Source organism: Kribbella sp. NPDC050459 (assembly GCF_040655315.1).
Taxonomy (GTDB): Bacteria; Actinomycetota; Actinomycetes; order Propionibacteriales; family Kribbellaceae; genus Kribbella.
Map to the genome: position 1 here is coordinate 1 of NZ_JBFAJQ010000004.1, position 56,624 is coordinate 56,624.

At 70.1% G+C, this 56,624-nt stretch carries 55 protein-coding genes (1 of these 55 running past the window's edge); 38 read left to right on the top strand and 17 right to left on the bottom strand.

Translation table 11 applies throughout. From position 1 onward, the window contains the following. Positions 1–767: 767 nt before the first annotated feature. Positions 768–1,712, bottom strand: a complete 945-nt coding sequence (locus tag AB0I12_RS16080; RefSeq protein ID WP_359929780.1) for a hypothetical protein — start codon at positions 1,710–1,712, stop codon at positions 768–770. Positions 1,713–1,730: 18 nt separating this feature from the next. Between AB0I12_RS16080 and AB0I12_RS16085 the strand changes: the two genes are divergently transcribed. Next, a complete protein-coding gene (locus AB0I12_RS16085) occupies positions 1,731–2,651 on the top strand; it encodes a hypothetical protein (RefSeq protein WP_359929781.1) in 921 nt (306 codons plus the stop codon). 3 nt (positions 2,652–2,654) lie between these two features. After that, positions 2,655–3,518 (top strand): CHAD domain-containing protein, encoded by an 864-nt coding sequence (locus AB0I12_RS16090; RefSeq protein ID WP_359929783.1) that lies wholly within the window; start codon positions 2,655–2,657, stop codon positions 3,516–3,518. Positions 3,519–3,521: 3 nt separating this feature from the next. Here the strand turns inward: AB0I12_RS16090 and AB0I12_RS16095 are convergent, their stop codons facing one another. Then, complete coding sequence (locus AB0I12_RS16095) at positions 3,522–4,673, bottom strand: DUF1015 domain-containing protein (protein ID WP_359929784.1); 1,152 nt, start codon at positions 4,671–4,673, stop codon at positions 3,522–3,524. 24 nt (positions 4,674–4,697) lie between these two features. Between AB0I12_RS16095 and AB0I12_RS16100 the strand changes: the two genes are divergently transcribed. From AB0I12_RS16100 to AB0I12_RS16160, 13 genes are all read left to right on the top strand, one after another. Continuing rightward, a complete protein-coding gene (locus AB0I12_RS16100) occupies positions 4,698–5,801 on the top strand; it encodes an HAD-IIA family hydrolase (protein WP_359929786.1) in 1,104 nt (367 codons plus the stop codon). An 84-nt stretch (positions 5,802–5,885) separates the two neighbouring features. Beyond that, positions 5,886–6,323 carry a polyhydroxyalkanoate synthesis protein PhaF gene (locus tag AB0I12_RS16105; RefSeq protein WP_359929788.1) on the top strand — a complete coding sequence of 146 codons (438 nt, stop codon included), beginning with the start codon at positions 5,886–5,888 and terminating at the stop codon, positions 6,321–6,323. A gap of 1 nt (position 6,324) precedes the next feature. Continuing rightward, entirely contained in the window at positions 6,325–6,744 is a 420-nt protein-coding gene (locus tag AB0I12_RS16110; RefSeq protein ID WP_359929789.1) for a hypothetical protein, read from the top strand. 13 nt (positions 6,745–6,757) lie between these two features. Beyond that, positions 6,758–7,573, top strand: coding sequence for a TlyA family RNA methyltransferase (locus AB0I12_RS16115; RefSeq protein ID WP_359929791.1), 816 nt, complete (start codon positions 6,758–6,760; stop codon positions 7,571–7,573). A gap of 14 nt (positions 7,574–7,587) precedes the next feature. Next, entirely contained in the window at positions 7,588–8,520 is a 933-nt protein-coding gene (locus tag AB0I12_RS16120) for an NAD kinase (protein WP_359929793.1), read from the top strand. A gap of 4 nt (positions 8,521–8,524) precedes the next feature. Beyond that, positions 8,525–10,255, top strand: coding sequence for a DNA repair protein RecN (gene recN, locus AB0I12_RS16125; protein WP_359929795.1), 1,731 nt, complete (start codon positions 8,525–8,527; stop codon positions 10,253–10,255). Between the two features lie 97 nt (positions 10,256–10,352). Further along, positions 10,353–11,534 (top strand): putative cytokinetic ring protein SteA, encoded by a 1,182-nt coding sequence (gene steA / locus AB0I12_RS16130; protein ID WP_359929797.1) that lies wholly within the window; start codon positions 10,353–10,355, stop codon positions 11,532–11,534. Continuing rightward, complete coding sequence (locus AB0I12_RS16135) at positions 11,531–12,478, top strand: copper transporter (protein ID WP_359929799.1); 948 nt, start codon at positions 11,531–11,533, stop codon at positions 12,476–12,478. The genes steA and AB0I12_RS16135 overlap by 4 nt, the downstream gene beginning before the upstream one ends. A gap of 1 nt (position 12,479) precedes the next feature. Next, positions 12,480–13,289, top strand: a complete 810-nt coding sequence (locus AB0I12_RS16140; RefSeq protein WP_359929801.1) for a hypothetical protein — start codon at positions 12,480–12,482, stop codon at positions 13,287–13,289. Next, positions 13,268–14,938, top strand: a complete 1,671-nt coding sequence (locus tag AB0I12_RS16145) for a lipid II flippase MurJ (RefSeq protein ID WP_359929803.1) — start codon at positions 13,268–13,270, stop codon at positions 14,936–14,938. Before AB0I12_RS16140 ends, AB0I12_RS16145 begins: the two co-directional genes overlap by 22 nt. Further along, complete coding sequence (locus AB0I12_RS16150; RefSeq protein WP_359929804.1) at positions 14,935–15,960, top strand: glycosyltransferase family 4 protein; 1,026 nt, start codon at positions 14,935–14,937, stop codon at positions 15,958–15,960. The genes AB0I12_RS16145 and AB0I12_RS16150 overlap by 4 nt, the downstream gene beginning before the upstream one ends. A gap of 21 nt (positions 15,961–15,981) precedes the next feature. Next, positions 15,982–17,697: a CTP synthase gene (locus tag AB0I12_RS16155; RefSeq protein ID WP_359929806.1), complete on the top strand. Its 1,716-nt coding sequence runs from the start codon at positions 15,982–15,984 to the stop codon at positions 17,695–17,697. Then, entirely contained in the window at positions 17,694–18,356 is a 663-nt protein-coding gene (locus AB0I12_RS16160; RefSeq protein WP_359929808.1) for an NUDIX hydrolase, read from the top strand. Before AB0I12_RS16155 ends, AB0I12_RS16160 begins: the two co-directional genes overlap by 4 nt. Positions 18,357–18,382: 26 nt before the next feature. Here the strand turns inward: AB0I12_RS16160 and AB0I12_RS16165 are convergent, their stop codons facing one another. From AB0I12_RS16165 to AB0I12_RS16175, 3 genes are read right to left on the bottom strand one after another with little or no spacing between them, the layout of a single operon-like run. After that, positions 18,383–19,327, bottom strand: coding sequence for a hypothetical protein (locus AB0I12_RS16165; RefSeq protein WP_359929809.1), 945 nt, complete (start codon positions 19,325–19,327; stop codon positions 18,383–18,385). Further along, on the bottom strand, positions 19,324–20,025 hold the full coding sequence (locus AB0I12_RS16170; RefSeq protein WP_359929811.1) for a cytochrome b N-terminal domain-containing protein: 702 nt from the start codon (positions 20,023–20,025) through the stop codon (positions 19,324–19,326). Before AB0I12_RS16170 ends, AB0I12_RS16165 begins: the two co-directional genes overlap by 4 nt. After that, the gene (locus AB0I12_RS16175; RefSeq protein WP_359929813.1) at positions 20,022–20,162 is read right to left on the bottom strand and encodes a hypothetical protein; all 141 of its coding nucleotides are present in this window, start codon (positions 20,160–20,162) and stop codon (positions 20,022–20,024) included. The genes AB0I12_RS16170 and AB0I12_RS16175 overlap by 4 nt, the downstream gene beginning before the upstream one ends. 201 nt (positions 20,163–20,363) lie before the next feature. Here AB0I12_RS16175 and AB0I12_RS16180 point away from each other — a divergent pair, with 201 nt between their 5' ends. Next, positions 20,364–23,726 carry a GH92 family glycosyl hydrolase gene (locus AB0I12_RS16180; protein ID WP_359929815.1) on the top strand — a complete coding sequence of 1,121 codons (3,363 nt, stop codon included), beginning with the start codon at positions 20,364–20,366 and terminating at the stop codon, positions 23,724–23,726. After that, positions 23,726–24,457 carry a peptidylprolyl isomerase gene (locus AB0I12_RS16185; RefSeq protein ID WP_359929816.1) on the top strand — a complete coding sequence of 244 codons (732 nt, stop codon included), beginning with the start codon at positions 23,726–23,728 and terminating at the stop codon, positions 24,455–24,457. Before AB0I12_RS16180 ends, AB0I12_RS16185 begins: the two co-directional genes overlap by 1 nt. On the opposite strand, the gene AB0I12_RS16190 is transcribed toward AB0I12_RS16185, so the two are convergent. Further along, complete coding sequence (locus AB0I12_RS16190) at positions 24,454–25,059, bottom strand: hypothetical protein (RefSeq protein ID WP_359929818.1); 606 nt, start codon at positions 25,057–25,059, stop codon at positions 24,454–24,456. The two genes, AB0I12_RS16185 and AB0I12_RS16190, sit on opposite strands and share 4 nt — an antisense overlap. 28 nt (positions 25,060–25,087) lie before the next feature. Between AB0I12_RS16190 and AB0I12_RS16195 the strand changes: the two genes are divergently transcribed. Next, positions 25,088–25,492, top strand: a complete 405-nt coding sequence (locus AB0I12_RS16195) for a cupin domain-containing protein (RefSeq protein WP_359929820.1) — start codon at positions 25,088–25,090, stop codon at positions 25,490–25,492. Between the two features lie 8 nt (positions 25,493–25,500). Here AB0I12_RS16195 and AB0I12_RS16200 read toward each other — a convergent pair whose 3' ends face one another. Then, positions 25,501–26,196: a DUF4386 family protein gene (locus AB0I12_RS16200; protein WP_359929822.1), complete on the bottom strand. Its 696-nt coding sequence runs from the start codon at positions 26,194–26,196 to the stop codon at positions 25,501–25,503. Positions 26,197–26,299: 103 nt separating this feature from the next. Continuing rightward, a complete protein-coding gene (locus AB0I12_RS16205; RefSeq protein WP_359929823.1) occupies positions 26,300–27,124 on the bottom strand; it encodes an LLM class F420-dependent oxidoreductase in 825 nt (274 codons plus the stop codon). A gap of 333 nt (positions 27,125–27,457) precedes the next feature. On the opposite strand from AB0I12_RS16205, the gene ald reads away from it, so the two are divergent. From ald to AB0I12_RS16220, 3 genes are all read left to right on the top strand, one after another. Beyond that, entirely contained in the window at positions 27,458–28,573 is a 1,116-nt protein-coding gene (gene ald / locus AB0I12_RS16210) for an alanine dehydrogenase (RefSeq protein WP_359929825.1), read from the top strand. Further along, on the top strand, positions 28,570–29,511 hold the full coding sequence (xerD, locus tag AB0I12_RS16215; protein WP_359930888.1) for a site-specific tyrosine recombinase XerD: 942 nt from the start codon (positions 28,570–28,572) through the stop codon (positions 29,509–29,511). The genes ald and xerD overlap by 4 nt, the downstream gene beginning before the upstream one ends. A gap of 167 nt (positions 29,512–29,678) precedes the next feature. Further along, positions 29,679–30,314, top strand: coding sequence for a TetR/AcrR family transcriptional regulator (locus AB0I12_RS16220; protein WP_359929826.1), 636 nt, complete (start codon positions 29,679–29,681; stop codon positions 30,312–30,314). On the opposite strand, the gene AB0I12_RS16225 is transcribed toward AB0I12_RS16220, so the two are convergent. Next, on the bottom strand, positions 30,301–31,797 hold the full coding sequence (locus tag AB0I12_RS16225; protein WP_359929827.1) for an FAD-binding protein: 1,497 nt from the start codon (positions 31,795–31,797) through the stop codon (positions 30,301–30,303). The two genes, AB0I12_RS16220 and AB0I12_RS16225, sit on opposite strands and share 14 nt — an antisense overlap. Before the next feature lie 291 nt (positions 31,798–32,088). Between AB0I12_RS16225 and AB0I12_RS16230 the strand changes: the two genes are divergently transcribed. The 5 genes from AB0I12_RS16230 to AB0I12_RS16250 are packed head-to-tail and all read left to right on the top strand — an operon-like array spanning position 32,089 to position 37,357. After that, the gene (locus AB0I12_RS16230) at positions 32,089–33,189 is read left to right on the top strand and encodes a ParA family protein (RefSeq protein WP_359929828.1); all 1,101 of its coding nucleotides are present in this window, start codon (positions 32,089–32,091) and stop codon (positions 33,187–33,189) included. Continuing rightward, positions 33,174–33,533, top strand: a complete 360-nt coding sequence (locus tag AB0I12_RS16235; RefSeq protein ID WP_355700160.1) for a hypothetical protein — start codon at positions 33,174–33,176, stop codon at positions 33,531–33,533. The genes AB0I12_RS16230 and AB0I12_RS16235 overlap by 16 nt, the downstream gene beginning before the upstream one ends. Beyond that, positions 33,530–34,507, top strand: a complete 978-nt coding sequence (locus AB0I12_RS16240; RefSeq protein ID WP_359929829.1) for a segregation/condensation protein A — start codon at positions 33,530–33,532, stop codon at positions 34,505–34,507. Before AB0I12_RS16235 ends, AB0I12_RS16240 begins: the two co-directional genes overlap by 4 nt. Next, positions 34,504–36,633 carry an SMC-Scp complex subunit ScpB gene (gene scpB, locus AB0I12_RS16245; RefSeq protein WP_359929831.1) on the top strand — a complete coding sequence of 710 codons (2,130 nt, stop codon included), beginning with the start codon at positions 34,504–34,506 and terminating at the stop codon, positions 36,631–36,633. Before AB0I12_RS16240 ends, scpB begins: the two co-directional genes overlap by 4 nt. Continuing rightward, a complete protein-coding gene (locus tag AB0I12_RS16250) occupies positions 36,623–37,357 on the top strand; it encodes a pseudouridine synthase (protein ID WP_359929833.1) in 735 nt (244 codons plus the stop codon). Before scpB ends, AB0I12_RS16250 begins: the two co-directional genes overlap by 11 nt. A gap of 30 nt (positions 37,358–37,387) precedes the next feature. Here the strand turns inward: AB0I12_RS16250 and AB0I12_RS16255 are convergent, their stop codons facing one another. The 4 genes from AB0I12_RS16255 to AB0I12_RS16270 form a co-directional block, all read right to left on the bottom strand. Then, the gene (locus AB0I12_RS16255; RefSeq protein WP_359930891.1) at positions 37,388–38,299 is read right to left on the bottom strand and encodes a hypothetical protein; all 912 of its coding nucleotides are present in this window, start codon (positions 38,297–38,299) and stop codon (positions 37,388–37,390) included. Positions 38,300–38,301: 2 nt separating this feature from the next. Further along, positions 38,302–39,204, bottom strand: coding sequence for a hypothetical protein (locus tag AB0I12_RS16260; RefSeq protein WP_359929835.1), 903 nt, complete (start codon positions 39,202–39,204; stop codon positions 38,302–38,304). Between the two features lie 23 nt (positions 39,205–39,227). Further along, complete coding sequence (locus AB0I12_RS16265) at positions 39,228–40,352, bottom strand: alpha/beta hydrolase (protein WP_359929836.1); 1,125 nt, start codon at positions 40,350–40,352, stop codon at positions 39,228–39,230. A gap of 93 nt (positions 40,353–40,445) precedes the next feature. Further along, entirely contained in the window at positions 40,446–41,348 is a 903-nt protein-coding gene (locus AB0I12_RS16270; protein WP_359929838.1) for a hypothetical protein, read from the bottom strand. Positions 41,349–41,479: 131 nt separating this feature from the next. On the opposite strand from AB0I12_RS16270, the gene pafA reads away from it, so the two are divergent. The 3 genes from pafA (at position 41,480) to AB0I12_RS16285 (ending at position 45,280) form a co-directional block, all read left to right on the top strand. After that, the gene (pafA, locus tag AB0I12_RS16275; protein WP_344202029.1) at positions 41,480–42,841 is read left to right on the top strand and encodes a Pup--protein ligase; all 1,362 of its coding nucleotides are present in this window, start codon (positions 41,480–41,482) and stop codon (positions 42,839–42,841) included. Between the two features lie 51 nt (positions 42,842–42,892). After that, positions 42,893–44,158, top strand: coding sequence for a GNAT family N-acetyltransferase (locus AB0I12_RS16280; protein ID WP_359929840.1), 1,266 nt, complete (start codon positions 42,893–42,895; stop codon positions 44,156–44,158). 156 nt (positions 44,159–44,314) lie between these two features. Continuing rightward, the gene (locus tag AB0I12_RS16285; protein ID WP_359929842.1) at positions 44,315–45,280 is read left to right on the top strand and encodes an FKBP-type peptidyl-prolyl cis-trans isomerase; all 966 of its coding nucleotides are present in this window, start codon (positions 44,315–44,317) and stop codon (positions 45,278–45,280) included. Between the two features lie 56 nt (positions 45,281–45,336). Here the strand turns inward: AB0I12_RS16285 and AB0I12_RS16290 are convergent, their stop codons facing one another. Further along, positions 45,337–45,834 carry a hypothetical protein gene (locus AB0I12_RS16290; RefSeq protein ID WP_359929844.1) on the bottom strand — a complete coding sequence of 166 codons (498 nt, stop codon included), beginning with the start codon at positions 45,832–45,834 and terminating at the stop codon, positions 45,337–45,339. A 32-nt stretch (positions 45,835–45,866) separates the two neighbouring features. Continuing rightward, positions 45,867–46,967, bottom strand: a complete 1,101-nt coding sequence (locus tag AB0I12_RS16295) for a DUF3866 family protein (protein ID WP_359929846.1) — start codon at positions 46,965–46,967, stop codon at positions 45,867–45,869. A gap of 87 nt (positions 46,968–47,054) precedes the next feature. On the opposite strand from AB0I12_RS16295, the gene AB0I12_RS16300 reads away from it, so the two are divergent. After that, on the top strand, positions 47,055–48,011 hold the full coding sequence (locus AB0I12_RS16300) for a WYL domain-containing protein (RefSeq protein WP_359929848.1): 957 nt from the start codon (positions 47,055–47,057) through the stop codon (positions 48,009–48,011). Between the two features lie 76 nt (positions 48,012–48,087). Continuing rightward, entirely contained in the window at positions 48,088–49,059 is a 972-nt protein-coding gene (locus AB0I12_RS16305; RefSeq protein WP_359929850.1) for a WYL domain-containing protein, read from the top strand. A 278-nt stretch (positions 49,060–49,337) separates the two neighbouring features. Here AB0I12_RS16305 and AB0I12_RS16310 read toward each other — a convergent pair whose 3' ends face one another. Then, a complete protein-coding gene (locus AB0I12_RS16310) occupies positions 49,338–50,528 on the bottom strand; it encodes a winged helix DNA-binding domain-containing protein (protein WP_359929852.1) in 1,191 nt (396 codons plus the stop codon). 141 nt (positions 50,529–50,669) lie between these two features. Here AB0I12_RS16310 and AB0I12_RS16315 point away from each other — a divergent pair, with 141 nt between their 5' ends. The 5 genes from AB0I12_RS16315 (at position 50,670) to AB0I12_RS16335 (ending at position 53,908) form a co-directional block, all read left to right on the top strand. Then, positions 50,670–50,861 carry a hypothetical protein gene (locus tag AB0I12_RS16315; protein ID WP_355700146.1) on the top strand — a complete coding sequence of 64 codons (192 nt, stop codon included), beginning with the start codon at positions 50,670–50,672 and terminating at the stop codon, positions 50,859–50,861. Between the two features lie 57 nt (positions 50,862–50,918). Next, positions 50,919–51,215, top strand: coding sequence for a twin-arginine translocase TatA/TatE family subunit (locus AB0I12_RS16320; protein ID WP_359929854.1), 297 nt, complete (start codon positions 50,919–50,921; stop codon positions 51,213–51,215). 85 nt (positions 51,216–51,300) lie between these two features. Beyond that, a complete protein-coding gene (tatC, locus tag AB0I12_RS16325) occupies positions 51,301–52,062 on the top strand; it encodes a twin-arginine translocase subunit TatC (protein ID WP_355700144.1) in 762 nt (253 codons plus the stop codon). Next, positions 52,062–52,934: a YegS/Rv2252/BmrU family lipid kinase gene (locus AB0I12_RS16330; protein ID WP_359929856.1), complete on the top strand. Its 873-nt coding sequence runs from the start codon at positions 52,062–52,064 to the stop codon at positions 52,932–52,934. Before tatC ends, AB0I12_RS16330 begins: the two co-directional genes overlap by 1 nt. A gap of 146 nt (positions 52,935–53,080) precedes the next feature. Next, positions 53,081–53,908, top strand: coding sequence for a chitosanase (locus tag AB0I12_RS16335; protein WP_359929858.1), 828 nt, complete (start codon positions 53,081–53,083; stop codon positions 53,906–53,908). Between the two features lie 73 nt (positions 53,909–53,981). Here the strand turns inward: AB0I12_RS16335 and AB0I12_RS16340 are convergent, their stop codons facing one another. Continuing rightward, positions 53,982–54,452 (bottom strand): MarR family transcriptional regulator, encoded by a 471-nt coding sequence (locus AB0I12_RS16340; RefSeq protein ID WP_359929860.1) that lies wholly within the window; start codon positions 54,450–54,452, stop codon positions 53,982–53,984. A 67-nt stretch (positions 54,453–54,519) separates the two neighbouring features. Here AB0I12_RS16340 and AB0I12_RS16345 point away from each other — a divergent pair, with 67 nt between their 5' ends. Together AB0I12_RS16345 and AB0I12_RS16350 are read left to right on the top strand one after the other, a co-directional pair. Further along, the gene (locus AB0I12_RS16345) at positions 54,520–55,410 is read left to right on the top strand and encodes an alpha/beta hydrolase (protein WP_359929862.1); all 891 of its coding nucleotides are present in this window, start codon (positions 54,520–54,522) and stop codon (positions 55,408–55,410) included. Positions 55,411–55,420: 10 nt separating this feature from the next. Further along, a protein-coding gene (locus AB0I12_RS16350; protein ID WP_359929864.1) for a DEAD/DEAH box helicase crosses the window boundary here: on the top strand, positions 55,421–56,624 show its start. 1,616 nt of this gene lie beyond the right edge of the window; only the first 1,204 of its 2,820 coding nucleotides appear in the window; its start codon is at positions 55,421–55,423; its stop codon lies off the right edge, out of view.

Below are 56,624 nucleotides of genomic sequence, written 5' to 3' on the forward strand. Positions count from 1 at the left end.
ATGGTACTGCGACCGGGAGGTCGTGGGAGAGTAGGACGCCGCCGGACATTCACACTGTTAAGGGCCACCCCACACCGGGGTGGCCCTTAACATTTGTGGAGGGTCGGCGGCCGCCGACCAGGACGTCACCTCCGCTGCGGGCGCGGTAACGTTTGTCCGATTACTGCTCTTCAGCATCGTTAGGAGTCACCGTGGCTACGCCACCTCGCAATCCTCGCTCCGGCTCCGGGGACCGTCGCGGTTCCTCCGGAGGCGCCGGCCGCTCTGGCGGTGCCGGTGGTGGACGGTCGGACTCCGGTCGATCGAATTCAGGTACTGGCCGCACGGGCTCTGGAGCTGGTCGCTCGGGCTCGGGCGGCGGTCGCGCTGGTTCCGGTGCCAGTCGTGGCGGTTCGGGCACTGGTTGGACTGGCGGGTCGGGCCGTGCGGGTTCTGGTGCCGGGCGTTCTGGGTCCGGGGCCGGTCGTGCGGGTTCCGGCGCGGGTCGTGGCGGTTCTTCGGGTGGTTCTGCGCCTCGTGGTGGCACAGGCGGTCGTAGTGGTGGACCGAGCCGGCCGGGTGGGTTTGCCGGCGGGCGCTCTGGTGGTTCCGGTGGGCGTTCCGGTGGATCGTCGTACCGGGATCGGGATGAGAGTTCGTACGAGAACCGGCGGGGGTTTGCCGGGTCTCGAGGGGATGACAAGTCTGAGCGGGATGCGTTCGGTGGGCAGATGTCCGATCGCGGTGGGCGAGACGATCGCTCCGGTGGATACCGGCGTGACGACCGCTCAGGTGGGCGTGGCACTGGTGCGGGCCGTGGCGTAGCCGGCCCTCGCCGGGACGATCGCGGAGGCTTCCGGCGTGACGACCGCGGCGGCGAGAGCCGTGGGTCGTACCGGCGTGACGACCGCGGCGGGGACGACCGCGGTGCGTATCGACGGGATGACCGCGGCGGATACCGGCGCGATGACCGTGGTGGCGATGACCGCGGCGGGTTCCGGCGTGACGAGCGTGGCGGGGACGACCGCAGTGGGTACCGACGGGATGACCGTGGCGGTGAGCGCGGTGGATACCGGCGTGACGAGCGTGGTGGCGATGACCGCGGCGGATACCAGCGTGACGAGCGTGGCGGTGAGCGCGGTGGGTACCGGCGCGATGACCGTGGCGGTGAGCGTGGCGGATATCGGCGTGACGAGCGTGGTGGTTCGTACCGGCGGGATGAGCGTGGGGATGACACGCGGGGTGCGCGGCGGGAAGAGCGCGGTGGGGACTCGCGGGGATATCGGCGGGACGAGCGGTCGGGGGACGAGCGTGGGTTCCGGCGGGATGACCGTGGCGGTGAGCGTGGGCGGGGGCCGGCTCGGGCCGGTGGGCCTGGGCGGAGTGAGCGTGGCGGGTTCCGGCGGGACGAGCGCGGCGACTCCAGGGGCCGTTCGGCGGCCGGAGATTCGCGCGGGCGGACCGGTGGCCGGGACGAGCGGCGTGGGTCCGGCGGACGTGATGATCGGCGAGACGACCGGCGGGGCGGGTTCCGGCGGGAGGAGCGCGAGGAGAAGGTCGGTCCGCGGCGCGACGACCCGAAGATTCCGGAAGGGATCACCGGCGCCGAGCTCGACCGGTCGGTAAAGGCCGAACTGCGATCGCTGCCGCGGACGCTGGCCGACCTGGTCGCGCAGCACCTGGTCGCGTCGGGGCGGTTCCTGGACGACGACCCGGAGCTGGCGTACCAGCACGCGCGGACGGCGCGGCGGTTGGCTGCGCGGCTCGGCGGCGTACGCGAGGCTGTGGCGATCACGGCGTACCTGGCTGAGCACTACGACGAGGCGCTCACCGAGTTCCGCGCCGTACGGCGGATGACCGGGAACCACGAGGTTCTCGCGATGATGGCCGACTGCGAGCGGGCGCTCGGCCGGCCGGACAAGGCGCTCGCGCTGACGAAGGACAAGCACGTCCACGACCTGTCCGAGCCGACCCAGATGGAGTTGCTGATCGTGGCGGCCGGGGCGCGGCGTGACAAGGGGCAGACCGCGGCGGCGATCCAGATGCTCGAGGTGCCGGAGCTGACCAAGCGGACGCGGGCCGACTGGCTGCCGCGGCTGCGGTACGCGTACGCCGACGCGCTGGCGGAGGCTGGGCGGACCGACGACGCGCTGGTCTGGTTCCACCGGGCCGCCGGCGTCGACGGCGACGGTCTGACCGGAGCGGCCGAGCGGGCCGCCGAGCTCGAAGGCCTCGAGTTCACCGACCTCGACGAGGACGACACCGTCCTGGACGACGAGTACTTCGAGGACGAGACCACCGCCGCAGACAACACGGACGGCGCACACGACACGGACGACGCACACGACACGGACGACGCAGACGACGCAGACGACACAGCCGACGTGATCGACGCGGCGGACGCGGCAGACGCAGCCGACGTAGACGACGCAGCCGATGTGGACGACGCCGACGCGGACGAGACGGCAGACGTCATCGATGCGGTGGACGGGGTGGACGCGGTGGACGCGGACGCAACGGACGCAACGGACGCAACGGACGCAACGGACGCAACGGACGCAACGGACGCAACGGACGCAACGGACGTGGACGACGCGGCCGGCGTGGACGGTGCGGCCGGCGTGGGCGAGGATGTGGGTTCGGACGGGGAGTCCAAGGGCAGCGAGGAGTAGCGCGTGGGGGGTGCGGGTGTGCCGGCGGCCGGCGAGCCGGTGGGGGCGCTGGTGGGGGCGGCGCTCGCCAAAGGTGCGCTGCGGCTCGAGAAGTCTGTCGGGATGGTGGAGAAGGGCGAGGACGACGCCATCCATCAGGTCCGGGTGTCCTGCCGGCGGTTGCGGAGCGACCTGAAGCTGTTCCGCAAGCTGCTGGCAGGCAACTGGGCGACCGAACTGCGCGCGGATCTGGCCGCGCTGGCACAAGCCTGCGGCGAGGCGCGCGACCTCGAGGTGATCGCGGAGCTCGTCCGCGAGAACGCCACCAGCGAGGACAACCAGGAACACGTCGACACGATCCTCACCACCCTCACCCTCGGCCTGGAGCGCGCCGCGGCCCGCTCCGCCGAGGTGGTTCTCGGCGAATCCACCCGGGCCTTGCTCACCACGATCGAAGCCGTCGCGACCGCGCCTGACCTCAACGCCAAGGCGGCCAAGCCGTGCAGCGAGGTCCTCCCGCAGCTCCTGCGGTCCGCCACGGTCAAGTTCACCCAGGAAGCCGACAAGCTGAAGCCCTGGACGCCCGACGACGACTGGCACGAGGTACGGCTGCTGGCGAAGCGAGTGCGGTACGCCGCCGACACCAGCGCCGCCGTACTCGGCGACGAAGCAAGAGCCACCGCCGCGCACGCAGCGACGTACCAGGAACTGCTGGGCCAGCACCAGGACCACTGCGCCGCCGCAGACGCCCTGACCGCCATGGCAGTCGATGCAGCGGCTCAGGACGACCCAGAGCTCTCCTTCACCCTCGGACGGCTCACAGAGCGCCACAGAGCCGCGCGCAAGCCACTTCGTGAGCAGTTCCTGAGCCTGTACCACCGGCCCTAACGCTCATAGCGTCCGGAACAGCAGCCCCACCCGCGGCTTCGGGCCGAACGACGTCGCCTTCTGCGGCAGTGCGACGCCCATCGCGGCCGACCGCAGCACCTGGTCCATCCGGAGAGCTGGAAGCTCCACAGCGGCCTGTTGAGGGCCGGCCAGCGCCAGTGCGTCGGCCAGTGTGTGGTGGAAGGTGACGTCGTCCTCAGCCACACCCCACGCCGGCAACAGCACATCGTGCAGCAGGGTCACGGCGGGTGCCTCGAAAGCAGTGTGGAGAGTCAGCCAACTGGAACCGTCCGTGACCGAGATCCGGTCCGGCACATCCTCCGCGCGACCGACCTGCACCTGCCAGTCCGACGGCGTACGGGACCGCACAGTCGCCAGATCCAGACCCGGTACGACGCGGTGGATCGGGTCCAGCGTCAACGGGTGCCTGGTGTAGTCGACCAGCATCGCCAGACCGACCTCTGTGCTCTGCCGGTACGGCTCTCGCAGCTGCCGCTCCAGGTACGCCGCGTACCGGTGGTGCCCGTCCGCGATGACCGCCTCGTGCTTGGCGAGCTCCGCCTCGATCGTCGCGAGCACTACCGGGTCGTCGATGCGCCAGATGGTGTGCTCGGCGCCGTTGTACGTCTCGGCCTCCAGCCACGGCTCACCGGACCGGGCCGCGTCTACCGCATCGCTGGCCGCGCCCCCGTCGGAATAGGCGAGCAGAATCGGCTCCAGGTCGGCGTCCGTGGCCTCCATCAGCCGTAGCCGGTCGTCGACCCAGTGCGGCATCACGTCCTCGTGCGGCAGCACCACCTGACGCGTCGGGTCCAGGCGGAGCGAACCGACCAGCCCGCACAGTACGGCGTTCCCCAGGCGCTGCTCGTACACGTACAGCGCGGGCCGTTCGTCCTGCACCACGACGCCGTCCCGCTGCCACCCGGCGAGCCGGCGCGCGGGTTCGTCGTACCGGGCCGGGCCGAGGTCCGGATCGCGTGGAAGGATGAGCCTCACCATGTTGTGCAGATCAGAATCAGTCAGCCGCCGGACGATGGCGGGTTCCAGCACGTCGTACGGCGGCGACGTGACGGCGCCGAGCGCGCTCACCTTGCCCGCCACGAACCGCCAGGCACGCAGTGGGTCGAGTCTCAGCACCCCCCGAGCATCCGGCATGCGCGGCATCGTACGGGGTGAAGCATGAGCGCGGAACGTCAATCGCCGCCGCCGCTCTCGGCGTGTGACGAACCGCTCGCGAGCCGGTACGACGTGGCGCTGCTGGACCTGGACGGCGTCGTGTACGTCGGCCCGGATCCGGTCCCGGACGCGCCGGAGAACCTCCGCAAGGCCGCCAAGGAAGGCATGCGGATCGGCTACATCACGAACAACGCGAGCCGGCCGGCGCGGGTCGTTGCCGAGCACCTCGCGTCGTTCGGGCTGGACGTGATCGCCGACGACGTCGTCACCTCGGCGCAGGCGGCCGCGAAGCTGATCGCGAGCGAGTTCCCGAAGGGGTCGGCGGTGCTCGTGGTCGGCGGCGAAGGGCTGCACGTCGCGCTGGAGGAGTATGGGCTGACCCCGGTGCGGTCCAGCGACGCGCGACCGGTCGCCGTGGTCCAGGGGTTCGATCCGGACGTGAACTGGGTGATGCTCGCCGACGGCGCGCACGCGATCAACGAGGGCGCGAAGTGGTTCGCGACCAACCTCGACCTGACGATCCCGACCGCGGCCGGCAAGGCGCCCGGGAACGGCACGCTGGTGCAGGCCGTCCGGGCCGCGGTCGACGTGGACCCGATGGTCGCCGGGAAGCCCGAGCCGCCGCTGCTGGAGACCAGCATCGAGCGGCTGGAAGCCGAGCGGCCGTTGATGATCGGGGACCGGCTGGACTCCGACATCGAAGGCGCGAACGCGGTCGGGATCGCGAGCCTGTGGGTGGCGACCGGCGTCAACGACGCGTACGACCTGGCGCGGGCGCCGAAGCACCAGCGCCCGACGTACGTCGCTGCCGGGCTCGGCGCGCTGGCCGAGAAGCAGGCCGGCGTGACCGTCGAGGGCTCGAAGCACACGTCGGGCGGCTGGACGGCCGAGGTCGTCAACAACGCCGTCACCGTGAAGGGCGAGGGAGCGCCGTACGACGGGCTCCGGGCGATCCTGTCCGCGGTCTGGGCCGCGGTCGACGCGCCCGCCGAGCCGCCGAAGCCCGCCAAAACCACCCGAGGCCGCCGTCCCCGCCCGAAGCCGGCGCCCACGCCCGACTCGATCGCCCTGGACGCCGCCCTGCACCGCATCGGCCTCGACAAGTAGTCGCACCACCCCTGGGGAGGGTGGTTGGGTGGTGTTGCGGCGGGGAGGCGATACCGTTGCTGGGGACGATGCGAGGAGGCAGTCATGGTGTTGGACGCACTGCGCGGCTACGTACAACTGGCGAGCGGCTTGACCGAGGTCACCAAGCAGAAGGCCCAGACGGCTGCGAAGGCGTTGCTGCAGCAGACCGGGGCGGACGCGCTGACCAGCCGAGCCAGTGAACTGGCCGACGAGATCGTTGCCACCAGCAAGAGCAACCGCCAACTGCTCCAGGCGATCGTGGCGAACGAGGTCGAGGGCGCGGTCGCGCGCCTCGGATTCGTTCGCTCCGAGGAGGTCGCGGCGCTCACCCGCCGGGTGAAGGCGCTGGAGACCGAGCTCGCCGAGGCACACGCCGCCGCGTCCGAGCGGGCGGCCGCCGAGAAGAGCGCGCCGGGCGCCGGGAACGACGCGCCGGCCAAGGCCGCGGCGAAGAAGCCGGCCAAGAAGGCCGCGGCGAAGAAGACCGCGAAGAAGGCCTGACATGACCGAGCATCCCGGCGAGCAGTTCCCACCCGACGTGGACCCGGACGTCGAGCCCGGCCAGGACCCCGACCGGTACGAGCAGCCGCAGACGCACCCCGACTACGACACCGAGCCCGGTGCCCAGGACGCCGTGGAGCACGTGGACCCTGCAGAGGTCGAGTTCGGCCCGGAGTTCGCCCGTGCCCCGGGGCAGGAACACGAACACTCCTTCCACGCCGGCTCCGCCGAGGACCCGATGCCGGACGCTGAGCGCGAGCACGAGGAAGGCGGTCACCCCCTGGTCGAGGAGACCATGGGGCGCCTGGACGAGTTGCGGGACAAGCCGGTGAGTGAGCACGGCGAGGTGTACGCCGACCTGCACGAGCGCCTCCAGACCGCTCTGGTCGAGGCCGACGCCGAGCAGGGCGAGCGGGGATAGCCGGAAACCCCGAGTGGCCAAGGGAGTCAAGCGGTCGCGGCTCGATGCGGAGCTGGTACGGCGTGGCCTCGCGCGCTCACGTGAGCATGCGAGCGAGCTGATCGCGGCCGGCAAGGTGAAGGTGTCGGGAACCGTGGCCGGCAAGCCCGCGACCGGGGTCGGTGCGGACGCGCCGATCGTCGTCGACACGTCCGAGCACGAGGATCCCGGCTACGCCAGCCGGGGCGCGCACAAGCTGCTCGGCGCGCTCGAGGCGTTCCCGGCCGTCCAGGTGAAAGGCCGCCGTACGCTCGACGCCGGTGCGTCGACCGGCGGATTCACCGACGTACTGCTGCGCAACGAGGCCGCGCACGTGATCGCCGTCGACGTCGGCTACGGCCAGCTGGTGTGGGCCTTGCAGACCGACGAGCGGGTCACGGTGATGGACCGGACCAATGTCCGGACGCTGACGTTGGACGCCATCGGCGGCGAGCCGGTCGACCTTGTCGTCAGTGACCTGAGCTTCATCAGCCTCACGCTGGTCCTGCCCGCGCTGATCGGCGTGGTGAAGCCGGACGGCGATCTGGTGCTGATGGTGAAGCCGCAGTTCGAGGTCGGCAAGGACCGGCTCGGCAAGGGCGGCGTGGTCCGGGACCCGGAGTTGCGCGCCGACGCGGTGCGGAACGTCGCGACGAAGGCGAGCGAGCTCGGGTGGGGAATCCAGGGCGTCGCGGCCAGCCCGTTGCCTGGTCCGTCAGGAAATGTCGAATACTTCCTGTGGATACGACGTGTTGCGCCGGTTCTCGATGAGACGATGCTGCGGACCGCCATCGAGCGCGGGCCTCAATGAAGGGGGTACCTGGGTTGGCTGAGCACGAGCCGCGGCGCGTGCTGCTGGTGACGCACACCGGCCGGGAGCAGGCGGTCGGGGTGGCCCGCGACGCGCACCGGCTGCTGACCGGCGCCGGGATGCAGGTCCGGCTGCTCGGCGGCGAGGCCGAGGAGCTCCGGCTCGACCCGGCGGAGATCGTCGACGACCCGGAGAAGGCCGCCAACGACGTCGAGCTGATCATGGTGCTCGGCGGCGACGGCTCGATCCTGCGCGGCGCCGAGCTCGCCCGCCCGCACGGTACGCCGGTGCTCGGGGTGAATCTGGGCCATGTCGGGTTCCTGGCCGAGGCCGAGGTCGACGACCTGGAGCGGATCGTCCAGGTGGTGGTGGACCGCAGCTACACGGTCGAGGAGCGGATGACGCTGGCCGTCGACGTCCGGCTCGACGACAACCTGATCTTCGAGACCTGGGCGCTGAACGAGGCGAGTGTCGAGAAGGCCGCCCGGGAGAAGATGCTCGAGGTGCTGGTCGAGGTGGACGACCGGCCGCTGTCGCGGTGGGGCTGCGACGGCGTCGTGGTCGCGACCCCGACCGGCAGCACGGCGTACGCGTTCTCGGCCGGCGGCCCGATCGTCTGGCCGGAGGTCGAGGCGATCCTGATGGTGCCGCTGAGCGCGCACGCGCTGTTCTCGCGGCCGATCGTGGTGGCGCCGACGTCGCGGCTGTCGATCGAGCTGGTGCGGTCCTGGCACGGGCGCGGGGTGCTGTGGTGCGACGGCCGGCGGATGGTCGAGGTGCCGCCGGGCGCCGAGATCCAGGTCCGGCGGGGTTCGATGCCGGTCCGGCTGGCCCGGGCCCACGAGGCGCCGTTCACCGACCGGCTGGTGGCGAAGTTCGACCTCCCGGTGCTCGGCTGGCGTGGCGCCGCCGAACGCAAACGCAACGGAAACGGAAACGGAAACTGAAACCATGCTTTCGGAGATCCGCATCACCGGGCTGGGCGTGATCGAGGACGCGACGCTGGACCTCGACCCGGGCTTCACCGCGGTCACCGGCGAGACCGGGGCCGGCAAGACGATGGTCGTGACCGGCGTGAACATGCTGCTCGGCGGGCGCGCCGACAGCGGTCTGGTGCGGCACGGGACGCGCCGCGCGCGCGTGGAGGGCCGCGCGAGCGCCGTACCGCGGGCGATCGTGCAGCAGGCCGAGGACCGTGGCGGTGAGCTGGACGACGACGAGCTGCTGATCGCGCGCGAACTGTCGTCGGAGGGGCGTTCGCGGGCCTTCCTCGGCGGCGCGTCCGTCCCCGTGTCCGTGCTGGGGGAGGTGTCCGGGGACCTCGTCGCGATCCACGGACAGGCCGACCAGTGGCGGCTGCTGCAGCCGGCGCGGCAGCGCGAGACGCTCGACACCTTTGCCGGCAAGGCGGTTCTGGTGCCGCTGCAGGAGTACGCCGCGGCGTACAAGCGGTATCGCGACGTCCAGGCCGAGCTGACCGAGCTGACCACCCGGGAGCGCGACCGCCTCGCCGAGGCCGACCTGCTGCGGTTCGGGCTGGACGAGGTCGCGAAGGCGGAGCCGTTGCCCGGCGAGGACGTCGAGCTCGCGGCCGAGGAGGAGCGCCTCGCGTACGCCGACGGTCTGCGGACGGCGGCGACGACGGCCGCGGACGCGCTGGCCTCGGAGGACCTCGACGCCAGCCGGCCGAACGACGTACTCGGCCTGCTGGCGTTGGCGAAACAGGTCCTGGACGGCGAACGCGAGCACGACGCGAAGCTCGCGGAGCTGGCCGACCGGGCCGGCGAGCTCGGGTACCTGGCGGCCGACCTGGCCCAGGAGCTCTCGTCGTACGCCGCTGATGTGGACACCGATCCGGCGCGGCTGGCTGTGGTGAGCGAGCGACGTGCCCTGCTCACCAATCTGGTGCGCAAGTACGGCGCCGATCAGGGCACCGTGGACGAGGTCATCGAGTGGACCAAGCGGTCGGCGGAGCGGCTGACCGAGCTCGACGGCAGCGACGAGCGCGTCGAGCAGTTGACGGCCGAGCTGGCCGAGCTGGACGCGCGGCTCGCGGACCTCGGCCGGCAGATGCGGGAGGCCCGGATCGAGGCGGCCGAGCGGCTCGGCGTCGCGGTGTCGGAGGAGCTGACCGGGCTGGCGATGCCGCACGCGAAACTGTCGGTCGAGGTACACGAGACGACGGCCGGCCCGTTCGGCATCGACGAGGTCGAGTTCTGCTTCGCGGCGAACCCGGGGAGCCCGGCCCGGCCGCTGCAGAAGGCGGCATCCGGCGGTGAGTTGTCCCGGGTGATGCTGGCGCTCGAGGTGATCCTGTCGGACACGCATCCGGTGCCGACGCTGGTGTTCGACGAGATCGACGCCGGGATCGGCGGCCGCGCCGCGGTCGAGGTCGGCAAGCGGCTGGCCCGGCTGGCGGAGAAGGCGCAGGTGATCGTGGTGACGCACCTGCCGCAGGTCGCGGCGTTCGCGGACCGTCATGCCGTCGTGCTGAAGAGCGACGACGGGTCCGTCACCACGAGCGGTCTGGTCGCGCTCGACGACGACGCCCGGCTGAAGGAACTGTCCCGGATGATGGCCGGCCTGGAGAATTCCGATGCCGCGCAGGCGCACGCCGAGGAGCTGCTCGCGCTCGCGGCCGAGCGCCACAAACCGCGGCGGAAGAGTCGTTCAAAAGGATGATTTGACGCACAGTCACTGTTATTTCAGTGCGTGAACAAGTCCCTCGCCGGGTAAATGGCCCGGGAGAGGGCTCTTGACATGGCAGGATGAGGGTGCGATGAAACTGCCCAGCCTGCGGAGAGCACGACCCACTGAACTGCCCGGCATCACCGGCGTGGTCCGGCTGGATCGACGTACCAAGAATCTCACCAAACGGCTCAAGCCGGGCGAGATCGCGGTCATCGACCATGTCGACCTGGACCGGGTGAGCGCCGAGGCCCTCGCCGACTGCCGGGTCGCCGCCGTGGTGAACGTGGCCGACTCGATCAGCGGCCGCTACCCGAACCTCGGTCCGGAGATCCTCGTCGAGGCGGGCATCCCGCTCGTCGACGGCGTCGGCCGCGAGGTGTTCTCGATCCTGCACGAGGGTGAGCACGTGCGGCTCGACGAGGGCACGCTGTACCGCGGCCAGGAGGTCGTCGCGAAGGGTCTGTCGCAGGACAGCCAGTCGGTCGCGCAGCTGATGGACGACGCCCGCGCCGGGCTGTCCACGCAACTCGAGGCCTTCACCGCGAACACGCTGGAGTACCTGCGGCGCGAGAAGGACCTGCTGCTCGACGGTGTCGGCGTCCCGGAGATCCACACGCCGATGGAGGGCAAGCACGTCCTGATCGTGGTCCGCGGCTACGACTACCGCGAGGACCTGGTCGCCCTGAAGTCGTACATCCGCGAGTACCGGCCGGTGCTGATCGGCGTCGACGGCGGCGCGGACGCGCTGGTCGAGAACGGGTACGCCCCGGACCTGATCCTCGGCGACATGGACTCGGTGAAGGACGACACGCTGAGGAGCGGCGCCGAGGTGGTCGTGCACGCGTACCGCGACGGTCGCGCGCCGGGCGCGGAGCGGCTCGAGCGGCTCGGCGTCGAATCGATCGAGTTCCCGGCCACCGGCACCAGCGAGGACGTCGCGATGCTGCTGGCCGACTCGAAGGGCGCCTCGCTGATCGTCGCGGTCGGCACCCACAACTCGCTGGTGGAGTTCCTCGACAAGGGGCGCCCGGGCATGGCGAGCACGTTCATCACCCGGTTGCGCGTCGGTGCCAAACTGGTCGACGCCAAGGGTGTCTCCCGGTTGTACCGCAGCCGGGTCTCGACGTTGCAGGTGGTCGCGCTGATGGTGGCCGGCCTGTTCGCGGTCGGGATGGCGATGGTCGCCATCGGCGCCGACGACGTCGCCTGGTCGATCCTGCGGGCGCGCTGGAGCGACTTCGTCTACTGGATCCGGGAGCTGTTCACGTGATCGACTTTCGCTACCACATCGTCTCGATCGTGGCGATCTTCTTCGCCCTGGGTGCCGGTGTGGTGCTGGGCGCCGGCCCGTTGAAGGGCACCGCCAGTGAGGTGGTCGCGAGCCAGGCCGAGAAGGACCGGCAGCAGCTCGCCGACGCCCGCGCCGAACTGGTGCAGGTGAAGGCGCTCGACAAGTACCGCGACGACTACGTCGCCAAGGTGACCGCCGGGATGACCAGCGGCAAGCTGACGAACAAGAAGGTCGCGATCGTCACGATGCCGAACGCGGACAACGACCTGACCAACAGCCTGCAGGACGAGGTCGAGAAGGCCGGCGGCGTCGTCACCACCAAGGTCGCGCTGGACGCGAAGCTGTTCGACACCGGGCAGCGGCAACTCGTCGAGACGCTGGTCAACCAGCTCGTCACCGCGGACATGGACATCCCGACCGACAGCACGACGTACCAGCGGGCCGGGCTGCTGCTCGCCCGCGGCATCGCGGCCAAGGAGGACGGCAAGACCGGCGACGCCGACTCGACCAAGGTGATCAGCGGATTCACCGGCGCGAAGCTGCTGTCGCTGAAGCCGTCGCAGATCAAGGACCGGGCGACGCTGGTGCTGGTGGTCGCGGCGAAACCGCCGACGCCGCTGCCGGACAACTCGACGTACAACGACAGCGTCGACTTCATCGAGGGCCTGGACACCGGCAGCAGCGGCGCCGTGGTCGCGGGGACGCCGGCGACCGCGGCCGACGGCGGACTGCTCAAGGCCTTGCGCAGTGACTCCGAGGCCACCAAGATCGTTTCCTCGGTGGACGTGGCCGACATCCCCGCCGGGCAGGCAACGGTCGTCTTCTCGCTGGTCGAGCAGGCGGAAGGCAAGGCGGGGCAGTACGGCGCGATCAACGCGAAGAACGGCGTCGCGCCGTCGGCCGTACAAACTAAGGACAACTGACGTGGGAATTCTCAGCGCCGCCATCGCCGCGGCCGCTACCGCCGGGCTGGAGCGCGCGGCGGAGAAGCTGCCCAAGGAGAACCGGGAGCCGTTCGAGCGCACCAATCACCGCGGTGAGCCGGTGACGCTGCTCGAGGGCCCGGTCGCGGTGCTCGGTGCGCTGGCCGGCGTCGCGGCGTCACGCGGCAACGGCAAGGTGAAGACGGCCGCACTGGTCGCCGGGGCTGTGTCGGGCGCGGTCGGCGCGTACGACGATCTGCGCGGAACCACGCAGGCGAAGGGTTTTCGCGGTCACCTGAGCGCGTTGCGGCGCGGTGAGGTGACCAGCGGCGCGGTGAAGATCCTCGGTGTCGGCGCGGCGGGGATCGCGGCCGCGGCGTTGCTGCCGCGGAAGTCGCGCGGCGTCAAGGCGTTCGCCGGGGTCGTTGCCGACGGCGCCCTGATCGCCGGTACGGCGAACCTCACCAACCTGCTCGACCTGCGTCCGGGCCGCGCGCTGAAGGCCGTGGCCGCGGTGAACGCGCCGCTCGCCGTCGTGAGCGGTCCGGCCGGCGCCGTCGTCGGCGCCGCTGCCGCGTCCGCGCCGTCCGACCTCGGCGAACGCTCGATGCTCGGCGACTGCGGCGCGAACGGGCTGGGCGCCATCACCGGTACGGCGCTCGCCGCGTCGCTGCCGCGTCCGCTGAAGACCCTCGTGCTGGCGGCCGTCGTCGGCCTGAACCTGGCCAGCGAGAAAGTCAGCTTCACCAAGGTCATCGCCGACACCCCCGTCCTCGACAAGATCGACCAGTGGGGCCGACGCCCCAGGTGAACAAGGACGGCCCGGGCACCGACCACCCAGCCGACACCGGGGGAGCCGACGGTTCGTCCAACACGCCCTCCGGGCGGAACAGTTCCACAGGCGCGCGGATCGCGCGGGCGGCGTTGCTGGTGGCTGGGGTCACTGTGCTCGCACGGATTGTGGGCTTCGGGCGTTGGCTGGTGTTCTCGAAGACGGTCGGTGCGGGCTGTCTGGCCGAGGCCTACACGACGGCGAACCAGCTGCCGAACATCCTGTTCGAAGTAGTCGCCGGTGGAGCGCTCGCGGGTGCCGTGATCCCGGTGCTGGCCGGACCGGTCACTCGGGGGGACAAGGCGGCGCAGGGCCGCATCATCGGGGCGTTGCTGTCCTGGTCGTTCGTACTGCTGGCCCCGGTCGCCCTGCTGGCCTGGCTGCTAGCGGGGCAGTACACCGACGCGATGCTCGACCCCGGAGCCGATTGCGGCTCCTCGACGGGGACCGCGACGCGGATGCTCGCCATCTTCGTACCGCAGGTCTTCGGGTACGCCGTGGCCGTGATCGCGACCGCGGTTCTCCAGTCCCACAAGCGGTTCGCGGCCGGTGCGTTGGCGCCGCTGATCTCGAGTCTGGTCGTCGTCGGCACCTATTTCGTGTTCGCCGCGGCCGCACCGAATGCGGATGTCGCCTCGCAAAGCGCTACTGACCTGCTCGCCTGGGGTACTACGGCTGGTGTGCTCGCTCTCGCGCTGACAGTGCTGATCCCGATGCTGCTGCTCCGGCTGCCGATCAGACCGACGCTCCGGCTCGACCCTGGCGTCGGACCAGTACTGCGGAGACTCGCACTCGCCGGCCTGGCAGTGCTGGTCGCGCAGCAGCTCACCTTCGTCGTCACGACGTACCTGGCCAACCACCGTGGCGTAGCAGGCAGCATCGCCGTCTACACGTGGGCGAACGCGGTCTATCTGCTGCCGTACGCGGTGCTGGCTGTGCCGATCACCACGGCCGTCTTCCCGCGACTGGCAGCCGCATTCGACTCAGGAGAGGGCTTCGACCACTACGCGGCGGGGTCCACGCGAGCGGTCATGCTCGCGGGCGGGGCCGGCGCCGCACTGCTCGTCGGTACGGCGATCCCTGTCGCGCGGATCTTCGCGTACGACGACGGCGCGGTGCAGGAGTCGCGGGCGTCGACGCTTGTGGACGCGTTGATGTTCTTCGCGCCGGCGGCGATCGGGTTCGCCGTACTCATGCACGTCGGTCGGGTCCTCTACGCGCGACACCGCGGGCGTGAGGTGGCCGTTGTGACCTCTGGTGCGTGGGTGCTCGTTGCGGTTGCCAGTGTGGTGCTGACTGCCCAGTGGGCCGCAGTGCCCGCGTTGGCGGCGGCCATGTCGGTCGGGATGGTCGCTGGTGCCGTCGTACTGCTGCTGGTCCTGCGGCGCGAGGCGGGAGGCGGTGTGATCGCCGGATTCCCCCGTGCGTCGCTGGCCGCGTTGACAGGTGCCGTACTGGCGGGCGCGGCAGGCTGGGCTGTATCGGTGCCCGCTGGAGACGCCGGCGTCGGTAAGTCCGTGGTCTTCGCGGCCCTCTCCGGGCTGGCGGTCGTCGTCGTGTACGCCGTGGTCGTGCTTGCATTGGATCGCGCGGACGCCCGCGCACTCGTACGACGGGAGAAAGCATGAGGATCGGGCTGCTGCTCGCGGAGTCGCGGGGCGGCATCGGGCAGCACGTCGCCTCGCTGGTGCCGCGGTTCGTGAGCGCCGGTCACGAGGTGCTAGTGGGCGCCCCGCCGGGCACGGCCGAGCACTTCGACTTCGCTCCGGCGACCGTCGTCTCCCAGGCCGCCGGACTGCGTGGCTGCGACGTGATCCACGCGCACGGCTACCGCGCCGGCATGACCGCGCTCCGCGACCGGTCCAGGCTGCGCCCGCTGGTCGTCACCTGGCACAACGCGGTGATCACACCGGGCCCCAAGGGCCTTGTGATGCGGATGGGGCAGCGGCTGGTTGCCAGAGGTGCCGATCTGACCCTGGGCGCGTCCAGCGACCTTGTGGAGCTCGCCAAGAGCCTTGGCGCCCGCAACGCGCAGCTGGCACCGGTAGCCGCGCCGGCGATGCCGCGGATCCGGACGCCGCGAGCCGAGGTACGCCGGGAGCTCGGCCTCGATGACCGTCGTGTGGTGCTCACTGTGGGGCGCCTGGCGCCGCAGAAGGACTACCCGACCTTGCTGTCCGTGGCGGCCCGTATCCAGGAGTCGACCCCGGACGCCGTGTTCGTGGTCGTCGGTGACGGGCCGCTGCGGGACAACCTGCAGGCCCGGATCGACGCGGAGCAGCTGCCGGTCCGGTTGCTCGGTCATCGCGCCGATGTGGCCGATCTGCTCGGTGCGGCCGACGTGTTTCTGCTCACATCGCACTGGGAGGCCCGCGCGCTCGTGCTGCAGGAGGCGATGCAGGTCGGCGTACCTGTGGTGGCCACCGCGGTCGGCGGCATCCCCGAGCTGGTCGGCGACAGCGCGGTCCTGGCGTTCCCCGGTGACGCGGACGGGCTGGCGGACGGCGTACGGGCGGTGCTGGCGGAGCCCGACACGGCGAACGCTATGCGGACACGTGGCCGGGAATTGGCCGCGCGGTGGATGGACGAGGACGCGGTGGCGAAGAATCTGCTCGACATCTACGCGGGTCTCGTCGCGACCGGTGGTTGACAAGAGGTAGGCTGGAGGCCCGTGGACAGGGCTTTGAATTCCCAGCAGACCAAGCACGTATTCGTCACCGGCGGCGTGGCCTCCAGTCTCGGCAAGGGACTGACGGCGTCCAGCCTCGGCAGTCTGCTGACGGCGCGCGGCATCCGGGTCACCATGCAGAAGCTGGATCCGTATCTGAACGTCGATCCCGGCACTATGAACCCGTTCCAGCACGGCGAGGTGTTCGTCACCAACGACGGCGCCGAGACCGACCTGGACATCGGCCACTACGAGCGCTTCCTGGACCGCGACCTGTCGGCCGTGGCGAACGTGACCACCGGCCAGGTGTACTCCAGCGTGATCGCCAAGGAGCGCCGCGGCGAGTACCTCGGCGACACCGTCCAGGTGATCCCGCACATCACCAACGAGATCAAGGAACGGATGCTCGCGATGGCGGGCCCGGACGTCGACGTCGTCCTGCACGAGATCGGTGGCACGGTCGGTGACATCGAGTCGCTGCCGTTCCTCGAGGCGGCCCGCCAGGTCCGGCACGACGTCGGCCGCGACAACGTGTTCTTCCTGCACATCTCGCTGGTCCCGTACCTCGCGCCGAGCGGCGAGCTGAAGACCAAGCCGACCCAGCACTCGGTCGCCGCGCTGCGCTCGATCGGCATCGCCCCGGACGCGGTCGTCTGCCGCTCCGACCGGCCGATCCCGGACGGCGTGAAGCGGAAGATCTCGCTGATGTGCGACGTCGACACCGAGGCCGTGGTCGCGGCGCCGGACGCGCCGTCGATCTACGACATCCCCAAGGTGCTGCACGCCGAGGGCCTCGACGCGTACGTCGTCCGCCGCCTGAACCTGCCGTTCCGCGACGTCGACTGGACCCGCTGGGACGAGCTGCTGCGGGTCGTGCACCACCCGAAGGACGACGTCACGGTCGCGCTGGTCGGCAAGTACATCGACCTGCCGGACGCGTACCTGTCGGTCGCCGAGGCGCTGCGCGCGGGCGGCTTCGACAACGACGCCAAGGTGAACCTGCGCTGGATCGCCTCCGACGAGTGCGCCACGCCCGAGGCCGCGGCCCGGCTGCTCGGAGACGTCGACGCGATCTGCATCCCCGGCGGGTTCGGGGTGCGCGGGATCGAGGGCAAGATCGGCGCGATCCGGTACGCCCGCGAGCAGGGGGTGCCGATCCTCGGGCTCTGCCTCGGCCTGCAGTGCATGGTGATCGAGGTCGCCCGGCACCTGGCCGGCCTGGACCAGGCGAACTCCAGCGAGTTCGACCCGGACGCGGAGCAGCCGGTGATCGCGACCATGGAGGAGCAGAAGCACATCGTCTCCGGCACCGGCGACATGGGCGGCACCATGCGGCTCGGGCTGTACCCGGCGAACCTGGCCGACGGCTCGATCGTCCGCGGGCTGTACGGCGCCCCGTCGGTGCAGGAGCGGCACCGGCACCGCTACGAGGTCAACAACGCCTACCGGGACAAGCTGGAGACCGCCGGGCTGGTGTTCAGCGGGCTGTCGCCGGACCGCGAGCTGGTCGAGTTCATCGAGCTGGACCGCTCCGTGCACCCGTACTTCGTGGCCACCCAGGCGCACCCGGAGCTACGGTCGCGGCCGACCAAGCCGCACCCGCTGTTCTCCGGGCTGGTCGCGGCCGCGCTGGACCGGCAGCGCGAGTCCCGGCTCCCGGTCGAGGACCCGAAGCCGGCCGCCAAGAAGGCTGAGAAGACGGCGGTCAAGGCTCGATGACGGACTACCCGGAGTTGCGGTTCGGCGCCGGGCTGGCGGATCGGCCCGAGCGCTGGCCGGTGTCGGCGTCGGAGACCGTGCACGAGACCGGGCGGGTGATCTCGGTCCGGCGGGACACCATCGAGCCGCCCGTCGGTGAGCAGTTCGTCCGGGATGTCGTCGTGCATCCCGGGGCGGTCGGCGTGGTCGCGCTGGACGAGAACAACCGGATGCTGCTCGTTCGCCAGTACCGGCACCCGGTCGGCTACAAGCTGCTCGAGGCGCCGGCCGGGCTCCTCGACGTCCAGGGTGAGCAGTACCGTCTGGGCGCCGAGCGTGAGCTGTGGGAGGAGACCGCCACCAAGGCCGCCGACTGGCGGATCCTGATCGACGCGTTCACCTCACCCGGCCTGACGAACGAGGCGGTCCGGATCTTCCTGGCCCGCGACCTGTCACCCGCCGACGAGTCCTTCGAACGCCTCCACGAGGAGGCCGACATGGAAACCGTTTGGGCCCCGCTCCTCGACGTCGTCGCCGCCGCCCTGGCCGGCCACCTCCAGAACCCCATCCTCATCATGGGCGCCCTCGCCGCCTGGACCGCCCTCAACGGCCCCGGCTTCGACACCCTCCGCCCCGCCGACAGCTCCTGGCCTGCCAAGGACCTGAAGCCCCAGGTGTAGCGCCGCCCGTGCCGTCGTCCGGCCGCTCAGGTGGAGCGGCCGGGGCGGCGGTAGTAGTCGCGCCAGATCAGGCGGTGCAGCCCGACCCAGCGTGGGATCGACCGGATGCCAGGGATGAACGGCACCAAGGTCAGTGCGAGGGTCAGCACCATCATCAGCGCCCAGACCTGCGCATCGGCGTTGTCCGACGTCGAGAACGGCTTCACCTGGTACCAGAAGGTGTACAGCCACATCCAGGGCTGGCCCGGATAGTTGCCGGTCTCGTTCATCATGCCCCACTGGTCGCCGCCCAGGTTCCTGGCCCGCGCCTGGTCCTCCAGATAGGCGCCGTCCGAGAGCAGCAAGAGGCCTCGGGTCGCGTCTCCCTGGTAGAAGTTGCCGTGGGCATCGAGGGCGCCCTCCAGGCCACCGGACCGGGCCAGTTGCAGGAACTTCGCGGTCAGGACCGGGACCGGTCCGAAAGCTGCCGAGGCCCGCACCGCGGCGGGGTTGCCGTCCGGTGCCGCGGCCAACGCATCGGCGTACGTCGCTGCCCATTCCTGCTGCTGACTGGCCGATGCCGAGCTCCAGGTGGCCAGTGCGCTCGTCAACTCCTGGTCGCCACCGACCCCGCGCAGCGGTGTGAGCACCAGATCGTTCGCCGAGTCGACCGGTATCCGCACGCCGGCCCACTTCTGCAGCTCGACGGGACCCAGAACCTGCCCGGAGGCTGCGTTGTTGTACGGCGGTCCGTACTCCGCGCTGGTGGTCGTACCGGCGAGCTCGCCGGCCGCGGTCGCCACGACGTCGTTCGGCGCCTGCCGGGCCCAGCCCGACAGCGTGATCGGCTTCTCGTCGGGGGACGAGAACACGGCGGCCAGGACCGTGGTGAGGACCGCCACGACGATCAGTGCGACGACGAACTCCTTCACCAGATCGTAGGAGCGGGTCGGGAAGTCGTGGGCGTCCGGCGTTCGGCGTACGACGGTCATGACGAGGCCTCCCCGTCGCCGGGATCCTCCGCGATCGCCGCGTTCTCGGCCGTCGTCTCGGCGTCGATCGGTGGCACGACGCCGTGCCGTCTGACCAGGATCACATGGAGGACCACCAGGAGGCCGATGGCAGCCGGCAGCAGGGAGATGTGCCACATCAGCATCTGTCCGGGGTCGAGCACGTTGAACCAGGCGCCGATGCCGACCGAGTTGAGACCGTCCTTGGCCTGGGCGCTGATCCACTGGGAGTCGAAGTTGGACTGCGAGAGGTACCCGGTGAACGCCGTGCCGATCGACCCCACGAACGCGATCACGCCGGTGATCCAGGTGAGCGCGCGCCGGCCCCGCCAGGCGGCCATGAAGAACTTCCCCCAGAGGTGGATCACCATGAACGCGAAGAACAGTTCGGTGCTCCACAGGTGCAGCGAGTTGACGAAGTGCCCGGTCGACGAGGTGTGCCACCAGGTCGGCCCGCCCAGGGCCAGCACCGCTCCCGTGCCCAGGACGATCAGCAGGGCGGCCAGGGTCAGCGCGCCGAAGACGTAGATCCACGAGTTCACGTACACCGGTTGGCGGTCCGGGAGGAGTTGCCCAGGTGGAACCGTCCTGCCGACCCGGGTCCGCAGCCGGGCCGTCCAGTTGCTCTTGGTGGGCCGGTCGTGCTCGTGCGCGGCCGTCCGGCCGGCGACCGACGTCATGGCCGGTCCTGATCCTCGTCGCCGTGCCGGAACGGAACGGCGATCGCGAGTGCGAACACCACCAGCATCGCCAGGATGATCACCAGATTGGTGACCGAGATCTGGATGACGCCCCAATGAACGTAGTGGCCGGCCATCACTCCACCTCCGGGGGTCGACTTTCTCTCACCGTCGGCGCGGCAGTCTCGTGCAGGCAGAGCCGTTGGACTCCAGGGGACGGGACCAAAGTCGCAGGCCTTCTCAGCCGCGGCACAGGTCGGCGACCCCTTGACCGGGCAGACGGAAACAGGTAGACCTCTGACAACGATGTCACCCAATCTTCGAAGGTTGGTCCGCCCATGCGTCGTTCGGTGCTGTCCCGCGCTGCGAGCCTGGCGCTCGCCGGCGTTCTGATCGCAACTCTCACCCCCGCGGCTCAGGCCGTGCCTACACCGTCACCGCCTGGTCCGGATGATCGTCCGACGACGGCGACGCCGCCTGATCCGGCGATCGTCGGCTCCCGGTCGGCGGAGGCTGCGGCCACGAGCCGGATCACGACCAGTTCGGTCGATCCGACCGAGCACGTCGATCCGCTGATCGGCACGACCAACGCCGGGAACGTGTTTCCCGGTGCGGTGCTGCCGTTCGGGATGTTCTCGTTCAGTCCGGAGACGAGCCGGGGGAACGCGTACCGGACGGCCGCGCCGGGCGGGTACCTGTACTCGGCGACCAAGATCCGCGGCTTCAGCCTCACCCACATGAGCGGGACCGGATGCGCGGGCGGATCGGGCGACATCCCGATCTTCCCGCTCGCGGGTGACGTGACGAGCTCACCGCAGAGCGATGCGAAGGACGAGGTCTACTCCTCGACGTACAGCCACGCCAACGAGATCGCCGAGCCGGGCTACTACAAGGTCGGGCTCGACTCGGGCGTCACGGCCGAGCTCGCGGCCACCACGCGCACCGGGTCGGCGGCGTTCACCTTCCCGGCGGACAAGGCCAAGACGCTGATGTTCCGTACGTCGAACTCCGAGGTCGGATCGAGCGCCGCGCAGATCAGCATCGACGCCGCGCACCGGACGGTCAGCGGGTCGGTGACCAGCGGCAACTTCTGCGGGTACCTCGCCAGCATCGGACGGCGGAGCTACTACACGCTGCACTTCGTCGCCGAGTTCGACCAGCCGTTCACGAACCAGGGCACCTGGACCGACACCACTGTCACGCCGGGCAGCAGCCAGGCGAGCGGCGGTACGACGTACGGCGCCGACGGCTGGATGCCGCCGAGCAAGGGCTCCGGCGGGTACGTCGGATTCGCCGGCGACAAGGTGTCGATGCGGATCGGCATCTCCTACGTCAGCACCGCCAACGCACTCGCGAACCTGCGCGCCGAGAACCCGCGCGGTACGTCGATCGGCATGACGGCCGCGAAAGCCCGGCAGACGTGGCGAAACCAGCTCGACCGCATCGAGGTGACCGGCGGTACGACGGACCAGCGCACCACGTTCTACACCGCGCTCTACCACGCGCTGCTGCACCCGAACGTGTTCAGCGACGTCAACCGCCAGTACTGGGGCTTCGACCAGAAACCGCACTACCTCTCCCGCGGGCAGCAGGCGCAGTACGCGACCTTCTCGGGCTGGGACGTCTACCGGTCGCAGCTCCAACTGGTGACGTTGCTGGAGCCGGAGCGAGCCGGCGACATCGCACAGTCGCTGTTCAACCAGGCGACGTACAACGGCGGCGTCTGGGACCGCTGGACCCATGCGTCCGGCAGTACGCCGGTCATGACCGGCGACCCGTCCGCACCGGCCGTCGCGGGCATCTATGCGTTCGGCGGGACGAACTTCGACGCGTCACAAGCTCTGAAGTCGCTGGTGAAGGCAGCGACCGTTCCGACCGAGAAGGACCTCAGCTCGGCGGGCAAGCCGGTCATGTCGATCGGTCAGCGGCCGTCGCTCGACAAGTACCTGGCGCTGCACTACATACCGACCAAGTCCAATGCCTGGGGCGGTGCGGTCGAGACGCTCGAGGACGTGACGGCCGACTTCGCCCTCGCGCAACTCGCGCAGCGCACCGGCGACAAGGCGACGTACCAGCAGTTCCTCGCCAGGTCGCAGTACTGGCAGAACGTGTTCAACCCGGCCAACGGCGGCTACGTCCAGAACCGGGACGACAACGGCGCCTGGCCCGCGTTCACGCCGTCGACGTACGACGGGTTCGCCGAGGGCAGCAGTGCGCAGTACACGTGGATGGTGCCGCACAACCGGGCCGGACTGGTCGACGCGATGGGCGGCGCGGACGCGGTGAACCAGCGGCTGGACGCGTTCTTCAAGAACCCGGACGGGACCTGGGCGCTGACCGGAGCCGGCGAACTGCACGCCGAGATGGACAACGAGCCGTCGATCAACACGCCCTGGATCTACAACTACACCGGCCGGCCGTACCAGACGCAGGAGACGTTGCGGCAGGCAATGAACCAGCTGTGGAACACCAGCACCGGCGGGATCCCCGGCAACGACGACCTCGGCGCGATGTCGTCGTGGTACGTGTGGACCGCGCTCGGCCTGTACCCGGACGTGCCGAGCCGCGCCGAGCTCCAGGTCGCGGCGCCGCTGTTCCCGCGGGCGGTGATCCATCGCGACGGCAACACGATCCGGATCAACGCGGCCGGCGCGGACGCGCAGTACGTCCAGTCCCTGAAGGTGAACGGGAAGACGTCGACCAAGCCGTGGCTGCCGGAGCCGTTCGTGCAGCGTGGCGGGACGCTGGACTTCACCCTTGGTACGACGGCCAACAAGAGCTGGGGTGCGACCGACGCGCCGCCGTCGTGGCGGACCGGTGAGATCCCGTTCCAGACCTCCACCGACACGAGCCGTCTTGTGGTCGCACCCGGCACAACGAGCGCACCCGTCGCGCTGCAGGCGTACCGGCTGAGCGGGACGGCCCAGGACGTCACCTACACGCTCAAGACACCTCCCGGTCTCACAGCGACACCTACTACCGGCACGTTCCACGTCGACAAGGTCGGTAGCGCGTCAGTGACGATCGCAGCGGCGGCTGGTACGCCGGACGGCCGGTACCCGATCACAGTGCAGATGAAGGCGGCGGACGGAACCGCCCTGCCACAAGTCGGTTTCACGGTCGTCGTCGGGCAGCCGAACTCGTTCTTCGTACTCCGTGAGGGCGTAGGCATCTCCGACGACGCCGGCGACCACACCGAGGCGGACTACGACGGCGGCGGCGTCAGCTACTCCCGTCAGGCGCTGGCCGCGGCCGGTCTGACCGCGGGCGGTGCAGGTACAGTCCAGGGCCTCAGCTTCACGTGGCCCGACGTACCCGCCGGCGATCCGGACAACGTGCCGGCCGACGGGCAGCTGCTCAACCTCGACCTGCCTGCCGGTACGACGAAGCTGTCCTTCGTCGGCAGCGCGGTCAACGGCAACCAGCAGACGACCGCGACGCTCAACTACGCCGACGGCACGACGTCGCAGATCGACCTGTCCTTCAGCGACTGGACGCTGGGCGGTGGGGGCGACACCCTGCACTACGGCAACGTCATCGTCGCCACCACGCCGTACCGCAACGAGTCCGGCGGCGGGAAGGACAACGTCACCACGCACATCTTCGCCACCGCACCTGTGACGTTGACTCAGACCCCGGTGAGTATCAGGCTGCCTACGAATCGTGACCTACGGATCTTCACCGTTGCGGGAGGGAATTGATGAGGAAGACCATCGTGATCGCGGTGCTGACAGTGGCCAGCGTGCTGGCCAGTCTGCTGGTGGCGACCGCACCAGCTGACGCGGCCGGTACGCCGACCAGCACCAACGGACCCTGTGGCTACACGTCGACGCCGGACGATCCGCCGGCCCGGCCGGTGTCGCTGCCGCCGGACCCGGCCCATACACCGGACCAGGGGATCGTCAGGGTCGTCGTCGCCACCAGCCAGGGGCCGATGATCCTGTCACTGGACCGGGCGAAGGCGCCGTGCACGGTGCAGAGCTTCCTGCACCTGGCGAAGAGCCGGTTCTACGACTTCACCACGTGCCACCGGCTGACGCTTTACCCGACGCTGAAGGTGCTGCAGTGCGGTGACCCGAGCGGTACGGGCGAGGGCGGGCCCGGCTACTCGTACAAGGACGAGCTGCCCACCGACCTGCCGAACTGGCCGGACGACCCGACCGGCGAGCGGAAGGTGTACGCACGCGGCACGCTCGCGATGGCGAACGCCGGGCCGGACACCAATGGGTCGCAGTTCTTCCTGGTCTTCGCCGACTCGCGGCTGCGGCCGAACTACACGGTCTTCGGCTCGGTCGACCGGCTCGGGCTCGCCACGCTCGACCGGGTGGCGGCCGGCGGGATCGCCCCGACGCCCGACGACCCGGACGGCATCGACGGCGCGCCGGTCCGCACGACCGACATCCTGATCGCCCGTTCCCTCGGGACGCGCTAGCCGATCGCTTCGCCGCCGTCCTCGGCGAGGGCGGCGGCGACCCGGCGGGTGTTCGCGGTGAACTCGGCGGCGGGGATCTTCGGCAGCATGTCGTCCCAGGCCGCGATCATCGCGCCGCGCAGCTGCATCATGCCGAGCGGGCGGGCGAGGAACCACAGGTGGAAGTGCTCGCTGCCGTCGCCCCAGCGGCTGAAGTGCGTACGCCCGACGCCGTCGATCCGCCGGACCGCGCCCGCGACCCTCTGGATCACCCCGCCGAGCGTCGCTGTGAGCTCCGGGGGCAGATTGTCCAGCCGGTAGTGCTCGATCGGCTCGAGAACCGCCACGAACGGCAGCCCGCCCGGCTCGAACGCCTTGAGTTGCCAGTGCTCGTCCCGCCAGATCACCAATTGGTCCGGCATCGTGCACGTAGGGCACGGTTTGCCGCCGGGTTCGCCGGCCCGTGGCGGCTCCGGCAGCAGCGGCTCGGCCAACGGCACCACCTCCAGGTCGCCCTCGAACGGGAAGAACGGCTGGCCGAGCAACGGTTCGGCCGAGACGCGCTCGCCGTACGGCAGCCGCCGGTGGTAGTCGGAAGGCAGGTGGGCGGGCAGATCGGTCATGAACCGCACTCTGCCGCAGAATCGGGCCATGCAGAAGCCGGAGTTGGCCGTCCTGCTCGATCTCGAACCGCACCCCGAGGGCGGGTGGTACCGGCAGACGTGGCGGTCGCCGGTCGAGTTCGAACCGGAGGGGTACGACGGCAGCCGGGCCAGCGCGACCGCGATCTACTTCCTGCTGGCGCCGGGGGAGGAGTCGCGGTCCCACCGGGTGCGCTCGACGGAACTCTGGCTGTGGCACTCGGGCGGCCCGCTGACGCTCGAGTACGACGAACAGTCGGTCACCCTGGGGCCGGACGTACGGGCCGGCCAGCACCCGCAGGTGGTGATACCGGCGGGTGCCTGGCAGGCGGCCCGGCCCGAGGGTGACGAGGCGGTGCTGGTGTCGTGCATCGTGTCGCCGGGCTTCGACTTCGCCGACTTCACGATGCGCTAGCCGGTGAGCTACAGCTGCGGGACGGCCTTGTCCCCGGTGGTCAGCTCCGGCAGGTGCTCGCGAACCATGTAGCCGCTCGCGCCGAGGATCCAGACCGCCGACAGCAGCAGCGGGACCGTGGTCATCAACGTGCCGCCGGCAACGAACGTGCCGGAGTCGGCGAACACGCCGAGCGCGCCCAGGAACGAGACCGCGGCGGCCAGCAGGGCCAGGTAGCCGAGCCAGTTCGGCATCACGTGCGTCCGCAGCACACCGATCCCGGCCGCGGCCAGCGGCAGGGCCGCCGCGATGCCGATCATCGTCGTCATCACCGCGCTCAGCTCGTACAGGGCCATGGTGATGCCCGCGTCCCGGCCGCTGATGCCGAACGCGGCCGCGGCGGTGAGCCCGGCGTTCACGAAGATCGCGCCGCCGACCAGCACCGAACCGGCCAGCAGGGCCAGGTGGACGTCGCTGCGCTCGGCCCGCTCCCGGATCGCCTCGGCGAAGGCCGCCGCGAACCAGATGACCAGCCCGGCCGCGGCCGCCCACAGCAGCGAGCTGAGCAGGATCATGGACCGGTGATCGGACAGCCAGCTCGAGATCGTGCTGTCGGAGTCATCGACCGTCGGAGCAGTACCGGGCAGGAACCTGCCCAGCATCGCCAGGACCACGAAGGCCAGTCCGGCGAAGCCGCCCCATCGCAACTCGTGTCGCTCAGTCATGGGGAACACCTCCAACGCGCACCACGCCGATGTGATGCACCTAGTGCCGATGTTCCCCCGTTCCGGGCCGGAATCAAGACCTGTCCGAGACCGGAATCAAGACCTATCCGAGAACGGTCGCGAGCGCCTCGTATCCGGGCAGCAGGTCGATGCCCTCGTGGCCCAGCAGCTGGATCGCGACATGGTCCGCGCCGGCCTCCAGATGCGCTTTCAGGCCCTCCGCGACCTCGACCGCGGAGCCGTGCAGCACCATCGCGTCGACGAACCGGTCGCTGCCGCCGTCGGCGAAGTCGTCGGCGGTGAAACCGAGGCGCTCGAAGTTCGCCGTGTAGTTGCTCAGCTGCAGGTACGACGCCAGCCGGTCACGCGCCGTCGCGCGGGCGATGTCGGTGTCGGTCTCCAGCACGACCATCTGCTCGGGCGCGAGCAGGGCCCCGCCGCCGAGGATCCGGCGGGCTTCACGGGTGTGCTCCGGCGTCGTCAGGTACGGGAGCGCTCCGGCCGTCCGCGCGCCGGCCAGCTGTAGCACCTTCGGGCCGAGCGCGGCCAGCGCCCGCCGGTCGGCCGGCACCTTCGCGTCGTCCAGCTCGTCGAGGTAGCCGACGATCGTCCGGTACGGCGACCGGTACTCGCCGGTGGCCTCGCGGTGCCCGATCCCGACGCCGAGCAGGAACCGCCCCGGGTGCTCGTCCTCGAGCCGGTGGTACGACGCCGCGACGTCGGCGGCCGGCGATTTCCAGATGTTGACGATGCTGGTGCCGACGGCAACCGAACTCGTTGCGGCCAGCAACACCTCGGCGTCGCGCAGGCCGGCCTCCGGCGAACTGCCCAGCCACAAGGTCCCGTACCCGGCCTGCTCCAGTCCTGCCGCGAGCTCCGGCCCGTAGTGCTGGGCTCCGTGCCAGACCCCGTATTGTCCCAGTTCCATCGCCACGCCGTGCTCCTCTCGTGAAGCGTCCTACTGCAAGCATCGCTGACCGCCACGAATGGCCGTCAATGATGGTTGCCGCGTCAACGGGGACGCCCTATCCGGACGGTAGCCGGACGTCTCCGTTCCGCGTCCGGTGTATTGCCGATCTGCTTCCGTTCGGTTACCGATCGGGTACCGGCAGGGTGTCGCGGCGCGATCAGACCATCCGGCCGGGTGGTATGAACCCCGCGGGCATACACTCGGCAGCGACCTGGCAACCACCCCTCAACCGCCGGGCCGCGGACACAACGACGTGGGCCGCACTCCTGGATCGTGAAAGAAGGGCAAGTTGTGAAGGTCGGAGTTCCCAAGGAAGTCAAGAACCACGAGTACCGGGTGGCGATCACCCCGTCCGGTGTGCACGAGTTCGTGCGCAGCGGGCACGAGGTTCTGATCGAGCAGGGGGCGGGCAGCGGGTCGCTGATCCCGGACGACGAGTACGTCGCCGCCGGGGCCCGGATCGTGCCGCAGGCGGACGACGTCTGGGCGGATGCGGAGCTGGTGCTCAAGGTCAAGGAGCCGGTGGCGGAGGAGTACCACCGGATGCGGAAGGACCAGGTGCTGTTCACGTACCTGCACCTGGCCGCCAGCCGTGACTGCACCGACGCGCTGCTGAAGTCGGGGACCACCGGGATCGCCTACGAGACGGTCCAGCTCCCGGACGGAACGCTGCCGCTGCTGGCGCCGATGAGCGAGGTGGCCGGCCGGCTCGCCCCGCAGTCCGGCGCCTACCACCTGATGGCGCAGGGCGGCGGCCGGGGCGTGCTGCTCGGCGGCGTGTCCGGCGTCCACCCGGCCCGCGTGGTCGTCCTCGGCGCCGGCGTGTCCGGGATGAACGCGGCCGCGATCGCGCTCGGTATGCAGGCGCAGGTGCAGCTGTTCGACCGCAACATCGCCCGGCTGCGGCAGGCCGACCAGATCTACCAGGGTCACCTGCTGACGATCGCGTCGAACGCATACGAGATCGAGAAGGCGGTCCTGGAGGCCGACCTGGTGATCGGCGCGGTGCTGGTGGTCGGTGCGAAGGCGCCGAAGCTGGTCACCAACGACATGGTCCGCCGGATGAAGCCGGGCAGCGTGCTCGTCGACATCGCCATCGACCAGGGCGGCTGCTTCGAGGACTCGCGCCCGACCACGCACGCCGACCCGGTGTACAAGGTCCACGACTCGCTGTTCTACTGCGTGGCCAACATGCCCGGTGCGGTGCCGAACACGTCGACGTACGCACTCACCAACGTCACCCTGCCGTACGCGATCGAGCTGGCGAACCTGGGCTGGCGGGAAGCGCTCAAGCAGGACCACAGCCTGGCGCTCGGCCTGAACACGTTCGACGGGCACGTCACGTACGGCCCGGTCGCCGAGGCGCACGACCTGTCGCAGCTGAAGCTCGACGAGGTGCTGGTCTGAACGACATCGCGCGGGCGGTCAGCGCCTACCTCGACCACCTCACGGTCGAGCGGGGCCTGGCCGCCAACACGCTGGCGTCGTACCGGCGGGACCTGCGCCGGTACGGCGGCTTCCTCGCTGGCTCGGGGATCGACGACCTCGGCCGGATCACCGAGGCCGTGATCAGCGACTTCCTGATGCGGCTGCGCGAGGGCGACGCGGACCACCCGCCACTGACCGCGTCCAGCGCGGGGCGGACCGTGGTGGCGGTCCGTGGGTTCCACAAGTTCTGTGTGCGCGAGGGGCTGACCGCGGTCGATCCTGCCGCGGCCGTGAAGCCACCTGCGCCGCCGCAACGGCTGCCGAAGGCACTGTCTGTCGACGAGGTGACCAGGATCCTCTCAGCGGCCGCCGGCGCCGAAGCGGAACCTGCCGTCCTCGCTACGCGGGACGCTGCGTTGCTGGAGTTTTTGTACGGCACCGGTGCCCGTATCTCCGAGGCGGTCGGGCTGGACGTCGACGACATCGACCTGGACGCCGGTGCGGTGCTGCTGCGCGGCAAGGGCAGCAAAGAGCGTGTGGTGCCCGTCGGCACGTACGCCCGTGATGCGTTGTCGGCGTACCAGGTCCGTGGGCGTCCCGAGCTGGTCTCACGTGGTCGCGGTACGCCCGCGCTGTTCCTGAACGCCCGCGGCGGCCGTCTGTCCCGGCAGAGCGCCTGGACGGTGCTGCGTCGTGCTGCGCAGCGGGCCGGTATCGCGAAGGAGATCTCCCCGCACACGCTGCGGCACTCGTACGCGACACATCTGCTCGACGGCGGAGCCGACGTACGTGTCGTCCAGGAGTTGCTGGGGCATGCGTCCGTGACGACGACACAGGTCTACACGCTGGTGACGGTGGACAAGCTTCGCGAGGTCTACGCGACGTCACATCCCCGGGCCCTCTCCTCGTCGCCGTGAGGTGCGCGCAGTGTGGGACACCGATCGAGCCTTCCCGGACCGGGCGGCCGCGGCGTTACTGCGGGCGTGCGTGTCAGGGGCGGGCCTATCGGGCGCGGCGGGACGGCGTCCGGGCCGTCCGGTCGTCGGCCTCGGCGTTGGGGGTGCCGACTGATCGAGTCGGTGTCGTGCGGGCAGCTGTCGCCTTGGCTGACCGCGAAGGACTGGATGCGGTGTCGATGGGCGGTCTGGCCCGGCACGCCGGCGTGTCCGAAGCCTCGCTGTATCGGCATCTGTCCGGGTACAACGAACTCGTCACGAGGATGACTGACGCCGTACTGTCCGCTCCTCGGGCCGATCCGCCGAGCGGAGCCGGTTGGCGTGACCTACTCGAGCATGAGGCCCGGCAGGAGTGGGCCCTCTACCGGGAGCATCCCTGGGCGCTGCAGGCGCTCGCGACGACCCGGCCACCGCTCGGCGCCGGCGTGCTCGCCGCAGTCGACCGGTACTTCGGCGCGCTGCCGGACCTGGAGCCGCAAGCAGGACTGTCGATCTACCTGCTCGTCAGCGGTTACGTCCAGGGCATGGCGACCCTGATCGCCGCCGAGGACCACGCGAGTCGCACCACTGGGATCAGCAACCCCCAGTGGTGGACGACTCACCTGGGCAAGATCGCCGGGGCGGTCGATACCGATCGCTACCCGTGGCTGACCGCGCTCGCCGACGGTGCGACCTCGCAGGCCGCGCAGGTGGACACCTGGTTCAGCTTCGGGCTTTCCCGCGTCCTCGACGGCGTGGCGCAGTACTTGGTCACTTCGCGCTGACGGACAGCGCGTGCCGGAACACGTTGCGGGGATCCCACTTCGCCTTCACCTGGCGTAGGCGCTCCAGGTTGCTGCCGAAGTACAGCTCCAGGCGCGGCTGGTCGATGTCGGGATAGCTGATGTACGCACCGCCGGCAGGTACGCCGCCACTCTCGGCGTACACGTCGGCGTAGAACTCCCGGATCCAGGCCAGGTGGGCGTCGTCCGCGGCCGGGTCGTTCCAGGCGGTCAGGTAGAAGAGGAGCATCGTGGCGCCCCGGTGCGCGATCGCGGTCGCCTCCGGAGCGACCGCGTTGATCGCGCCGCCGTACAGGTTGAGGCTCACTGACCCGACCGGACCGGTGAAGTCCGGGCGGGTCAAGTGGTGATAGGCGGCCGCCAGCTGGTGGTCGGTCAGCGGGCCGCGGTGGTAGCCGGACTTCACCTTCAACCGCCACTGCTTCCCATCGTCGGTTGTCTCACCGAGCGTCGCCCTGAGCCACGGTTGGATCTTCTGGGTCACGGACGGCGTCACGCCGACGCCTTCCCGCAGCGCGCCGAGGTACGCCGTGAAGAGGGCCTGATCGCCGCCGGCGACATCACCGATCATCAGGTGTGCGCCCTGCGACCGGTGGGTGAGGACGAGTTCGCTGTACAGCTGTGCCTCCCGCGCTCCGGGCGCGCTGTGCCGTGCGGCCCAGTCGGCGGCGTTGGCGGCGAGCCGCCGGAAGCCGGTCTCGTCGAGACCTTCCCACGGCCACTCGACGGAGAAGCGGAGCATCTCCCGCGGCGGCTGCGGGAGGTCGCGGAACCAGTACCGAGTGACCACTCCGAAGCTGCCGCCCCCGCCGCCGGCGTGCGCCCACCACAGGTCGCGGTTCGGATCCCGTCGATCACTGGTCGCAACCACGGCATGAGCCCGGCCTGCTTGGTCGACCACGACGACCTCGACGGCGTACACGTGATCGGACACCAACCCGTGCAGTCGCGACAGGCGCCCGTACCCGCCACCCGCGGCGTGGCCGCCGATCCCGACGCCAGGGCATTCGCCGCCCGGGACGGTGACGCCCCAACCGAGATAGAGCCGGCGGTAGATCTCGCCGAGCGTGGCTCCGGCCTCGACGACGTACGCGTCCCGCACCCGGTCGTAGCGGATGCCGTTCAGCCCGGACAGGTCGATCACCAGCCGCACGGCCGGGTCGTCCACGAAGCCCTCGAAGCAGTGCCCGCCACTGCGTACGGCGAGCCGGCGCCCGGATCGCACCGCGTCCCGAACGGCCGCCACTACCTGCTCGGTCGAGCCGACGACCCGTACCTCGTCCGGCCGTCCGACGAACCGGTTGTTACCTCGACGGACCAGGTCGGCGTACCGCGGATCGTCAGGCCGCACCGATACCGGTCCGAACTCCGCGCCGGCCGCCGAGGCGGTGGCCGGCGCGGGGGACAGGGCAGCGGCAGCGGGCGTGATCGCCGCCGCCCGAAGAACATTCCGTCGACTGGTCATGCCCCAACCGTCGCGCTCCGGCACCGGAGTTCCGCGGGCTTTCGTCACACAGTCTCCCGTGACGAAACCGTCGTGCCGCCGGCTCGCGGAACGCCGACCCCGGTGCGCGGGGTCCGGGGACGGTGTGCGATCATCTGGTCACGGTTGGTGACTCAGGGAGGGTGATCGGCCGGGTTCGGAGCTTTGTCGACAAACCACCCCACCCCGGTGCGGAGTGGCTGGTTGAGAGTGCTTGAATGCACGCTTACAGTCGCTGGGATCGCCCGTATCGGTTGAAAGGTTTGGCGAGTCATGAACGAGTCGACATTCCCGGGCACCGAACACGTGACGGGCCACCTTCCGGGGCACCACCCGGAGCCGGTCCGGCCGATCAGCACGCCGCCCAGCGCGCACCCCAGCACCGATCCCGCCCCCCAGCCCAGCAGCCCGCCCCGGCCGGCCCCCACGCCGCCGCGAGCCCTGCCCGACAACTATGCGGAGATGCCGAAGCCGACGGCCAAGCTGACCGCGGAGGACCTTGCACCCGTGAACGACCCGAACGGCCCGCGTCACAAGATCGGGCCGACCGGCCGGCCGCTGCCGGACCTGCCGGAGCCGCAGCCCCCGACCAAGACCGGCCCGGCGCAGGTGATCGCGATGTGCAACCAGAAGGGCGGCGTCGGCAAGACCACCACGACGATCAACCTCGGCGCGGCGATCGCCGAGACCGGTCGCAAGGTGCTGCTGATCGACTTCGACCCGCAGGGGTCCGCGTCGATCGGCCTCGGCGTCCAGCCGCACGACCTGGAGCTGTCGGTCTACAACCTGCTGATGCAGCGCGACATCACCGCCGACGAGGTGATCCAGCCGACCCGCGTGGAGAACCTCGACCTGCTGCCGGCCAACATCGACCTGTCCGCGGCCGAGGTGCAGCTGGTCCAGGAGGTCGCGCGGGAGTACACGCTGCAGCGCGTGCTCGACCCGATCATCCCGAACTACGACGTGATCCTGATCGACTGCGCCCCGTCGCTCGGTCTGCTCACGGTGAACGCGCTGACCGCGTCGAACGGCATCGTCGTACCGCTGGAGTGCGAGTTCTTCGCGCTCCGCGGCCTCGCCATGCTGACCGACACGATCGGCAAGGTGCAGGACCGGCTCAACCCCAAGCTGGAGATCGTCGGGATCCTCGGCACCATGTTCGACGGGCGGACGACGCACGCCCGGGAGGTCCTCGACCGCGTGGTCCAGGCCTTCGACGAACGCGTCTTCCACACCGTCATCCGGCGTACCGTCAAGTTCCCCGAGACCACGGTCGTCGGCGAGCCCATCACGACGTACGCCCCGTCCTCGAGCGCGGCCACTCAGTACCGCGATCTCGCCAAGGAGGTGCTGGCGCGTTGTCCCGCCGGGTGAGCCTGCCAGGTGCCAGTGAACTCTTCGGGGGTGCGGCACCGAAGCAGACCAGACCCGAGAAGCGCACCACCACTGACGGACCGTCCACCGTGCGGTCCCGTACGACGGTCGTCGACGACCGGAAGTCGAGTGGTCGGATCCGTCACGACACGAAGATCACCGTGTACGTGACGGAGGAGGAGCTGCTCGGCCTGGAACAGACCAGACTTGCGCTGCGCGCGGAACACGGCCTGACCGCCGACCGGGGCCGGATCGTCCGGGAGGCGATCGACGTCCTGCTCGCCGACTTCGTCGACCACGGACCGGACTCGGTGCTGGTACGGCGGCTCAAGGCGTCGGAGTGACCGTGTCCTCCGCGGACTCGTTGCCCTTGGATGTCGGTACGGACAGCGCGCCTGCTGTTGCCGAGGGCAAGGGTTTCAGCGTCCACCTGGAGAACTTCGAGGGGCCGTTCGACCTGCTGCTGCAGCTGATCTCGAAGCACAAGCTGGACATCACCGAGATCGCGCTGTCGGTGATCACCGACGACTTCATCGCCCACATCAAGGCGCTGGGGCCCGAGTGGGACCTCGACCAGACGTCGGAGTTCCTGCTGATCGCGGCGACCCTGCTCGACCTGAAGGCGGCGCGGCTGCTGCCGAAGGGCGAGGTCGAGGACGACGAGGACCTGGCGCTGCTGGAGGCGCGGGACCTGCTGTTCGCGCGGCTGCTGCAGTACCGGGCGTTCAAGCAGATCGCGGCGCTGGTGCAGGAGCGGATGGCGGTCGAGTCTCGCCGGTTCCCACGCGCCGTGGGGGTGGAGCCGCGGTTCGCGGAGCTGCTGCCCGAGGTCCTGCTCGGGCTCGATCCGGCCGGGCTGGCCGCGCTGGCCGCGAAGGCGATGGCGCCCAAGGACGACGTATCTCCCGGGGTTTCGCTCGCCCACCTGCACGCGCCGGCCGTCACCGTGCGGGAGCAGGCGGAAGTGATCGTCGACCGGCTCCGGCGGCAACGCAGCGCGACGTTCCGTTCGCTGGTGGCCGATTCGCCGGACACCGTCACCACCGTGTGCCGGTTCCTGGCGCTGCTCGAACTGTTCCGCGAGGCGGCGGTGTCGTTCGACCAGGTCACCCCGCTCGGCGAACTCACCATCCGCTGGACCGGCACCGACGAGGGCGACATCGCCGTCAGCGACGAGTTCGACGAGGAACAACAACCCGCTGACGAATCCGGCGAAGCCCCCCACGTCGAGGACGACCCCGACTTCCTCGAACCCGGCGAGAACCACACCGACCCAGAACCCCCCGCCCCAGACACCCCCGAGACGGCAGACCAGTGACCAACTCCCAACCCCCCACCCCCGACCCGACCGACTCCCGGGATGGTGCTGAGGGTTCCGACGAGGCTGACCCCACCCGGAACGCCGACAGGTCCGCTTCCGCCGGCCTGCCCGACGGACCGGACGGCCCCGAGGCGACCGACGCCTCCGAGGCTGCTGACGGGACTGGCACGACCGACGACACCGCCACCGACGGGACCGACGCCACCGACGGTGGCTCGGCCGCGGCGGTCGGCTCCACGGGGGCTGGGGACACCGACGAGGCCGAGTCGGTGGACGGGGCGGAGGCGGCCGACGGCGGGGATGCGGACGATTACTTGCCGCCGGGGCAGACTTCGGTGCCGGTGGGGGATGAAGTAGTTGTTGACGACGACACGATGCGGCGGGCGCTCGAGGCGATTCTGATGGTGACGGACGAGCCGTTGCCGGTGCTGACGCTGGCGCGCGCGGTCGGGCGGCCGACGGGTGATGTGGCGGGGGCGCTGGCGGAGCTGGCGGCGGAGTACACCGAGCAGGGCCGCGGATTCGACCTGCGTGAGGTGGGCGGCGGCTGGCGGTACTACACCCGCGTCGAGGCCGCGCCGTACGTCGAACGCTTCGTCCTCGACGGCCAGCAGGCGCGCCTCACCCAGGCCGCGCTGGAAACCCTCTCCGTCGTCGCGTACAAGCAGCCCGTCAGCCGCGCCCGCGTCTCCGCCATCCGCGGCGTGAACGTGGACGGCGTGATGCGTACCCTCGTCGCCCGCGGCCTCGTCGAGGAGGCCGGCTCGGACACCGAGTCCCAGGCGACCCTGTACCGCACCACGTCATACTTCCTGGAACGCATGGGCATGCAGTCCCTCGACGACCTCCCCGAACTCGCCCCGTACCTCCCCGACATGGACGACATCGAGGACGAGCTCGCCGCCCAATCCCTCCCGCCCGCAGAACCCACCCCCGAGACCACAACCACCGACGGTGCGGACGCCGAGGGTGCGGGTGCCGAGGGTGTCGACGCCGAGGCTCCGGATGGGGAAGGTGCGGATGCGGAGGCCCCGGGCGCCGAGCTCCCGGATGCCGAGGGTGCCGACGTCGAGGCCCCGGGCGGCGACGTTGCAGGCGCGGACAGCGCGGATGCCGAGGCCCTGGATGTCGAGGGTGCGGATGCCGAGGGCGCGGACGCCGACGGTGCGGACGCCGACGGTGCCGACGCCGAGGCTCCGGATGGCGAAGGTGCGGAGGCCCCGGGCGCCGAGCTCCCGGATGCCGAGGGTGCCGACGTCGAGGCCCCGGGCGGCGACGTTGCAGGCGCGGACAGCGCGGATGCCGAGGCCCTGGATGTCGAGGGTGCGGACGCCGACGGTGTGGACGCTGATGGTGCGGAGGGCGTGCGCGCGGACGACGAGCTGGACGCGGAGGCGTCGGCTGGTGTTGCTGCGGGCGTGGCTGATGCCGGGGCGGCGGGCGGTGTGTACGCCGCCGGTGGCGGCGAGTTGGACGCGGAGGACCGCGGGGATGACGGCGACGCCGTAGATGCGCCGGCCCAGGCGGAGTCCGCCGAAAGCGCCGAGGCATCCGGCGACGCAGCTGATGAGGCCGAGGTGAGCGGCTTGGCCGTGGAGCCGTGCGTCGAGGACGTGGACGGCGTCGTGTCGGACGGTACGACGGTCGCGCCGGCAGGCGAACCTGCGGACGAGGCAGACGCGGCGGACGCGGACGAGGCGGACGGTGCGGCTGATGAGGCTGAGGTGAGTGGCTGGGCCGTGGAGCCGGGTGCCGAGGACGTGGACGGCGTGGTGTCGGGCGGTACGACGGTTGAGCTGGCCGGTGAACCCGCGGGCGAGGCGGACGTCGAGGCGGCGGACGCGGAGGTGTCCGACGGTGCGGCTGCTGGGGCTGGGGTGAGCGGCTGGGCCGCAGGGCTTGGTGCCGAGGACGTGGACGACGTGGTGTCGGATGGTACGACGGTCGCGCCGGCGGGCGAGCGTGCCGATGAGGTGGACGCCCAGGAGACGGACGTCGAGGACCTGGACGATGTGGTGTCGGGCGGTACGACGGCTGGGGCGGGCGAGGGTGCCGGCGAGGCGGGCGCCAAAGGCTTGGATGTTGGTGGGCGTGTGAAAGGTGGGGTTCGGGATGGGGGATGAGGGTGGGGTTCGGCTGCAGAAGGTGTTGGCTCGGGCGGGGGTGGCTTCGCGGCGTACTGCGGAGATCTTGATCGAGGAGGGGCGGGTCGAGGTCGACGGGCGGGTGGTGACGGAGTTCGGGGTGCGGGTGGATCCGGAGACCGCTGTCATCCGGGTGGACGGGGCGCGGATCCCGCCGGTGAGTGCGAACGTTTACCTGGTGCTCAACAAGCCCCGCGGTGTCGTGACCACGATGTCGGACCCGCAGGGGCGGCCGTGTATCGCGGACTTCGTGCACGACCGGCCGGAGCGGCTGTTCCACATCGGGCGGCTCGACACCGACACCGAAGGGCTGTTGCTGCTCACGAATCACGGTGAGTTCGCGCACCGGCTCGCGCACCCGTCGTACGAGGTCTCGAAGACGTATGTCGCCGAGGTCGAGGGCAACGTCAAACCCGGGGTCCTGCGCAGGCTTCTGGACGGTGTCGAGCTCGAGGACGGACCGGCCCGCGCGGACACGGTGAAGATCGTCTCGACGGTGCCCGGCCGGACCCTCGTGGAGATGTCGCTCCACGAGGGCCGCAACCGGATCGTGCGGCGGATGTTCGACGCGGTCGGTCATCCGGTGAAGCGGCTGACCCGGACCGCGATCGGCCCGGTCCGCCGCGGCAACCTGCACACCGGCGAGCTCCGCGAGCTGGACTCGAAGGAACTCGGCCAGCTCCTCGACCTCGTCGACCTGTGATCGGTCGCCGAACAGTCACTCGCCGGACAGTCACTCGCCGGACAGCTGCTCGCTCTCCTCGTCGTCCTCGAAACGCCGCGCCTGCGCCGCCTCGTTGAACGTCCGCGGCACCTTCCCGAGCGCCCTGATCACCGTCGACTCCCCGTTGGCGTGCCCGAACTCGTACAGGTAGGGCGCCCCGCTCTCCTTGTCCACACCCAGCACGATCGTCTTGAGACCGCAGGCGTCCGCGACCAGCGACTCGAATCCCTGCCAGGTCGAACGCCGGACCACCTTCACCACCGGCTGACCCGAGACGGGGATCCGGATGGTGTAGAGCGCCCCGTTCCGCGTGTTGGCGAGGAACGTGTCGTACGTCGCCGTCTGGCTGATCAGCGCCATCGTCTTGACCGCGCTGAAGCCGGTGTACGTCGTCTTCCGGCTGAATGCCGTCCCGTCGACGTTCCAGCGCACGATGGTGTCGCCGAGGACGGCGTACGCGTTGTGCCGGACCAGCGTGGCGCCGCGGTTGAACCGTGAGCTCTCCAGGTAGCGGACGTCACCCCAGCCGCCGCCGATCAGGGTCCGCTGCACCGAGGCGGGATCGACGTCGCCGTAGAAGTCGTTCACCTTGTACGTCAGCAGGTACAGGCTGGTGCCCAGTACGACGTACTGCCGGCGGGACTCGCCGCGCTGCTCTGCGTTCATCTCTGTGCCGAGTCCACTGGTCAGACGGACCTGGTCGTCCGGTAGCAGGTCCTTGCCGCCCCAGCTGCTGGGGCTGGCACCAGGCGGCACCACTCCGTACAGACCGCGCAGGATCAGGTCGCCGCCGCTCGTCGTCGAGGCGAGCGACATCTGGCAGAACGGCACCTCACGAGCGGCCGCTGAGGCAGGTGCTGCCTGGACCAGTGCACCGGCCGCCATGGCGAGGCCGAGAACTCCTGCTGCGCGTTTCACCATGTTCACTCTCCGTAGAGTAGGACGCCGGCTTCTGGCGCGCTGGGATAGGAGCGGAAGTACGCCTTGTCCTCCGGCGCGGCGAGTTGGTCGCCCACTCTGCCCAGGCCGTTGATGACGGTGGCGGCCCCGTTGGCGTGGCTGACGGCGTACAGGTAGCCGCGCCGGGTGTCCTTGTCGATGCCCAGCAGCAGCGTGCTCTGGTTGCCGCACTTCTCGGCGATCAGCGTCTCGAACGTCTGCCAGGTCGACGTCCGCACCTTCTTCACCACCGGTGCGCCGCTGAACGGGATCCTGATCGTGTACAGCGCGCCGGCGCGCGTGTTGGCCAGGAACGTGTCGTACGTCGCCGTCTGGCTGATCAGCGTCATCGTCTTGACCGCGGAGTACCCGCCATACGTCGTCTTGGCGCGCCAGGCGGACCCCTCCACGGACCAGCGCGTGATGACGCCTCCCTCCAACGCATAGGCGTGGGACGTCGACTTCTCCACGTAGCTCTGGTGGATCCAGCCGCCGCCGACCCTCGTCGTCTGGTACGACTCCGGGTCCAGCTCACCCGTGGTCACGTCGGTGACGTACCGGTACCGGTAGAGCTCGGTGCCCATCACCACGTACCCGCTCCGCGCCATGCCCGACGGCGGATCCGGCTCCCAGCCTGACGTGGTCGCGAGACGCACCCGGTCCACCGGGAACAACGCCTTCGGCCCGACGCTCGGCGGCGCCGCCGTGACCGGTGCGGTCGCGGTGATCCGCTGAAACTTGAGGTCACCCTGCACGGTCGCCGTGCCGAGCGTCATCGAGCAGGCCGCGCTTGCCTGCTCAGCAGCCGCCTGTGCCGGTCCCGGCACCAGCGCCGCCGCCGTCATCGCCGCGCCCAGCGCACCCGCGGCGATCCGAGTTCTCGTCATCCAGCCCCCTTCGAGGAGTCGTGTCACTCACTCGATGCCGAGGATGCCGGAAAGGTTAGGGATCGGTCGAAGAACTCGCGGACGAGCCGTCGTACGGCGGGAACAGCGCAGCGGGACGCACCGACCAGCTTGGCCTGCGCGGCGGCCGTCATCAGTCCGGCCGATTGCAGCTGCGGGGCGAAAGCGGCGTAGTCCGTCCAGATCCAGTGGTTCGCGTCGGACAGCTGCACCCGGCGTACCGGACCGCCATGGGAGAGGACAGCTGACCACGTGCGGTCGAAACGCTCGTCCCGGAAGCCGTCGGTCCCGGCCAGCAGCAACGGCTTCCGGGTGCCGTGTGCTGCGATCGGGTAGAGCTCGCCGTCCAGCGTGTCCAGGTAGCCCTCCAAGTTGGCAGCGGCTCGGACCTGTGGCTGCTCCAGCGACACAGCGGCGGTCGCACCGCCGGCGGAGTGGCCATAGACGCCGACGCGGTGCAGGTCGATCGACGGGTGCAGCTCCGTCAGGCGTTCGAGCACGAACCGCAGGTCCGCGAACCGCGTGTCCATCATGAGACGCGACTGCACCGGGTCGGTCTGCACGTCCGGACTGATCTCGATGACCCGCAGCCGCCCGTCCGGGAACACCACTTCACTCGCCTCGCCAGGGTGGTCGAGGATCAGGACGACGTACCCGTGGCCGGCCAGGTCCTCGGCGAGAGAGGTGCCGATGGTGCGCGGGTCCGCACCGCCCGGGCTGTAGACCAGCGTGGGGCGCCGGCCGGGCAGAGCGGGCGCGTCGACGTACGAATGGGTCAATGTGGCGCCCCAACTCACGCCGCTTGTCGGCAGCTCCGGATGCAGAACACCGGCGTCCAGCGTCTTGAAGACCTCTGCGGCGGCCGGGGCGAGTTGTGGTGCGCGTTGGTACCCCTGCACGGCGCGTGCCGGATAGAAGACCGTCAGCGCGAGCTCCCGGGTCGGCGCGCCGTTCCACGGGTCGGAGCGGTGCGGGTCGGTCAGTGCGCGCGTCGTCGTACCGACAGGCCAGGGGCCGGTAGGAGCCGGCAGACGCATTGTCAGGTCGGTCGCGGCGTTCGCCGTCTGCAGCGGAACGAGCGCGGAGGCGGCGGAGGCCGCGGAAGCGGTGAGGAAGGTTCGTCGTCTCATGTCGACGACGCTGTCAGAGGCACCGGCCGCCGGTCAGCTGATGAGGAGGGATCTCCACCCGGAGTTACAGCTCCGGGTGGAGATCCGTCGAGGTCATGCGCCGGCGAGGATCGTGCCTGTGGTGTAGAAGCGGAAGTACGAGTCCGTGGCCGGGAAGGTGGTCGGCACCTTGCCCAGGCCCTTGATGACGGTGGCCGTGCCGTTGGCGTGGCCGACGGCGTACAGGTAGCCGGCGCCGGTCTCCTTGTCGATGCCGAGCAGCAGCGTCCCGTAGTTGCCGCACTTCTCGGCGATCAACGTCTCGAAGCCCTGCCAGGTCGAGGTGCGGATCTTGGTCACGACCGGCTTGCCGGAGCCCGTGGGCACCTGCACGGTGTAGAGCGCGCCGCCGTTCGTGGTGGCCAGGAAGGTGTCGTATGTCCGCCCCTGCCCGATCAGCACCATCGTCTTGACCGACTTGAAGCCGCCGAAGGTCGTGTAGTACTTCCAGCCGCCCGGTGTCACCGTCCAGCGGGCGATGAGGCCGTCGGTGAACTGCTGGATCAGCGAGTAGACGTTCGAGCGGCCGGGGTACTGACTGGCTTCGACGTACTTGTGCAGTTCGTCCCAGCCGCCGCCGATCAGGGTGTTGTGGAGGGTGCCCGGCACGATCGAGACCCCCGTGCCGTCCGTGATGTAGCTGGTGCCGTACATCCGCGGACCGAGCGCCACCAGGCCGGTGCGCTCCTCACCGGCCGGTACGACGAGTTCGGTGCGTACGGCGGTCGGCAGGTGGGCCTGGCCGTCCGGATAGAGGTTCATGGGGCCGAGTTGGCGGACACCGGCGGAGGGTGCCGCGGTAATGGTCTGGGAGGTGTGGTCACCACCGGGGGTGACCGAGCCGAGCCGTAGCGAGCACGCCCCGGCTGTGCCGGCCGGTGCCGCAGTGGCAGGAGTGGCCGCGAACCCTGCTGCGAGCAGGACTCCGGCGGCGAGCATTCGCCCGTATTTGATCATCTGAAACCTTTCGTCAGTGGTCACGATGCGGGCGGACGCCTCATTGTTGCGGGCATCAAAGGGATAACGCCGGACCACGGCGCGCCTGAGACACCCCCCGGTTGTCGGAGGTGCGCCGTAGTGTGGGTGATGTGAACCGGCGAATCTTCGGTCTGGAGAACGAGTACGGCGTCACCTGTACGTTCCGCGGGCAGCGGCGACTGACCCCGGACGAGGTGGCGCGGTATCTGTTTCGGCGGGTCGTGTCCTGGGGGCGGAGCAGCAACGTCTTCCTCCGCAACGGGGCCCGGCTCTACCTCGACGTGGGCTCGCACCCGGAGTACGCGACCGGTGAGTGCGACTCGGTCACCGACCTGATCGCGCACGACAAGGCCGGTGAGCGGATCCTCGAGGGACTGCTGGTGGACGCCCAGAAGCGGCTGCACGACGAGGGCATCTTCGGCGACGTCTACCTGTTCAAGAACAACACCGACTCGGCCGGCAACAGCTACGGCTGCCACGAGAACTACCTGGTCAGCAGGCACGGCGACTTCGCCAAGCTGGCCGACGTGCTGATCCCGTTCCTGGTCACCCGGCAGCTGATCTGCGGCGCGGGCAAGGTGCTGCAGACGCCGCGCGGCGCGGTCTACAGCGTCAGCCAGCGCGCCGAGCACATCTGGGAGGGTGTGTCGAGCGCGACCACCCGGTCCCGGCCGATCATCAACACCCGCGACGAGCCGCACGCCGACGCCGAGCGGTTCCGCCGGCTGCACGTGATCGTCGGCGACTCGAACATGTCCGAGACCACGATGCTGCTGAAGGTGGCCAGCACCGACCTGGTGCTGCGGATGATCGAGGCCGGCATCGTGATGCGCGACCTGACGCTGGACAACCCGATCCGGGCGATCCGCGAGATCAGCCACGACATGACCGGCCGCCGCGAGGTGCGGCTGGCGAACGGCCGTGAGGCGAGCGCCCTCGACATCCAGACGGAGTACCTGACGAAGGCGCGCGACTTCGTCGACCGGCGTGAGCTGGGGACGCCGGCCGTCGAGCGGGCGCTGTCGCTGTGGGAGCGGACGCTGAAGGCGATCGAGTCCGGCGACCTGTCCGGGATCGAGCGTGAGATCGACTGGGTGATCAAGTACCGGCTGATCGAGCGCTACCGCTCGCAGAACAACCTCGGCCTGGCCAGCCCGCGCGTCGCGCAGCTCGACCTGGCGTACCACGACATCCACCGCCCCCGCGGGCTGTACTACCTGCTCGAGCGCAAGGGCGCGGTCACCCGGGTCGTCGACGACCTGCGGGTCTTCGAGGCGAAGTCGGTGCCGCCGCAGACCACGCGGGCGCGGCTGCGCGGTGAGTTCATCAAGCGCGCCCAGGAGCGCCGCCGGGACTTCACGGTCGACTGGGTGCACCTGAAGCTCAACGACCAGGCTCAGCGCACGGTCCTCTGCAAGGACCCCTTCAAGTCGCACGACGAGAGGGTCGAGAAGCTCATCGCGAGCATGTAGCGGCTCGCTAAATGGAGTGCTCGGTCGCTGTGCCTTGCTTAGAAAGAGCGCATGGCGATCGAGATCCGGCCGGTCACAGCGGCTGAGACCAAGGAATACCTGCGCGTCCTGCCGTACGTGAACGGCTTCCCGCAGGAGGAGCCCGAGCCCTCGGCCTGGTACGCCGGTAGCGCGGCGTGGCCTCCGCAGGTTCCGCGGACCGAGCAGCTGGAGCAGGACGCAGCTGAGCTGCTGACGGACTGGTTCCGGCCGCAGGCAGCGTTCGTCGACGGCAAGATCGCGGGCGGTTCGGCCATCGTGTCAGTCGAGGTCACCGTGCCCGGTGGGCGGCAGGTAGCCCTTGGCGGCGTCACCTCGACGGCCGTGCTTCCGACGTACCGCAGGCGTGGACTGCTGCGGCAGATCATGGGCGCGATGCTCGACGACTGCCGGGAGCGCGGTGAGTTCCTGGCCGGGCTGAGTGCGAGCGAGGGGACGATCTACGGGCGGTACGGGTTCTCGCCGGCGACGTTCCAGCATCGCTGGGAGGTACGGCGTACCGACGTGGCGTTCCGGGACGACTTCACTGACACGGGGTCGCTCGATCTGGTTGACAGCGCCGAGGCGGGCGTGGTGTGGCCGGTGCTGCACGAACAGGTCCGGGCAGTGCGGGTGGGCGAGATCAGCCCGCTGCCAGGTAAATGGCAGAACCTGGCTGCCCTGCCGGCCGACGGATCCGGACCGGCGCATCACCTGGTGCACCGCGATACGACAGGTGCTGTCGACGGTGCCGCGATCTTCCGGCTGCCCTGGTCGCCGGATCCGGCGCTGGCCGGCGTACTGCAGGTGGAGGCATTCGAGGCCCTGACACCCGTCGCGTACCGGGCGCTCTGGGCGTTGCTGCTGGACTTCGACCTCACCAAGCGCGTGGTGGCCGCGCGGCGACCGGTCGACGAGCCCCTGCGGTGGATGCTGACCAATCCGCGCGCGCTGAAGCTGACCCGGACCCGCGACAACCTCTGGCTGCGCATCCTCGACGTACGGCGTGCTCTCGAGGCCCGCACCTACGCAGCGACCGACGTACTCGTACTGGAGGTCGACGGCCACGGACGCTGGCGACTGGACGCAGCACCCGACGGAGCTGCATGCACTGCGACAGACGCCGACGCAGACGTCAGTCTGACCGTGAACGAGTTGGGCTCGCTGTACCTCGGCGGGGTGCGTGCCAGCGAGCTGATGTACGCCGGTCGCGTTGTGGAGCGCACAGCCGGCTCGGTCTCGCGACTGGACGCACTGCTACGACAAGATCGCGCCCCGCACAACGCGGTCGGTTTCTGAGGCCTGTCACTGTGTCTGTCACTGTGTGTGGTGTGACGTAACGGTGACGCGGGCAGCCGGCCACGTGGTTGAGTGCGCAGGCTAGGGTGGTCCGCGTCGTTGACCGGAGGCAAGCGGCGCACTACGAGCGCCGGGATGGTTCGAGGTGCTGGTTTCGTGCGCAAGTTGTTGAGTCTCGTCGTGGTCGCGGCGCTGGGGGCGTCCCTGGCGGCCTGTGGTTCCGACAAGAAGGACGAGTTCGGGGCTGCCGGTATCAAGGTGACCGCGGACTTCGGGCAGAAGCCGACCATCACCCACCGCGACGGCGAACCGGACAAGACCCTGGTGACCGAGGTCCTCAAGGAGGGCGACGGTCCCGAGGTCAAGAAGGGTGAGCTGCTCACCGCGAACTACATCGGCCAGATCTGGCGCGACGGCAAGGTCTTCGACAACTCCTACGACCGTGGCGCCCCGTCGTCGTTCCCGATCGGCGTCGGCGGTGTCATCACCGGCTGGGACGAGGGCCTGGTCGGCAAGAAGATCGGCAGCCGGGTGCTGCTGTCGATCCCGTCCGACAAGGGCTACAAGTCGCAGGGCAACGAGCAGGCGGGGATCAAGGGCGACGACACGCTGATCTTCGTCGTCGACCTGGTCGGCGCGGCCGCCAACGACACCCCGCTGAACGCGGACCCGGTCACCTCGTCGACGGCGACCAAGATCAAGGTCTCCGGCGCGCTGAACGCCGAGCCGAAGGTGACGGTCCCGGCCGGCACCAAGCCGTCGGCGAAGCCGGGCAAGCCGGTCGTGTTCGCGCAGGGCAAGGGCAAGCCGATCGAGAAGGGCGACCAGTTGGTCGGCCGGTTCGTCATCTACGACTACGCCGGCAAGAAGCAGGCCAGCACCTGGGACGCCCAGCCGGCCACCGCGCAGAGCCCGGCCCAGCCCGCCGCTCCGACCGACCAGTTGCCGACCGTCGGCGGTGCCCAGGCCGGACCGCTCGACGGCTTCATCGGGATCCCGGTCGGCAGCCGCGTCCTGGTCGAGCTCCCGGCGTCCAAGGACCAGGCGGGCAAGGTCGTCAACGCGTTCGCGGTCATCGACGTCCTGAACGCCTTCCCGGCCCCGAAGCAGACCGGGCAGTAGCAGCGTCGTCACCGAAGGACCGGCCTCCCGCCACGGGAGGCCGGTCCTTCGGCGTTTCAGCGGGTCCGGCGGACCGGGCGGCCGCTGAACCAGCGGTTCGCGTCGGCCTGGAAGCTGAGCACGATCGCGCTGATCACGGCGGTGAGGTGAACGCACCGGATCGCGGCGAACGCGACGAAGGACGCGGACCACTCGATCGCACCGAAGTCGCCGTCCCGGAGGAACCAGCCGATCGGACCGACGACCAGCGAGGCGACCCCGACCGTGCCCAGCAGGCCGGTGAGCAACCAGCGGGACCAGCGGACGCCGGGGCGGAAGTAGCGGTCGATGACCACGAACAGACCGCCGTACACGAGCGCGCGGAAGGCGATCTGGACGAACAGGCCGAGGACCGGGGAGCCGTCGGCGATCGCGCCGAGGACACCGAGGACCGACTCGGCGACACCGGCGCCGACGGCCGTGAACCACAGGGCAGTCGCCCCGCGAACCGCCAGCGGCGGCTCCGGCCGGGCGACAGGTCGAAGCGCAGGAGCGCGGTGCTTGGTGCTGTTCATACCAACTACTGTCGCGGCGCGAGCCCCTCAGATCAGGAGTACTGCGACCCCACTCCAGGTGGTGGTACGTCCACCAGACCGGCTGCGTGGCGGCCCGCTGCCGCGGCAGCCTCGAAGTACGCGCGGTCCTGGTCCAGCGACCGGCCCATCGTCGACAGCTTCACCGGCGCGGCCTGGAGCGCGTCGTACAGGCCGTCGACTCCTACGCGCACCACCCGGTGCCGAGCCTTCAACGGCTCGGCCGCGTCCCGTACGGCGTCCCCGAAGTCGCCGGGGAGATCAGGTACGACGACATCGGCCGGCTGGAGTGCCACGCGGCCGTACGCCGTGAGGCTGTGGTGCGAGATACCACGGTGACGGGGACGCGGGTCTGCCTCGGAGATCCGCAGCGACGCGACAGCCCGGCCGCCCAGTGTGCCGATCGCGTTCACCGCCTCGCCCGACTGCACCCCGGAGAACCCCCAGCGCGTCCCGGTGCCCAAGTTGCCCGGGCCTTGCGTGATGACCACCAGCTCGGCAGCCAGGACCTGCACGGCCGTCAACAGCCCGGTGTGGACGGTCACCGCTTCACGGTCCCCGCCGTACGCCTGGCCGACCGTCACTGTCCCGCTGAGCCAGCCGGCGTCCCGCAGGGTCGCAACACTCCGCGAGAACGCCAGCGGCAGTGCGCCGCCGTCTGTCATCACGTAGACCACTCGCGTGGTCGGCCGTGCCTCGTACACACCCGCGAGCACGGCCGGGAGCGCCGAGTGCAGGTCAGCGACCACTACCGGCGTACCGGAGAGGTCGTCCGCGTCCCGCAGCACGTCGTGGTCGGGGGAGTCCTGCTCGTCCGCGCCCAGCACCATCGCCTGCAGCGGCGTGTACCGCGCCTTCACCAGATGCCCGCGCTCGGGAGGGTCCTCCGGCAGCCGGTCCGGTACGGCGACCACCAGGGCGTAGCCACCCGTGCCGAGGCCGCGGTCGAGCGCGCTCACGTTGAGCAGCACGCGGTCACCGGCCACCGGCGTACCGACCAGGTCCGGATAGGCCAGCGCGCGCACAGGCTGTTCGCCGACCATCACTGTCAGTTCCAGCGCACCCGCCCAGCTCCGCCCGGCCTGCGCCACCACACCGTCCCGCCACCGAATCACAGCCCGACACTAGCGGGTCGAACCGGTGTTCGAAGTTTCGGTGCGAAATGGCGGGTTTTGGCCGCCCGGAGGCCGTAAGGTGGTCGGGTGTCGGCGCGGAAGAGTGAGCGACTGCTCAACGTGGTCATCTGCCTCCTGGTCGCGCGCACCTATGTGACCAAGGAGCGGATCCGCGAGGCCGTCGAGGGGTACGCGGGGCAGACCGACGACGCCTTCGAGAAGATGTTCGAGCGCGACAAGGACGAGCTGCGCGATCTCGGCATCCCGATCGAGATGGGCACCATCGACAAGTTCTTCTCCGACGACGTCGGCTACCGGATCCGCCGGGACGTCTTCGAGCTGCCCGAGGTGCACCTGGAGCCGGACGAGGCCGCCGTCCTGGGCGTCGCGGCCAGGGTGTGGCAGCACGCCGGCCTGTCCGAGGCGACCACGTCGGCGGTGCTGAAGCTGAAGGCGGCCGGGATCCAGACCGACCAGTCCGCGCTCAGCGCGATCGAGCCGCACGTCGGCGCGTCGGAGCCGGCCTTCGACCCGCTGTGGACCGCTGTGGTGGCGCGGCAGGCGGTGCGGTTCCAGCACCTGCGCAGCGGCGCCTCGGAGCCGACCACGCGCACCCTCGAGCCGTGGGGCATCGTGTCCTGGCACGGCCGCTGGTACGTCGTGGGCCGCGACCGGGACCGCGAGGCGACCCGGATGTTCCGGCTGTCGCGGATCGGCGGGGACGTGAAGACGGTGGGGGAGCCGGGCGCGTTCACGGTGCCGGAGGGGACGGACCTGCGGTCGCTGGTGACCGAGCTGGCCCCGCCGCGGCCGACCTCGGAAGCGAAGGTGCGGGCGCGGACCGGTTCGTGTGTCAGCCTGCGCCGCCGCGCGAACGCCATCGAGTCGTACGAGGAGGGCTGGGACCTGCTGCACGTCCCGTACGCCGACTCGTCGGTCCTGGCCGAGGAGATCGCGTCGTACGGACCTGACGCCGTGGTGGAAGGACCGGGCGACGTGCTGGACGGCGTGCTCTGGCGGCTGCGGACGGTGGCGGGCGCGTGAGCGAGCGGAGCGAGCTCACCATCAGGTGCAGCGTAACTTGTGCCTCATTCGCGCCCGGAGCGAAGCGAGGACGCGAATGAGTAATGCACGTGACCAGGTGCAACGGCTGCTGGCGTTGGTGCCCTACCTGCGGGAGAACGACGGCGCCCGCGTCGACGACGTCGCCAAGGAGTTCGGCGTCCGCCCGAAGCAGATCATCGCGGACCTGAAGGTGCTGTGGTTCTGCGGGCTGCCGGGCGCGCAGATGGGCGACCTGATCGAGATCGACATCGAGGCCGCCGAGGGCGACGGCGTCATCCACATCAACAACGCGGACTACCTGGCGCGTCCGCTGCGGCTGGCCGCGGCGGAGGCGCTCGCGCTGCTGACCGCGTTGCGGACGCTGCGCGAGGTGACCGCCGGCGCCGACCGGGACGCCGTCGACCGCGCGATCGCCAAGCTCGAGCGGGCGGCCGGCGAGGCCGCGGCGGCGAACGAGGGCGCGGCCGCGCATGTTCACGTCGAGCCGGCCGCCCCGGAGATCGCCGAGATCGTGAACCGCGGCCTGGCCACGAAACGGCGGCTGCACCTGACGTACGACGTACCGTCGCGCGACGAGACGACCGAGCGCGACGTGGACCCGATGCGGCTGGTCGTGTCCGAGGGGCGCACGTACCTGGAAGCCTGGTGCCGGCTGGCCGAGGACGTGCGGCTGTTCCGCCTGGACCGGATCGCCGCCGTCAAGCTCCTCGACGTGCCGAGCGAGCCGCCGCCCGAGGCGACACCGCGGGACCTGTCCAACGGCATGTTCCAGCCGTCCGAGCGCGACCTGCTGGCCACGGTGAAGCTCGCCCCGCCGGCCCGCTGGGTCGCCGAGTACTACCCCAACGAGTCCGTCGAAGAGGGCCCGGAGAACTCCCTCATCGTCAAGCTCCGCGTCGCCGACACCGCCTGGCTGCAGCGCCTGGTCCTCCGCCTCGGCGGAGCCGCCACGGTCCTGGACCCCGAGGACCTCACGACCCAGATCGCCGCCACGGCCCGCGACGCACTCTCGGCGTACGACGTCTGAACGCCCTGCCTCAACTGGAGTGGATATCCGCTCCAGTTGGGGGTTCTCCGCTGGTATGGGAGCGAAGAACCCTCCATACGAGCGGATATCCACTGATATGCGGGCGGGCTGGGCCGGCGGGGCTGAGGTGGGGCTCAGGCGGTGGGAGCGGGCGGGCTGGGCCGGCGGGGCTGAGGTGGGGCTCAGGCGGTGGGAGCGGGCGGGCTGGGCCGGCGGGGCTGAGGTGGGGCTCAGGCGGTGGGAGCGGGCGGGCCGTCGCGGGTGTGGGGCGCGGCTGGTTAGCCCTGGCTGAGGTGCTTCTCGAGCGGGGAGCGGAAGCGTGGCGTGACCCGCACACCGGCCAGCCACTTGGTCCACCGAGCCGCCTCGGCCTCCACCATTGCCGTCGTGTCCGCACCGACGTCTTCCAGGAGCTGGTAGCGGACCTCGCCGGACTCGGGCTGCCCCCAGGCGCCGATGATCCGGCCGTCCAACCAGATGCTCGGGCCGATGTTGCCGGTGGTGTCGAACAGCTTTGCCTTGTGCGGACCCAGGAACCAGTCGCGCTCCTTCCAGCCCATCGGCGTCGGGTCCAGACCGGGCAGGAACGCCACCCACGGCTCGACCGGGACCTCCGGCGCCTCGTCACCGGGAAGCACAAACCCGACCTGGCCGTCCAGGTCCACCTCGACCGCCTCGACGGCGGCCAGCGCCTTCCGCGTCTGACCGAGCGTCCACCCGGCCCACCACTGCAGATCAGCCGTCGTGCCAGGGCCGAACGACGCCAGCCAGGCCCGGGCGAGCGTCACGCGCGCCTCCTCCGCGGCCTGCTTGTCGCCGAGCCCGGCCGGCAGCCAGTCCGCGGCCGGCGACCACTGGTGCTGTCCGCTCAGCCAGGTCCCCAGCGGACGTCCCCGCACGATCCGCCCGTCGGCCGCCAGCTGGAACAGCACACGGCTCGTCACGTACGGCTGCGCGCCGTACGACTTCCCGGGGGCCATGCTGAGCCGGGTCCGCAACCGCGGCTCGTCGGCGGACAGCTCCTGCGCCGTGGCCGAACCACGCAGCGCCAGCGCGGTCGCGGTCGCCTCTTCGACCGCAGCCAGCCACTCGCCGCAGGCGTCGGCGTCCTCCGCGACCTCCGCCTCGAGCAGATGCTTGACCAGCAACTTGCGCTGCTTCACGGCGATGTCGTTGGTGCACGCCGCCTGGACGATGGGCGCGAACGGCGTCGGTACGACGAACACGGTCCGCCGCATGCCCAGCATCCGGATCAGCGACCGATCGTCGTACAGGGCACGCTCCGTGTCCGCGACGTCACTGCCCGGCACCCGAGCGGCCACGCTCAGGTGCACCGTGGCCGGATCGGACGCGTGCAACGCCACCATCGACGCGGCCGCCTCGACCGGATCGGCTGCCTGGCAGCCCGCTCCGAGCCGGTGCCGCCGACCGAGCCGCGTCCGCCGCTCCTCGACCCCGATCCGCTCCATCCGCGGCCCCCTTGCTCGCCTCGATCACACCGCACTGCCACTGCGGGACACTCGGTTTTACCATCACGTTCCGACACCGTTGTCCCCGGAGACGCACCGCGGGGCGTGGGTCCCGGCCAGGAAGCGGTTAGGCTCCTGGGTATGTACTGGTTCCTGTTGTTCCTCGCGGTGGTGGCGGTGTGGCTCCTCGTCCTCGCCCTGCTCGCGTGGAGGTTGTGGGGCCAGGGCAAGGCACTGACGCGTGAGTTGGTCGCCGCCCAGTCCAAGCTGGAGGCAGCCCAGTCCGCGGCCGGGTCTGGACAGACCCGTGAGGACGCCGGCGCTCCGGCGTAGTATTCGGCCACGAACTCAGGCTCGAGTCCCGAGTTGATGTTGGAAAGGGAGATCGACATGGCAGCACCGCTCATCGGTATGCCCCAAGGCGCAGAATGGCTGGTCATTCTCGCGATCGTCGTGCTGCTGTTCGGTTCGGCCAAGCTGCCGGCGCTGGTGAAGCAGCTCGGCAAGTCGAAGAAGATCTGGGAAGAAGAGGTCGGCCCCAAGAAGAAGGACCCGGAGCTGACCGAGGAAGCCTCCCAGCCGCCGGCGCAGCAGACCGTGCAGCAGACCCAGGCGCAGCCGGCCCAGCCGAACCAGGTGAACGGCCAGGGGCCGGGCGACGGCCTGCCGCCGCACACGGCCAACTGAGCAGAACGCCCCACCTGTGTCGATGGTGAAGTTCGGGCGGCGGAAGGAAAAGAAAGAACGCCACCCGAAGGACCCAGAGGGTCGGATGACCCTGCGCGAGCACATTGTCGAGCTCCGTAACCGGCTGCTCATCAGTGTGCTCGCGATCGTGGTCGGGACCGTCGTCGGCTGGATCTTCTACAACCACGCCTTCGAGTTCCTGACCAAGCCGTTCGTGACAAGCGTGGCCGAGATGGCCAAGGACGCCGGACAGACCAAGACGCCGCAGCTGACGTTCCCGGGTGTCGGCAACGCGCTGACGTTCCGGATCAAGATCTCGGCGCTGTTCGGCCTGATCCTGGCCGCGCCCGTCTGGCTGTACCAGCTGTGGGCCTTCGTCGCCCCCGGCCTGCACCGCAGCGAGCGCAAGTGGGCCTACATCTTCTCGGCGATCGCGACCCCGCTGTTCGCCACCGGGATCGCGGTCTCGTACTGGACGCTGCCGAAGGGCATCGAGATCCTGCTCGGCTTCACGCCGCTGGACATCCAGAACCTGGTCGAGCTGCCCGACTACCTGGACTTCGTGCTCCGCACGATGCTCGTCTTCGGCGTCGCGTTCCTGATCCCGCTGGTGGTCGTGCTGCTGAACATGGTCGGCGTGGTGCCGGCCGCCGCGCTCGGGAAGTTCCGGCCGTACATCATCCTGGTGATCTTCGTGTTCGCCGCCGTCGCGACGCCGTCCGGCGACCCGTTCACGATGTGCCTGCTGGCGATCCCGATGTGCCTGCTGTTCTTCGTCGCCGAGATCATCTCGCGCTTCAACGACAAACGCCGCGCCCGCCGCTCCGAAGAGCTGCTGGCGGACTGATGAGTCGGCGGATCGCGCTGGTGGTCAACCCCACCAGCGGACGGGGACGTGGTGCGCGCATCGCGCCGGCGGTGCGCGAGCGGATCGCCGCCGCCGGGCTGACCGTCGACGTCCACACCACGACGTGTGCCGAGGACGTCGGCCGGATCGCCGCCGAGGTGGTCGCCTCGGGCGCGGACGCGGTCGCGCTGATCGGCGGCGACGGCACCATCCACCTCGGCGCCCAGGTGCTGGCCAACTCCGGGATGCCGTTCGGCGTCATCCCGGCCGGCACCGGCAACGACTTCGCCCGCGGGATCGGCGTACCGCTGGGGGATCCGGCCGCCGCAGCCGACCTGGTCGTTGCGGGCAAGACCCGGACGATCGACCTCGCGGTGGCCAAGGACAGGTTCATCACCACCGTCGTGGCCGGCGGCTTCGACTCGCTCGTCAACAAGCGCGCCAACGCGATGAGTTGGCCCAAGGGCAGTTCCCGCTACACCGTCGCGACGCTCGCCGAGCTCCGCACGTTCAAGCCCCTCGAGTACGTCGTGACGGTCGACGACGAGGTGATCGAGACCGAGGCCATGCTGGTCGCGGTCGGCACCGGGCCGACGTACGGTGGCGGCCTGCAGATCTGTGCCGGCGCCGAGATCGACGACGGGCTGCTGGACGTGACGATCATCGAGCCGGTGTCCCGGATGACGCTGCTGCAGCTGTTCCCGAAGCTGTCCAAGGGCACCCACGTCGGCCACCCGGCGGTGCGCGCCGTCCGCGGCCGCGCGGTCCGGCTCGAGTCGCCGGGCATCACGGCGTACGCCGACGGCGAGGTCCTCGGCCCGCTGCCGGTCGACATCGGGGTCGCCCCGGGCGCGCTCACCGTGTTCGCCTGAGTGTTCGCCTGAGTGTCCGCCTGAGTGTCCGCCTGAGCGTTCGCCTGAGACACAACTGACATGAACTGAGCTGTTCTCACGACCGGCGTTCATCTGATAGGAAAGCTTCCTAACAGTTCATCCTCGGACGCCCCTCGGAGGACCACATGGAGTACCGCCCCTCGCGCCGGACCACGCTGCTGCTCGGCCTGTCGCTCGCCGCCGTGCCGGCCACCGGGCTCGCCGTCTCCCGCTACGCGCCGCACGCCGACGCCGCGGTGCAGGCGACCGGCCTCGACGACCCGGCGAAGAAGGAGATCGCGATGCAGATCGTCTGCAGCGCGGAGAACTCGTCGCTGGACTGGAAGGCGCAGTACAAGTACATCGAGGACATCGACGACGGCCGCGGGTACACCGCGGGCATCATCGGGTTCTGCTCGGGCACCCACGACATGCTCGAGCTGGTCGAGCTGTACGCCGATCGCAAGCCGAACAACATCCTGCAGAAGTACCTGCCGGCGCTGCGCCGCGTGGACGGCAGCGACTCGCACGCCGGGCTCGACCCGAACTACACCAGGGACTGGAAGACCGCGGCCAAGGACTCGGTGTTCCAGCAGTGCCAGAACGACGAGCGCGACCGGGTGTACTTCAACCCGGCGGTCAGCCGCGGCAAGTCCGACGGGCTGCGCACGCTCGGGCAGTTCTGCTACTACGACGCGATCGTCATGCACGGCGATGGTGACGACCCGACCAGCTTCGGCGGGATCCGCAAGCGGGCCCTCGCCAGGGCGAAGCCGCCGGCGCAGGGCGGCAACGAGACGACTTACCTGAACGCGTTCCTGGACGCCCGGGTCTGGGCGATGAAGCAGGAGGAGGCGCACAGCGACACGAGCCGGGTGGACACCGCGCAGCGGGTGTTCCTCCGCAACGGCAACTTCAACCTGAACACCCCGCTGGACTGGAAGGTGTACGGCGACCCGTACCACATCGGCTAGCCACTGCGGACCGCCATCACTCACCAACCCTCGCTGCGGGCCTGTCGACGACCGCGGCTGAGCGTCGGCTCGGTCAGCTGTCGGCGGTTGATGAGTGGTGGCGGTCCGTGCGCTGGTCGAGCTCGGCGCGTTGACGCAGCATCGACAGGCTGGTGGCGAGCTGGTCGACGACCGGCGCCGGCAGGACGGAGCCGACCCAGGTCTGCAGCTCGTCCTCGACCGTCGGCGTCGCGGCGGCGAGGAGATCGGCGCCCGCGGGGGTCAGCTCGACCAGCGACGAGCGGCGGTCCGACGGGTTCGCCGTCCGCCGGACGCGCCCGGCGGCCTCGAGCCGGTCGACCGCCTTGCTGGTGGCGCCGACCGTGATCGCCATCTCCCGCGCCAGGTCGTAGACCCGCGCCGTCCCGTGCGCCGCGATGAACCGCAGGAACTCGAACTGGCCGAGCGGAAGGGCGTGCTCGGCCTTCAGGCGGGCGTCGAGCACGTTGTAGAGCCGCGTTTCCAGCCGGACCAGGTCCGTGAACAATGCTGTGAGATCGGTCACGGGAATTAGATTCCTTGGAATGTAGTTGCAGAGAACTATATTCCTCGGAATCTATCAGGAGGCAGCTATGAGCCGGGACCAACGCGCTGTTGCGCGCAGCTTCATCACCAAGGGCGACCCCCGGCGGACGCCCGAGCAGCAACGGGCCGATTTCGACGCGGTGTTCGCCGAGCGGCCGCTGGGCGACGACGTCACGCTGGTCCGAACCACCGTGGGCGGGGTGCCGGCGCTGGACGTCCAGGTCGAAGGAGCCGACGGTGACAGCGTGATCCTCTACCTGCACGGCGGCGGATACATGATCGGCTCGGCCCGCACCGGCGCGAACCTCGCGGCGCCACTGTCCCGCCGTACCGGTCTGCCCGCGGTCTCGCTGGACTACCGGCTCGCGCCGGAGAACCCGTTTCCGGCCGCGGTCGACGACGCGCTGGCGGCGTACATCGCCCTGCAGGAAGGCGGTCGGGACGTCCTGATCGCCGGCGACTCCGCGGGTGGCGGACTGGCGGTCGCCACGATCCTCGCCGCACGCCGTCAAGGTCTGCGGCTGCCGCTGGCGGCCGTCGTGTTCTCGCCGTGGACCGACCTGACGCTGTCCGGCGCCAGCATGGATGCACGCGGCGACCAGGACCCGCTGTTCAGCCGGGAGCACTTCGATGCGTACGTCGACGCCTACCTGGCCGGTCACGACCCGAAGGACGAGCTGGCCAGCCCGCTCCTCGCGGACCTCACCGGTTTGCCGCCGTTGCTGATCCAGGTCGGATCCGCCGAGGTGTTGCTCGACGACTCGCTGCGGCTCGCGGCCCGCGCCGCGGAGCAGGAGGTGGACGTGAGCCTGGACGTGGTCGCGGGAGCTCCGCACGTGTACCAGTTCAACGTCGGCGTGATGGACGAGGCCGACGCCGCGCTGACGCGAGCCGCGCAGTGGCTGGCCCAGCGTGGCTTTGGGGGTGGGGTCGCATAGATTGGGGTCCATGAGTACCCCGTCCGAGAAGTACGCCTCGTTCCGCTCGGACCAGGAGCATCCTGCCGTGAAGGAGTTCCGGGCGCTCTACGACTTCGAGCTGGACGAGTTCCAGCTGCGCGCCTGCGCCGCCCTCGAGGACGGCCACCAGGTGCTGGTCGCGGCGCCCACCGGCTCCGGCAAGACGCTCGTCGGTGAGTTCGCCGTCCACCTCGCCCTGGAGCGCGGGCAGAAGTGCTTCTACACCACCCCGATCAAGGCGCTGAGCAACCAGAAGTACGGCGACCTGGTGAGCAGGTACGGCGCGGACAAGGTCGGCCTGCTCACCGGCGACAACTCGGTGAACTCCGAGGCCCCGATCGTCGTGATGACGACCGAGGTGCTGCGGAACATGCTGTACGCCGGATCGCAGACGCTGCTCGGCCTGTCGTACGTCGTGATGGACGAGGTGCACTACCTGGCCGACCGCTCCCGCGGCGCGGTCTGGGAAGAGGTGCTGATCCACCTGCCGGACTCGGTGTCGGTGGTCTCGCTGTCGGCGACGGTGAGCAACGCCGAGGAGTTCGGCGACTGGCTGGAGACGGTCCGCGGCAACACCGTCGTCGTCCTGGAGGAGAAGCGGCCGGTGCCGCTGTTCCAGCACGTGATGGTGGGGAAGCGGCTGCACGATCTGTTCGCCGGGGAAGCGCCGACCGCTCGGGTCGGCGCTCCTGCGAAGCCCTCGAAGTCGGGCAATCCGGCGAAGGCGGACAACCCGGCGAAGGCCGATCTGAAGGACCTGGTGAACCCGCAGCTGGTCCGGATCGCCCGCGACGACAACCGGATCTTCCGCGACGACTCGCGCAAGCCGCGGCGCCGCCGCGACCTGCCGAGGAACCGGCCGGCCAAGACCCACTTCACGCCGTACCGCTCGGACGTGGTGGAGGAGCTGGACGCCGGCGCGCTGCTGCCGGCGATCTTCTTCATCTTCTCCCGCAAGGGCTGTGAGGACGCGGTCGTGCAGTGCCTGCGGTCCGGGCTGCGGCTGACCAAGCCGTCGGAGCGCGACGAGATCAAGCGCGTGGTCGCCGAGCGGACGGCGGACCTGCCGGACGAGGACCTCGGCGTGCTCGGGTACCACGACTTCGCCGAGGCCCTGTCGCGCGGGATCGCGGCGCATCACGCGGGCATGCTGGCGGCCTTCAAGGAGGTCGTCGAGGAGCTGTTCGCGCGCG

Bases quoted from the DNA above. Each gene is read 5' to 3' on its own strand.
- AB0I12_RS16150 (WP_359929804.1), top strand. From the start codon at position 14,935: ATGAGGATCGGGCTGCTGCTCGCGGAGTCGCGGGGCGGCATCGGGCAG.
- AB0I12_RS16170 (WP_359929811.1), bottom strand. From the start codon at position 20,025: ATGACGTCGGTCGCCGGCCGGACGGCCGCGCACGAGCACGACCGGCCC.
- AB0I12_RS16320 (WP_359929854.1), top strand. From the start codon at position 50,919: ATGGCAGCACCGCTCATCGGTATGCCCCAAGGCGCAGAATGGCTGGTC.
- AB0I12_RS16265 (WP_359929836.1), bottom strand. From the start codon at position 40,352: ATGAGACGACGAACCTTCCTCACCGCTTCCGCGGCCTCCGCCGCCTCC.
- AB0I12_RS16185 (WP_359929816.1), top strand. From the start codon at position 23,726: ATGAGGAAGACCATCGTGATCGCGGTGCTGACAGTGGCCAGCGTGCTG.
- AB0I12_RS16305 (WP_359929850.1), top strand. From the start codon at position 48,088: ATGAGTAATGCACGTGACCAGGTGCAACGGCTGCTGGCGTTGGTGCCC.
- AB0I12_RS16225 (WP_359929827.1), bottom strand. From the start codon at position 31,797: ATGACCAGTCGACGGAATGTTCTTCGGGCGGCGGCGATCACGCCCGCT.
- AB0I12_RS16100 (WP_359929786.1), top strand. From the start codon at position 4,698: ATGAGCGCGGAACGTCAATCGCCGCCGCCGCTCTCGGCGTGTGACGAA.
- AB0I12_RS16280 (WP_359929840.1), top strand. From the start codon at position 42,893: ATGGCGATCGAGATCCGGCCGGTCACAGCGGCTGAGACCAAGGAATAC.
- AB0I12_RS16190 (WP_359929818.1), bottom strand. From the start codon at position 25,059: ATGACCGATCTGCCCGCCCACCTGCCTTCCGACTACCACCGGCGGCTG.
- steA (WP_359929797.1), top strand. From the start codon at position 10,353: ATGAAACTGCCCAGCCTGCGGAGAGCACGACCCACTGAACTGCCCGGC.
- AB0I12_RS16180 (WP_359929815.1), top strand. From the start codon at position 20,364: ATGCGTCGTTCGGTGCTGTCCCGCGCTGCGAGCCTGGCGCTCGCCGGC.
- AB0I12_RS16290 (WP_359929844.1), bottom strand. From the start codon at position 45,834: ATGAACAGCACCAAGCACCGCGCTCCTGCGCTTCGACCTGTCGCCCGG.
- AB0I12_RS16230 (WP_359929828.1), top strand. From the start codon at position 32,089: ATGAACGAGTCGACATTCCCGGGCACCGAACACGTGACGGGCCACCTT.
- AB0I12_RS16205 (WP_359929823.1), bottom strand. From the start codon at position 27,124: ATGGAACTGGGACAATACGGGGTCTGGCACGGAGCCCAGCACTACGGG.
- AB0I12_RS16330 (WP_359929856.1), top strand. From the start codon at position 52,062: ATGAGTCGGCGGATCGCGCTGGTGGTCAACCCCACCAGCGGACGGGGA.
- AB0I12_RS16345 (WP_359929862.1), top strand. From the start codon at position 54,520: ATGAGCCGGGACCAACGCGCTGTTGCGCGCAGCTTCATCACCAAGGGC.
- recN (WP_359929795.1), top strand. From the start codon at position 8,525: ATGCTTTCGGAGATCCGCATCACCGGGCTGGGCGTGATCGAGGACGCG.
- AB0I12_RS16200 (WP_359929822.1), bottom strand. From the start codon at position 26,196: ATGACTGAGCGACACGAGTTGCGATGGGGCGGCTTCGCCGGACTGGCC.
- AB0I12_RS16195 (WP_359929820.1), top strand. From the start codon at position 25,088: ATGCAGAAGCCGGAGTTGGCCGTCCTGCTCGATCTCGAACCGCACCCC.
- AB0I12_RS16105 (WP_359929788.1), top strand. From the start codon at position 5,886: ATGGTGTTGGACGCACTGCGCGGCTACGTACAACTGGCGAGCGGCTTG.
- AB0I12_RS16270 (WP_359929838.1), bottom strand. From the start codon at position 41,348: ATGATCAAATACGGGCGAATGCTCGCCGCCGGAGTCCTGCTCGCAGCA.
- AB0I12_RS16095 (WP_359929784.1), bottom strand. From the start codon at position 4,673: ATGCCGGATGCTCGGGGGGTGCTGAGACTCGACCCACTGCGTGCCTGG.
- AB0I12_RS16315 (WP_355700146.1), top strand. From the start codon at position 50,670: ATGTACTGGTTCCTGTTGTTCCTCGCGGTGGTGGCGGTGTGGCTCCTC.
- AB0I12_RS16260 (WP_359929835.1), bottom strand. From the start codon at position 39,204: ATGACGAGAACTCGGATCGCCGCGGGTGCGCTGGGCGCGGCGATGACG.
- AB0I12_RS16250 (WP_359929833.1), top strand. From the start codon at position 36,623: ATGGGGGATGAGGGTGGGGTTCGGCTGCAGAAGGTGTTGGCTCGGGCG.
- tatC (WP_355700144.1), top strand. From the start codon at position 51,301: ATGACCCTGCGCGAGCACATTGTCGAGCTCCGTAACCGGCTGCTCATC.
- AB0I12_RS16175 (WP_359929813.1), bottom strand. From the start codon at position 20,162: ATGGCCGGCCACTACGTTCATTGGGGCGTCATCCAGATCTCGGTCACC.
- AB0I12_RS16165 (WP_359929809.1), bottom strand. From the start codon at position 19,327: ATGACCGTCGTACGCCGAACGCCGGACGCCCACGACTTCCCGACCCGC.
- AB0I12_RS16255 (WP_359930891.1), bottom strand. From the start codon at position 38,299: ATGGTGAAACGCGCAGCAGGAGTTCTCGGCCTCGCCATGGCGGCCGGT.
- AB0I12_RS16160 (WP_359929808.1), top strand. From the start codon at position 17,694: ATGACGGACTACCCGGAGTTGCGGTTCGGCGCCGGGCTGGCGGATCGG.
- AB0I12_RS16310 (WP_359929852.1), bottom strand. From the start codon at position 50,528: ATGGAGCGGATCGGGGTCGAGGAGCGGCGGACGCGGCTCGGTCGGCGG.
- AB0I12_RS16110 (WP_359929789.1), top strand. From the start codon at position 6,325: ATGACCGAGCATCCCGGCGAGCAGTTCCCACCCGACGTGGACCCGGAC.
- AB0I12_RS16335 (WP_359929858.1), top strand. From the start codon at position 53,081: ATGGAGTACCGCCCCTCGCGCCGGACCACGCTGCTGCTCGGCCTGTCG.